The sequence below is a fragment of the Bradyrhizobium sp. CCBAU 53421 genome, from assembly GCF_015291625.1.
Classification (GTDB): Bacteria; Pseudomonadota; Alphaproteobacteria; order Rhizobiales; family Xanthobacteraceae; genus Bradyrhizobium.
Map to the genome: position 1 here is coordinate 8,010,451 of NZ_CP030047.1, position 57,671 is coordinate 8,068,121.

At 58.5% G+C, this 57,671-nt stretch carries 42 protein-coding genes and 2 pseudogenes (2 of these 44 only partly in view); 13 read left to right on the plus strand and 31 right to left on the minus strand.

Annotated elements, in window-relative coordinates:
* On the minus strand, window positions 1-472 hold the 5' portion of the coding sequence (locus tag XH92_RS37250) for a GNAT family N-acetyltransferase (protein WP_194461610.1). It extends 77 nt beyond the left edge of the window; 472 of the gene's 549 nt are visible here — the first part of the coding sequence; it begins with the start codon at window positions 470-472; its stop codon lies beyond the left edge, outside the window.
* A gap of 1,082 nt (window positions 473-1,554) precedes the next feature.
* On the opposite strand from XH92_RS37250, the gene XH92_RS37255 reads away from it, so the two are divergent.
* From XH92_RS37255 to XH92_RS37270, 4 genes are all read left to right on the plus strand, one after another.
* On the plus strand, window positions 1,555-3,303 hold the full coding sequence (locus XH92_RS37255) for an NEL-type E3 ubiquitin ligase domain-containing protein (protein WP_246787958.1): 1,749 nt from the start codon (window positions 1,555-1,557) through the stop codon (window positions 3,301-3,303).
* Window positions 3,304-3,520: 217 nt separating this feature from the next.
* The gene (locus XH92_RS43785; RefSeq protein WP_305825862.1) at window positions 3,521-4,645 is read left to right on the plus strand and encodes a YopJ family acetyltransferase; all 1,125 of its coding nucleotides are present in this window, start codon (window positions 3,521-3,523) and stop codon (window positions 4,643-4,645) included.
* Between the two features lie 942 nt (window positions 4,646-5,587).
* A complete protein-coding gene (locus XH92_RS44155; protein WP_371817875.1) occupies window positions 5,588-5,764 on the plus strand; it encodes a hypothetical protein in 177 nt (58 codons plus the stop codon).
* 189 nt (window positions 5,765-5,953) lie between these two features.
* Window positions 5,954-6,187: a hypothetical protein gene (locus XH92_RS37270; RefSeq protein ID WP_246787959.1), complete on the plus strand. Its 234-nt coding sequence runs from the start codon at window positions 5,954-5,956 to the stop codon at window positions 6,185-6,187.
* Here XH92_RS37270 and XH92_RS37275 read toward each other — a convergent pair.
* From XH92_RS37275 to XH92_RS37305, 7 genes and pseudogenes are all read right to left on the minus strand, one after another.
* Window positions 6,172-6,324, minus strand: a pseudogene (locus XH92_RS37275) (winged helix-turn-helix transcriptional regulator); the annotation flags it as partial. The gene XH92_RS37270 and the pseudogene XH92_RS37275 overlap by 16 nt on opposite strands.
* A gap of 316 nt (window positions 6,325-6,640) precedes the next feature.
* Window positions 6,641-7,993 carry an amidohydrolase family protein gene (locus XH92_RS37280; RefSeq protein WP_194456510.1) on the minus strand — a complete coding sequence of 451 codons (1,353 nt, stop codon included), beginning with the start codon at window positions 7,991-7,993 and terminating at the stop codon, window positions 6,641-6,643.
* A 120-nt stretch (window positions 7,994-8,113) separates the two neighbouring features.
* A complete protein-coding gene (locus tag XH92_RS37285; RefSeq protein ID WP_194456511.1) occupies window positions 8,114-8,998 on the minus strand; it encodes an amino acid ABC transporter substrate-binding protein in 885 nt (294 codons plus the stop codon).
* An 85-nt stretch (window positions 8,999-9,083) separates the two neighbouring features.
* The gene (locus XH92_RS37290) at window positions 9,084-9,851 is read right to left on the minus strand and encodes an amino acid ABC transporter ATP-binding protein (protein WP_305825863.1); all 768 of its coding nucleotides are present in this window, start codon (window positions 9,849-9,851) and stop codon (window positions 9,084-9,086) included.
* A gap of 51 nt (window positions 9,852-9,902) precedes the next feature.
* Complete coding sequence (locus XH92_RS37295; protein ID WP_194456513.1) at window positions 9,903-10,598, minus strand: amino acid ABC transporter permease; 696 nt, start codon at window positions 10,596-10,598, stop codon at window positions 9,903-9,905.
* Entirely contained in the window at window positions 10,595-11,386 is a 792-nt protein-coding gene (locus XH92_RS37300; protein ID WP_194456514.1) for an amino acid ABC transporter permease, read from the minus strand. The genes XH92_RS37295 and XH92_RS37300 overlap by 4 nt, the downstream gene beginning before the upstream one ends.
* 210 nt (window positions 11,387-11,596) lie before the next feature.
* Window positions 11,597-12,757, minus strand: coding sequence for an aminotransferase class V-fold PLP-dependent enzyme (locus tag XH92_RS37305; RefSeq protein WP_194456515.1), 1,161 nt, complete (start codon window positions 12,755-12,757; stop codon window positions 11,597-11,599).
* 210 nt (window positions 12,758-12,967) lie between these two features.
* Between XH92_RS37305 and XH92_RS37310 the strand changes: the two genes are divergently transcribed.
* Window positions 12,968-13,771, plus strand: coding sequence for an IclR family transcriptional regulator (locus XH92_RS37310; RefSeq protein WP_194461611.1), 804 nt, complete (start codon window positions 12,968-12,970; stop codon window positions 13,769-13,771).
* Window positions 13,772-13,921: 150 nt separating this feature from the next.
* Here the strand turns inward: XH92_RS37310 and XH92_RS44160 are convergent, their stop codons facing one another.
* Genes XH92_RS44160 through XH92_RS37330 form a run of 4 tightly spaced genes read right to left on the minus strand, consistent with a single transcriptional unit; the run spans window position 13,922 to window position 18,693 of the window.
* Entirely contained in the window at window positions 13,922-14,563 is a 642-nt protein-coding gene (locus tag XH92_RS44160) for a hypothetical protein (RefSeq protein WP_194456516.1), read from the minus strand.
* A gap of 45 nt (window positions 14,564-14,608) precedes the next feature.
* Window positions 14,609-14,827: a hypothetical protein gene (locus tag XH92_RS37320; RefSeq protein WP_194456517.1), complete on the minus strand. Its 219-nt coding sequence runs from the start codon at window positions 14,825-14,827 to the stop codon at window positions 14,609-14,611.
* A 51-nt stretch (window positions 14,828-14,878) separates the two neighbouring features.
* Window positions 14,879-15,274, minus strand: coding sequence for a hypothetical protein (locus XH92_RS37325; protein WP_210345518.1), 396 nt, complete (start codon window positions 15,272-15,274; stop codon window positions 14,879-14,881).
* A 5-nt stretch (window positions 15,275-15,279) separates the two neighbouring features.
* Window positions 15,280-18,693: an autotransporter domain-containing protein gene (locus XH92_RS37330; RefSeq protein ID WP_246787960.1), complete on the minus strand. Its 3,414-nt coding sequence runs from the start codon at window positions 18,691-18,693 to the stop codon at window positions 15,280-15,282.
* A 920-nt stretch (window positions 18,694-19,613) separates the two neighbouring features.
* Between XH92_RS37330 and XH92_RS37335 the strand changes: the two genes are divergently transcribed.
* Window positions 19,614-20,930, plus strand: a complete 1,317-nt coding sequence (locus XH92_RS37335) for an MFS transporter (RefSeq protein WP_194456519.1) — start codon at window positions 19,614-19,616, stop codon at window positions 20,928-20,930.
* Window positions 20,931-21,904: 974 nt separating this feature from the next.
* Here XH92_RS37335 and XH92_RS37340 read toward each other — a convergent pair.
* The 3 genes from XH92_RS37340 to XH92_RS37350 form a co-directional block, all read right to left on the minus strand.
* Window positions 21,905-22,855: a carotenoid biosynthesis protein gene (locus XH92_RS37340; protein ID WP_194456520.1), complete on the minus strand. Its 951-nt coding sequence runs from the start codon at window positions 22,853-22,855 to the stop codon at window positions 21,905-21,907.
* A gap of 154 nt (window positions 22,856-23,009) precedes the next feature.
* Window positions 23,010-24,398 carry a S10 family peptidase gene (locus XH92_RS37345; RefSeq protein ID WP_371818110.1) on the minus strand — a complete coding sequence of 463 codons (1,389 nt, stop codon included), beginning with the start codon at window positions 24,396-24,398 and terminating at the stop codon, window positions 23,010-23,012.
* Between the two features lie 700 nt (window positions 24,399-25,098).
* On the minus strand, window positions 25,099-26,745 hold the full coding sequence (locus tag XH92_RS37350; RefSeq protein ID WP_246787961.1) for an ABC transporter ATP-binding protein: 1,647 nt from the start codon (window positions 26,743-26,745) through the stop codon (window positions 25,099-25,101).
* A gap of 1,054 nt (window positions 26,746-27,799) precedes the next feature.
* On the opposite strand from XH92_RS37350, the gene XH92_RS37355 reads away from it, so the two are divergent.
* A complete protein-coding gene (locus tag XH92_RS37355; protein ID WP_246787962.1) occupies window positions 27,800-28,894 on the plus strand; it encodes an asparagine synthase-related protein in 1,095 nt (364 codons plus the stop codon).
* A gap of 700 nt (window positions 28,895-29,594) precedes the next feature.
* Here the strand turns inward: XH92_RS37355 and XH92_RS37360 are convergent.
* From XH92_RS37360 to XH92_RS37375, 4 genes are all read right to left on the minus strand, one after another.
* Window positions 29,595-29,801: a hypothetical protein gene (locus XH92_RS37360; protein ID WP_137479464.1), complete on the minus strand. Its 207-nt coding sequence runs from the start codon at window positions 29,799-29,801 to the stop codon at window positions 29,595-29,597.
* Window positions 29,802-32,037: 2,236 nt separating this feature from the next.
* Window positions 32,038-34,299, minus strand: a complete 2,262-nt coding sequence (locus tag XH92_RS37365) for a hypothetical protein (protein ID WP_194456523.1) — start codon at window positions 34,297-34,299, stop codon at window positions 32,038-32,040.
* 625 nt (window positions 34,300-34,924) lie between these two features.
* A complete protein-coding gene (locus XH92_RS37370) occupies window positions 34,925-35,257 on the minus strand; it encodes a hypothetical protein (protein WP_246788622.1) in 333 nt (110 codons plus the stop codon).
* 297 nt (window positions 35,258-35,554) lie between these two features.
* Complete coding sequence (locus tag XH92_RS37375) at window positions 35,555-36,796, minus strand: cytochrome P450 (RefSeq protein ID WP_246787963.1); 1,242 nt, start codon at window positions 36,794-36,796, stop codon at window positions 35,555-35,557.
* A gap of 1,032 nt (window positions 36,797-37,828) precedes the next feature.
* Here XH92_RS37375 and XH92_RS37380 point away from each other — a divergent pair.
* Window positions 37,829-38,713 (plus strand): radical SAM/SPASM domain-containing protein, encoded by an 885-nt coding sequence (locus XH92_RS37380; RefSeq protein ID WP_246787964.1) that lies wholly within the window; start codon window positions 37,829-37,831, stop codon window positions 38,711-38,713.
* 136 nt (window positions 38,714-38,849) lie between these two features.
* Here XH92_RS37380 and XH92_RS37385 read toward each other — a convergent pair.
* Window positions 38,850-39,868: pseudogene (locus XH92_RS37385) on the minus strand (NAD(P)/FAD-dependent oxidoreductase).
* The gene (locus tag XH92_RS43450) at window positions 39,789-40,346 is read right to left on the minus strand and encodes a 50S ribosomal protein L11 methyltransferase (protein ID WP_371817876.1); all 558 of its coding nucleotides are present in this window, start codon (window positions 40,344-40,346) and stop codon (window positions 39,789-39,791) included. The pseudogene XH92_RS37385 and the gene XH92_RS43450 overlap by 80 nt, the downstream one beginning before the upstream one ends.
* 1,086 nt (window positions 40,347-41,432) lie before the next feature.
* On the opposite strand from XH92_RS43450, the gene XH92_RS37395 reads away from it, so the two are divergent.
* Window positions 41,433-42,887, plus strand: a complete 1,455-nt coding sequence (locus XH92_RS37395; protein ID WP_246787965.1) for a hypothetical protein — start codon at window positions 41,433-41,435, stop codon at window positions 42,885-42,887.
* A 999-nt stretch (window positions 42,888-43,886) separates the two neighbouring features.
* Here the strand turns inward: XH92_RS37395 and XH92_RS37400 are convergent.
* On the minus strand, window positions 43,887-44,327 hold the full coding sequence (locus XH92_RS37400; RefSeq protein ID WP_194456525.1) for a VirK family protein: 441 nt from the start codon (window positions 44,325-44,327) through the stop codon (window positions 43,887-43,889).
* 3,122 nt (window positions 44,328-47,449) lie between these two features.
* Between XH92_RS37400 and XH92_RS37405 the strand changes: the two genes are divergently transcribed.
* The 4 genes from XH92_RS37405 to XH92_RS37420 are packed head-to-tail and all read left to right on the plus strand — an operon-like array spanning window position 47,450 to window position 50,645.
* Entirely contained in the window at window positions 47,450-47,755 is a 306-nt protein-coding gene (locus tag XH92_RS37405) for a hypothetical protein (RefSeq protein WP_194456526.1), read from the plus strand.
* Window positions 47,756-47,796: 41 nt separating this feature from the next.
* A complete protein-coding gene (locus XH92_RS37410; protein WP_194456527.1) occupies window positions 47,797-48,486 on the plus strand; it encodes a response regulator transcription factor in 690 nt (229 codons plus the stop codon).
* A gap of 28 nt (window positions 48,487-48,514) precedes the next feature.
* Window positions 48,515-49,969 carry a type II and III secretion system protein family protein gene (locus tag XH92_RS37415; RefSeq protein WP_194456528.1) on the plus strand — a complete coding sequence of 485 codons (1,455 nt, stop codon included), beginning with the start codon at window positions 48,515-48,517 and terminating at the stop codon, window positions 49,967-49,969.
* Between the two features lie 10 nt (window positions 49,970-49,979).
* A complete protein-coding gene (locus XH92_RS37420) occupies window positions 49,980-50,645 on the plus strand; it encodes a CpaD family pilus assembly lipoprotein (protein WP_194456529.1) in 666 nt (221 codons plus the stop codon).
* Window positions 50,646-50,771: 126 nt separating this feature from the next.
* Here XH92_RS37420 and XH92_RS37425 read toward each other — a convergent pair whose 3' ends face one another.
* The 9 genes from XH92_RS37425 to XH92_RS37465 form a co-directional block, all read right to left on the minus strand.
* Complete coding sequence (locus XH92_RS37425) at window positions 50,772-51,809, minus strand: EscU/YscU/HrcU family type III secretion system export apparatus switch protein (RefSeq protein WP_194456530.1); 1,038 nt, start codon at window positions 51,807-51,809, stop codon at window positions 50,772-50,774.
* Entirely contained in the window at window positions 51,806-52,627 is an 822-nt protein-coding gene (gene sctT / locus XH92_RS37430; RefSeq protein ID WP_194456531.1) for a type III secretion system export apparatus subunit SctT, read from the minus strand. Before sctT ends, XH92_RS37425 begins: the two co-directional genes overlap by 4 nt.
* Before the next feature lie 10 nt (window positions 52,628-52,637).
* Complete coding sequence (locus tag XH92_RS37435) at window positions 52,638-52,913, minus strand: EscS/YscS/HrcS family type III secretion system export apparatus protein (RefSeq protein ID WP_016844749.1); 276 nt, start codon at window positions 52,911-52,913, stop codon at window positions 52,638-52,640.
* 2 nt (window positions 52,914-52,915) lie between these two features.
* Window positions 52,916-53,581 (minus strand): type III secretion system export apparatus subunit SctR, encoded by a 666-nt coding sequence (sctR, locus tag XH92_RS37440; protein WP_028343882.1) that lies wholly within the window; start codon window positions 53,579-53,581, stop codon window positions 52,916-52,918.
* The gene (sctQ, locus tag XH92_RS37445; RefSeq protein WP_194461616.1) at window positions 53,574-54,575 is read right to left on the minus strand and encodes a type III secretion system cytoplasmic ring protein SctQ; all 1,002 of its coding nucleotides are present in this window, start codon (window positions 54,573-54,575) and stop codon (window positions 53,574-53,576) included. The genes sctR and sctQ overlap by 8 nt, the downstream gene beginning before the upstream one ends.
* A 113-nt stretch (window positions 54,576-54,688) precedes the next feature.
* Window positions 54,689-55,225: a hypothetical protein gene (locus XH92_RS37450; RefSeq protein ID WP_194456532.1), complete on the minus strand. Its 537-nt coding sequence runs from the start codon at window positions 55,223-55,225 to the stop codon at window positions 54,689-54,691.
* Complete coding sequence (gene sctN / locus XH92_RS37455; protein ID WP_246787968.1) at window positions 55,201-56,556, minus strand: type III secretion system ATPase SctN; 1,356 nt, start codon at window positions 56,554-56,556, stop codon at window positions 55,201-55,203. Before sctN ends, XH92_RS37450 begins: the two co-directional genes overlap by 25 nt.
* Complete coding sequence (sctL, locus tag XH92_RS37460; RefSeq protein ID WP_194456533.1) at window positions 56,553-57,176, minus strand: type III secretion system stator protein SctL; 624 nt, start codon at window positions 57,174-57,176, stop codon at window positions 56,553-56,555. Before sctL ends, sctN begins: the two co-directional genes overlap by 4 nt.
* On the minus strand, window positions 57,173-57,671 hold the 3' portion of the coding sequence (locus XH92_RS37465; protein ID WP_305825864.1) for a nodulation protein NolU. The gene runs 122 nt beyond the window's last position; 499 of the gene's 621 nt are visible here — the last part of the coding sequence; its start codon lies off the right edge, out of view; the stop codon is at window positions 57,173-57,175. The genes sctL and XH92_RS37465 overlap by 4 nt, the downstream gene beginning before the upstream one ends.

Consider the following 57,671-nt stretch of genomic DNA (forward strand, 5'->3'; position numbering starts at 1 on the left):
TCGCAGCTTCGCCGTAGCACGCTAACTTTGCGCGCAATTCCGCATCCGTCGTGACGGACCGAAAGCCGAACTGTTCCCATAGCGGCCGCGTGGCATAGACCGAGACCAACGCTAGAACTGCCCCCGACGAGCGTGCGAGTTGATCGAGAGTCCGGATATAGGCGGCTGCTACACCACCGCGGGCGAAGGGCAACACGGCAACGTCGTGCACGTAGAGGCAGTCCGCATCGTCGGGCAAGCTTGCTAGGAAGCAATCGAGCGGCGGAATCTGATACTGCTTCCAGGGGTGGGCAAGGCCGTAGCCGACTATCCCTTCATCCCCGACGAGCACGCGGCAGCCGTCGGGACAAAGCCGCATCTTCTCCGCAAACACGTCAGGCCGCTCAAAAAGATCGGGATGGATGCGCTCTGCGATCGCGATGATCGCAGCAGTGTCGGTCGTGCTGGCCGGACGCCAATGAGGCTTGCTCACGTCCATCCTCATCCCCTCTCATTCGTCCAATCGATTCGGTCGCTACCATGGGCGCAGCGAAGAATATCGCTGCCATCGTCGCAGGACAACACGCCGCTCGACTCCCGAATCGTGATCCGGCCCAGATACCGTTTCCCGCTCGCGTTACGGCGGGAGTCGTTGACTCGTCCGGAAAGACTACAAGTATGAAGCGCAGTACGGACGGAAGTGGCGGCAATTGATCAAGTACGAAACGCTTGAGCATACTTGAGGAAAAGGATCTCTCGGCTTTGCTCCTCCCGGCCAGAAGAAAGACAATGGATTTCTCTCGTTCGGCGAGTCCCTTCCCGGTCATGTCGCGCCGCGTCAAGTCTTGGAAGTAGATCGGCTTAAGCGATGGGCAACGCTGTCTCGATGAAGCGTTCGATTTTTCTAAGTAAGCTCTGGTGTTGCGCCGTGCCTTCTTGTCGGGTTTGGGTTGGCTCAGAAGAACCTGTCTGCCGCGCTCTTCCCACCCGGATCGCCGCTATCGTCCTGGGCGACAAAATTCTCGACAGTCTATTGCCCGGTCATGCTGCAAAGGAATTCTTCCAAGCCCCGTCAGCTTATCGACAGCTAAGCCTCATAACGTCACATGCCTATCCACACTGACCGGTCCCGCTGATCTCTCCTCTGGCGAGCGATAATGGAATGGATCCTTAAACAATATCAAGCGAGGGAACGTCTCGAATTCCGTACGGACGTCCTGTATCGAGCTGCAACTGCTCGGCTCGTGGATCAGGTGGCATGTTTGGCGGTCGCAACCGGGGCCTTGATGGCTTGCATATAGTTCGTCCGTTATTGTCCATCCGCGGTGACAAGTATCGGCTCGAAAAGCACCGATCCGGCGCATCTCCCCGATTTGGCGTAAGAGGCGGTTAATGGACACAGGGCAGGCCCAGCGCACCACCATTGCTCCCGAACCTTCCGAGCGGGCCCATCGGCAGGGTTGCCTGTGCGGTCTCACCCGGGCCGCAACGGAGTGGGTCGGAGCATTGACCAGAGCACGGGTCCCCGCCGCCGATCCAACAAACCTTGAGGATCCCGCCGCCAGGGAGCCGTCGATGGACCAGCTCCTGGAGGGCTGGGCTGCCGAAGAGGGGCAGGGCGAACACGAAGACCGGCAAGAGGCCGTCGGACGAACGAGAGCTTTGCGGGACGCGGCGGCCAACGAGGATGTGGCGCAGTGGCTGGAGCTTTCATCGCTGTCCTTGACCAGCTTGTCCGCCGCGCTCCCACCCAGGCTCCAGCGCCTGACTGTCAACGACAATCAGCTCACCAGCTTGCCGGCTGCCCTTCCCGCCGAACTTTTGCGACTCTCCGCCATCAGCAACCGGCTAACTGGCCTACCCACTGCCCTTCCGATCGGGCTCCAACGTCTAAACGTCGACCACAATCAGCTGGACAATCTGCCCAATACTCTTCCGGCAACGCTTCGGGAGCTCGACGCCAGCGGCAACCGGCTGACCAGCCTGCCCGACCTTCCGGCCGGGCTTCAGCGCCTGAGCGTCGATGACAATCAGCTGGACAGTCTGCCCGATAACCTTCCGGCAACGCTTCAGGTGCTCAACGTCCGCGGCAACCGGCTGGCCAGTTTGCCCGAGACACTCCCGGCTGGAATCCGCCAGTTCGACGCCGGCCGCAATCGGCTGACCGCACTGCCCGAAACCCTCCCAAGTGAGCTCAGTTGGCTTAGCATTAGCGGTAACGAGCTGACGAGTTTGCCCAACACCCTCCCGCCTTCGCTCCTGACTCTCTTCGCCGACCACAACGAGCTGAGCAGCTTGCCTGAGACCCTGCTGACGCAACTCAGCGCTCAATGCACTATCGATCTGGACGAGAATCCGCTTCCCGAGCGGGTGCGGACCAATCTAGCGGCAGCCCTCAATGCTGCGGACTATGTCGGCCCGCAAGTCTTCTTCTCGATGGGCGAAGGAGCGGAGAACGGTCAGGCCCGGCCCCTGGGCGAGGCAGTCGCGAGCTGGCTCGAGCACGAGCCGGCAATTGTAGCCGCCTGGCAGGGCTTCGCCGACGAGCCGGGTGCCCAGCAATACTCACGCTTCCTCGACAGGCTGCGGGATACCGTGAGCTATAACAATGACGCGTTCCGGGAGACGGTGGCGGAGGATCTTCGGCAAACCGCGACCAGGCCGCGATTGCGCGAGCAGTACTTTCAGCTGGCCATCGGAGCGAGTGCGAGCTGCGAGGATCGGATCACTTTGACCTGGAACGACATGCAAACCGCACGCCTGAACGCTGATGTGGAGGACGGGGCCTATGACGAGCGGCTCGACGAGCTCCTGCAGCAGGGCCGCGTCATGTTTCGCCAGGACGCATTAGAGCAGATTGCGCGCGACAAGGTCAGCTCGCTTCGCTTTGTCGACGAAATCGAGGTCTACCTCGCCTATCAAGTCAAGCTGCGCGATGTGCTGCAGCTGCAGCACATCGCTCCGAACATGCGCTTTTTCGCTGTCTCCCACGTCACCGAGCACGACATTGCCGCAGCCGAGACGTCGGTGCGAAACCAGGAAGCGACGGGATTCGCCGACTATCTGGCGACGCGCTGGCAACCCTGGGAGACGGTGGTGAGCCGCATCGCGCCTCAGGCCTATAAAGCAATGCAGGAGCGGCTCTTCGCTGCGATGGGCGACGAGTTCAACAGCCGCCTGGCGCAACGGCTTGCCGAGCATGGTCTGACCGGCGACGCCGATGCCGAGCGGATGTTGGGTGCCCAGATCAACAAGGAAATCGCCCGCGAGATCAAGGGCGCGTTGATGCATCACGTGCTCGCAGACCGTGGCCTCACGCTATGAAGGGTGCCCTTCAATCAAGCGACATTAGCGGTCTTGGACCCAGCTCTCCTCTTTGGTCCTCTGGAACCTTAGTCGACCGTGGCGCGCGCTCGTACCATCGAGCAAGAGGCCTCATCCAGACCTTCGACGACGCTCAATGCGCAGTCAAGACTCAGATCAGCCCTTGCGGGCGAGCTCGTGGCGAGCCCGACCGGGCTCCTTTCAACGAGAGGTAAGAATGGGCGGTTGCATTTCACGACTGAGCGCACGGCGCGAGACTTCTCAGGATGATGGACAGACCCAGGAAGCGGATTTTGCCGTTCAGCTGGATTCCGTGCGATCGGCCTCGCCTCGATCCATTGATGAACCGGAGCATGCGGCCGGCCCCTCTCGTGAGGCCGATCTCGGAACTACGTCGCAACCTATTCGGCCAGCCCGCATTGACGAAAAGCTCCAACTGCTTGAGCAAACACTCGAGCGCGCCAGCGAAGAGGGAGTTTCGTCCGGTCTAGTCGACTACGGTCAGCAAGTCGCTCGCAATCTGGCTGCCAACATCCAGACCGACGAGAAACTGCTCTCTCTCGATGTCGACAATATTGATCGCCTAGCGGACAGCTACAACGAGCGCTACCCGGACCTTAATCTCAGATATATGGGTTCACCTGCTAATTTTCTCGAAGCGTTGACAGACCGATCATCGACTGGTGGCTGGCGTGCCATCGTACGGCTGGCAGATGGCGAGGCGCACCACTTTGCTGCGGATATTCGAACCCGGGCCGGGGCGGCTCCGACGGTCATCGTGATGGAGCCGGCCGACCTTTACACCTTTATCGCTCCATACTCCCGACTGCGAGGGGAGACACTACAACAGCTAGGGCCGGAGCCGAAGTGGGCCTTTATCGGGGTTGGTGTGCAGAAATCTGCAAGCGACTGCGTGATGTTCAGCATGCAATGTGCACTGGCGGCACGCCAAAATTCATCAACCTTCGATGACTGGCACAACAATCTTCGTCGGCACGGAACGATCGCCGATGAGCGGGATATTTCAAGCGACTACATGGCTTCACCCGACGCCATATTGGAATTTGCTCAAATAAACCTGTTCCATGGGGAAAAGGTCCTTCCGGCGCTGTTTTACAAGCACGCCCACTCGACCAGAGTCATCGAGGAAGCTGCAGGCAACCGGGCTGGTTTCAGAGACGAAGATGTGAGCACCAGCAGTCGCGCCCCCAAAACGGAGTCGTTGGCCGAAAGACGCGAAGCTTTTGCTGTCCAGCGCGGAACGCTGAAGTACAGCGCATCTATCGAGACGTCGAGGGCGACCAAGATCCGCAGAGCATTGGACGGCATGCTATCTGACTAGGATTAACCAACATTCACGAGTCCCGCAGATATGCCTGAATCAATGCGTTTCCGGACCCTTTTGATTCGAAGCGTGCTGTCGGCCTGAAGCGCTATGCGCGAAGCGAGACGCAATAAGCTCGCAATGCACCATGCTTCCAGCCAAGGTGGGTGATCCCGGCCGCAGCGGTGTCGGCGTCGCCCATGAGGTTTTTTGCGGGCTGTCCGGTTCGGCTTACTGTGCAGCCCCACGGCAATGACAAGCGGAAGAAGGCAACGCGCGTTTCACCGGCCTAGGCCGGTGTTTGCGAGCAAGTGTTGCCCGAACTGATTAAGGATCACAACCAATTGGCCAATAGCACTCTGGTTAGTGTATCAGCACAAACGAAAGGCTCCCGCATCTGTATCGCAATTAAAGGATCGCCAAGGTCGCAGGTGGTGATCGTCGCCGATCCCAGAAAGTCACGGACGCTCAGAATCCTACGGCACTCGGCCGCTGACCTCCTCGTTCATCACACGCCCGACCGAGCCGATCTTCCGGTTGTCGGCGCGCCCGCGACCCTTCGCTTGTGATCAGCATCCCTTTTTCACGCTTTTCCGTTTCAATCGCTAATCCGCCGTGTCCTTAGACAGATGCGGGTTAGCGGAGCACGTCAGTTTCGTAAGCTTCTGAAGGCCGGACCCCGCTCAACGTTGCCTCTCCTGCCGCCAGCTTTTTTGAAGCATTGCGTTGGGCATGATACCGATATGAAACGGCAGCTTGCAGCGTCTCGTTTGCGGCCACCATGATCCGTCACATCGTCTTCTTCACAGCCAAGGATCAGGCCGGTATCGACCAGATCGTCGACGGTCTGTCAGTTCTCACCTCAATCCGGCATGCACGCCGGCTCGAGATTGCAATCGCAAGAGCGATCGGTTCGGCAATGAGATCGACGTCGTGGTGTAGGGTGAGTTCGACAGCGAGATGGATCTCGCTGCGTACAAAACGCACGATTTGTATCAAGAAGCGATCCGGCGCGGCCGGCCGCTCCGGGAACTGCGGTTTGCCGTAAACTACGAGCTGTCAGCAGATGTATATTTCGCTGTAATGTCAGGGTTGAACCAAGTCACTCGACGCCCCAGAAGAGCTGAGCACGGCTAAACTAGATGATGATCAGCCTCAAGGCTTTGCACGTGTCGGATGGAAATTACGCTTGTTCGCGACGGGATAACGATCAGACCCGGCTTCACAGCCTGCCGGTCGTTGGTAACCAATAGCCCTATGCACGCCCCCGAGCTGCAGTGGATTGAGCCGTTCGAGGCGCTGCGATGCTTCGCGCAACAGCCATAGATGACATTTCTCGATAGCGCGGCAGACCATGGGCTGCTTGGGCCTTACTCGTATCTGGCCTGCGACCCCTTCAGCACGTATTTGATCGCCGATGGACAGCCCAATTGGAATGGGGAGGCCCTTGCGGGCGATCCATGGGCCGTCCTGCGTGCCCTTCTCGCCAGATTCCGGGAAGCGCATCGCCCCGATCTCTCGCCGTTCCAGGTCGGCGCTGCGGGGAGTACAAGCATCTGAATGGGTCTTCCAACGGCCTTCGGCGAAACGATCGAGATATCGGCCTCGATGATGCCTTCCGAGCGCATTCTCTTCAACCGGCGTTGACACGCGGTCGCAGAAAGCTCCGCTATTTCGCCGATCACCTCGGAAGTCAGACGGTTGTTCTTCTACAACATTTCGAGGATGCGAGCGTCTATCCGATCGTATCGCATCGCATAATAGCTCCAACCTTGAGGCGACGCTCACCGCCAGAGGCGAAGAGAATTGTCCGACGGTATGACGACATGGAATATTCACTAGGTGCCGGCTCCGGTCTTCTTTACTCGCCTGACCCTTTCGTGCATCCGAGCGCCAATCACGGGAAGGCGGCGGCGGCCGCTTAAGCATGCTCGATGCCCTGAGCGGACCACACACCTTTGTATCTTTGACGGTTACAGATGTCGGCAACACTTCAAAGCGGTTGTCGGCCGTTCACGGCCGCGTCGCATCCTGCCAATGCGCTTTCCGAAAGAACTGACGTGCGTTGCCGCGCATGATCCGGTCAATCAGGTCACGGGTGTCCTCAAGCGCGATCCAGCCTTCGGCGACCAATTGCGAGAGAGCCAGTGTGATTCCACGGCGCGCTACACACGCATGGCCATAAATGGGCTCGACAGCGACATAGTCACCGCCGAAGGTGAAGATCTTGTTGGACGGAACCGCCATCAAGAACTCCTTCAAAAAGCGAACGCCCGCCACTGGATTGATAATCCATGCCCAGCACATGTCGATCGCAGCGTTGGGATAATGCTTGGCCAGCGCGATAAACTCATGCTCGTATGGATAGCCGATATGCATCAGTACGAATTTGGTTTCGGGAAAATCCTGGAGCAGACGGCAGACGTCTGCGGCATTGCTTCGGGTACGGGCGAGTTGCATCACCCCGTAGCCAGCCAAAACGCCGGTGTGCAGTTTGACCGGCAAGCCGTACTCGCCAGCCTTGCCGACGCAATAGCGGAATAGATAGTCTTGCAGCGTTTTGAGGTCCTCAGGACCGAGGGCGTGCAATGCGCCAACTTTGTCCGCCTGGTGAGGAAATAGCCTAGCCGCATACGCCTCGGTGACCGGCTCAAAATTCAGAGCACGCGAATAGGCGATTTGCGATTTTACAGCGACCGCCTTGCCTCCGTATGTTGCGAAATAATAGTCGATAACCTCAAGCCATTCATCGAGCGTCGTCGGGCGTCTGCCTGTCTCGGCTTCCACCCACGCAAAGTCAGCCGCGCTACACCGGCACAGTTGAAGGATACTTATGTCGTGGTCGAGCAAGCCTGGCTGCTCGGTCTCCATAAAGATGCGCTGCAGCGAATTGACATGGCAGCCCCTAATATTCGCCAGGCCGAGAATTCGTCCGTAAAAGCCAGGCTGAATGGTTTCACGGTATTTCTCAGCTATGCGGGGCAGGCTCTCGGCGGTCAGGTCCTCTTCACCGTAAACACCGCGAAACGTATGGCGCAGCGCTTGCGCGTAGCCGGTATGGCGGATGCGCTCCCAATAAGGGGCAATCAACCGATATTTTTCCTGGCTTGTGAGATCAGGCCCGAGAAACCTTCTCAGGTCAGCTGCCGGCAGTCCGGCAACCACCAGGTCCTCGGCAGCATAAGACCTGAACAGATAGGCCCAGTCGTTGCATGGCAATGTTCGTGGCTGGATCGCTCCGGAAAGGCGCTGACTTTCCTCGATCAGATGCTCATGGGTATCCACAAACGGCGTCTCCTCGACCCATTGTGCGATCTGTCGATCGTAGTCCGTCATTGCTTCCCAACCGATCGCCACTTTGCTCATCTTGGGCTCCTTTCAGGTAAGACCGTCGCTTGCGCTCCCACGCGTCGTCGCAGCAAGTGTTGGAACATACCGCATGTCTGGTTTCCGCCAGCAGCACCTTCAGGACGACGACGAGCAACATCAATTGTTGACAACATCACTGGGATGAGCAACGCGCTCTCTGAGAGCGTCCGTCATCGGGAAGCCGAGATTGATGTTCTTCGGCGGGATCGCCGCCATGAACCATTTGTCGTAGATTCTGGTGAATTCGCCGGAAGCCATCAGCTTCGAGAGAACGTCGTCGACCACCTTCTTGAACTCGGGATCATCCTTCGAGAACATCAGGCCGTAATAGTAGATTGTACCGTAGTTGGCTTTTAGGAAGGTGAGATCAGCGGGTTTGGAGTAGTCCGCCCTCATACCGGCCAAGAGAATGTCGGCTTCGACCCACGCAGCTGCACGACCGGTGCTCAGTAACAGCAATGACTCCGCATGGTCCTTGGCTTGCGCGATGGTAAGGTTGAGATCGTCGTCCTGCGAAATGCCTTTGGCAATGCCGATAGCATCGGAGCCCTGTGTTACGACAATAGTCTTTCCCTTCAGGTCCTTCGGTGTCTTGAGCCCGCTCGACACCTTTGTAAGCCAAGCCGTTTGGCTCGCGAAGGTCGAAACGCTGAACGAGACCTGTTCCAGACGCTGCTTGCTGCTGGCAGTGCCGCCGCACTCGAGATCGATCGTGCCGTTCTGGATCAGCGGGATACGGTTGGACGAGTTGACCGGCGTGAGCTTGACCTGAAGATCTGGGGCGCCGAGATCGGCTTTCAGACGATCGACGACGTGCGCGCACAGGTCCAGGGAAAACCCGACGGGCTTCTGGTCAGCACCGAGATAGGAAAAGGGAATCGAGGTTTCGCGATAGCCGATGGTGATTGCTTTTTTTGACCTGATGTTGTCGAGCGTTGGCCCCGCAAGAGCCGCGGAGATCGAGAACACCGCGATCGCAATCGCGGAAGGCAGTGCAGGCATTCTAGACATGTAACCCCTCTGTTCTAGCGAGACGCGCCTTTGCGTCTTATTGGTTGAGCCGATGAGGATCGCGCAGGGCGCGACCTCAGTGAATAATCTGGTTGAGGAAGACCTTGGCTCGCTCCGTGTTCGGTGCGCCGAAGAAAGTTCCGGGATCCCCCTCTTCCACGATTGTGCCGCGATCCATGAAGACCACACGATCCGCAACTTCGCGCGCAAAACCCATTTCGTGCGTGACACAGACCATCGTCATCCCCTCCCGCGCGAGCTCAACCATGGTTTCGAGCACCTCCTTGACCATTTCCGGGTCCAGGGCAGACGTCGGCTCGTCAAAAAGCATGATCTTGGGTTGCATGCACAGGGCGCGAGCTATGGCCACACGCTGCTGCTGACCGCCCGACAATTGCGCGGGATATTTCTTGGCCTGATCGTGAATACGGACCTTCCTGAGCAGCACCATCGCCCGGTCATGCGCCTCAGACTGGGAAAAACCCCTGACTTTCATTGGAGCCAGCATACAATTTTCGACCACCGAGAGATGAGGAAACAGGTTGAAGCTCTGAAAGACCATTCCGACTTCACAGCGAACGCTGTTGATGTCTCGAATCCGATCAGTCAGTTCAACTCCATCGATGACGATCCGGCCGGAATCCTGCTTTTCGATATGGTTGATGCAGCGGATCAGGGTCGACTTCCCCGAACCTGACGGCCCACAGAGCACGATTTTCTCTCCTTTGGCGACGGTGAAGCTGACGTCGCTCAGCGCGTTGAAGCTGCCGAACCGCTTGACGAGGTGCTCTACGATCACCATCGGAGGCTCGTCGTCTGGGCTAACTGGTCGCTCTTGCCGCATGCTGGTCTCCAGGTTGTAGAGCCTAAGTATCGACGGGCCCCATCGCATTGACTATCGGTGCGCGCCCGCGACCGCGCACCTCTTGCGCAGCGAGGCGACGCATTGAGACGCGACGGAGCTTATGATGAGATAGACAACGGCCACCGCGAGATACATCTCGACGAGCCGACCGTTAAGCTGTGCGAGCTTGGAAGCAGCACCGAGGAGATCTGTAAGCGATAGGACATAGACGAGCGACGTATCCTGAAACAGAATAATCGTCTGACTGAGTATGATCGGACTGGCGACCCGGAATACCTGCGGAAGGACGACATGACGATACGCATCGAATGCCGACAGCGCGAGAGCCTGGCAAGCCTCGAATTGCCCTTTGTTCACTGCGCGCAACCCGACGCGGATGATTTCCGAATAGTAGGCGGCCTCGAACATGCCGAACGTGATAAACGCCGTGTAGGTGGCACCGACCGGAATGGGACGACCATTGCCTGACAGGTGGCCCAGGACGATGGGCACCAAGAAGAAAAACCAGAATAAGACGAGAATGAGCGGAATCGATCGCATCAGGGCGACATAGCTACGCACGAACTGGCTCAGAATGCGGAGCTCAAAGTGCTGCACGAGGGCGAAGAGCGTTCCAAGAAACATCCCAACCAGGAACGCGGCTGCCGTCAAGGAAAGCGAGAATAGCAACCCTGACCATAGATAGGGCCACGCCTGCACGACAATCGAAAAATCGAGGCTGTTCATTTCACGACCTCCATACTCCCAGGCAGGGGGCTTTCCAGCTTCACATCGTCAAAATCCGACCCGACGGTTTCTCCGCCAGGTGCGGTACCGGGAATGCGCAACGCTTTGTCGATGAGCATCATCGTCTGGTAGGCGATCAGAGCCAAAGCAAGATAGATCAGTGTGGCGGCACCGAATGCCGTGAAGGTCTGGAACGTAGCATCGCTGATTTGGCGCGCCTGAGCGGTCAGCTCCATCAAGCCGATGGTTAGAGCAACAGATGTATTTTTGTAGATGCCCATCACCTCGCTTGTCAGGCTTGGCACGATAAGGCGAAGTGCCTGCGGCAAGATGATATGACGATACGTCTGATATCCGCTTAGGCCGAGTGCGGCAGCCGCTTCGTGTTGCCCGTTTGGCAAGGCTTCGATGCCTGCGCGAACCTGCTCCGCGATACGCGCTGCAGTGTAGAGGCCGAGGCACCACAAGGCCGGAAAGAAAGATCCCCAGGGCGGAGGTATCTGCTTTATCCAGTCTCCCGTGGTAGTTGGAAGAAGCTCGGGCAGGACGAAGTACCAGAGAAACATCTGCACGAGAATGGGGATGTTTCGAAAGATTTCCACGTACAATCGAGCCAAGGCTCGGAAGAAGGGGTTATGCACGGTTCGACCTATGCCGACGATTAGTCCGATTGCGAACGCAATCCACCAGCCAAAGAAGGCAAGCGCCAAGGTCCAACCAAGACCCGAAAGAAGCCAGTCGATGTAAAGCTGGCCATCCCCGGTCTTTTCAACAAGAACTCCGAACATCGCGAACCTCACGATTGCGACCGCACGACGACCCTGCTCCGCAAGGCCGCTCATCGTGCGCGTTGCGCCGGTACTAGTCGACCGCGTGACCTAAATGCGCGATCCTCCGCCTCAGCGTGCCGGCCGGCGGAAGGCCATCATGTTCGCGCCTGGACTAAATAGGCCATCGCTCCGAGGACTTTTTCTCGAACAGCTCCCCCACGCAGAATCCTACGCAGCCTTGAATGACTTTTTTGCCATGCGTCTGCGGATGAGATGAATTAAGCGATCCACATCGCTGATCGTGTTGAACATGCCGAACGAAATACGGATGCCGTCGCGCTCGGGCGAAACGCGCACGCCGTTCTCCTCGAAGTAGCAGAGCCATTCTGTCGCGGGTAGACCAACAACGTAGATGTGGGGCGATCGATGTTGCCGCTGATGCGGACCGATGAGACTGAGGCCGAGCTCGTCTAGCTGGGCGACCAGATGATCACCCAAATCGAAGCAATGGTTCTGAATGTTCTTCACGCCGATCTGCTCGATCATGTCGAGTGAGGCTCCGAGCGCATGAATTGCAGAAAGGTTGAAGTTGCCCAACTCGAAGCGTCGCGCGGTGGAAGACAACGCCAAACGGTCCGGACGAGCGATAAGGTTGTGAGGAATCTCCGCCAAACTGGCAGCGGCAAGATACGCGGGTTCCAGTTCCTTCAAAGTCTGGTCCCAATAGAGCAATCCGAGACCTTGAGGGACGAGCAATCCCTTGTGACTTCCGGAGCCAACAAAGGTTGCCTTGATGGCCTTCGCATCGATCGGAACGACGCCGATTGCCTGCATGACGTCGACGACGAAGTAGAGCTTTTTGTCCGCGCAAAGCGCACCGATACTCTCGATATCGAAGCGATGTCCGGCGTGGAAGGTGACGTGCGACAACGAAATCGCGCGGATCGTGTCGTCGATGTGGGGAAGGAAAGTGTCGGCGTTAACGACATCCGTCATGGGAAGGAATTCTATCCGGACGCCCTTCTTCTTCAAATTGAGGAAAGCATAGGTGTTGTTTGGATGATCCCCATGGATCATCAAGACGCTATCGCCAGCTCGCAAAGGCAACGCGTTCGCCGCGATGTTCATGCTTTCCGACGTGTTCTTGGTGAAAGCAATTTCGTCGGCCGCCACCCCGAGGAAACGGGCTACTTTGGCACGCGTTTGCTCAACCCGATCGAGCCACACGCTTTTCGGTCCGGCGGTCTCCAAGCCTTCACGAAGAAAGGTTTCGATGGCGGCCATTACGGGACGCGCGAGCGGCGCCTGAAAACCGGAGTCCAGGTAGACCATCCTTTCGGCTGCAGGGAACTCCTTGCGCACAGCTTCCACGTCGTAATGACGAGACATTCCCAATCTCCCTTTCAAATACGCCGCCCGCACCGCCAGACTAGCGGACTTGGTCGTCACCCAGACGGGACCCGCGCGATGCACAAAAACCGATCAGCGATCGATACCGCCAACGATATGAGCAAAAGCGAGGAAGCTCCAGGTAGTTTTCATATTTCAGTAGCAATAATTCCGAAAAATGATAATTTTAGCTCAAAGAGGAAGTTCGCGATGGCGAAGCAAGAAGCGAAAAAGGCTGCAGGTCCCCTCGATCGGGCGCTCGCCATAGTTGGCCATGTCGCCAATCAAACAAAGGCCGCCTCGGTCGCAGAGATCGCGAATGCCCTTTCGTTACCGGTTCCGACGGCGCATCGGCTTGTCGGAAATCTGGAAGAACGCGGCCTCCTTCAGAAAGCACTCGGATCGAAGCGCTACGTGGTAGGCAATCAGTTGGTTATGCTGTCCGCCAAAGTCATCGGCGCGGCTTTTCGCACGGCGCGGCGGCACGCTGTGCTGCGCGCAGTTGCCGGCGAGATCGGCGAACAGTGCGAGATCGGTGTCGTGCGCGACAATCTCGTCACTTACGTTGACAGCGTACGCGTGTCCCTACCGCAGGGGCTTCAATTCAATCCTGGCGAGGCAGCTCCACTTCACTGCACCTCGACCGGAAAGATCTACATGAGCCGATTACCCGAGAGAGCGCGTGAAAAGCTATGCCGCTCACTCGCTCTGACGCGGTATACTGATAACACCATCGTGGACTGTGAGGCCCTCCTGAAGCTTCTCGAGGAGACGCGCCATCACGGGTGGGCCAAGACTAATGAGGAATATGTGAAGGGCGTCGTCGGCTGCGCGGTTCCTATCGTTTCTCCGGATCGAGAGCTGATCGCCTGTCTTGGCGTGTCCGTACCCGCGGCCCGAGTAAGCTTTGCCGAGCTTGAGCGCTTCATTACTCCACTTCAAAGAGCCGCCGAGCTCCTGTCGCAAACTATCCTTCAAACGGACAGTGAGGAAGAAACGCTTGAGGATACTTGAGGAAACGGATCCCTCGGCTCCGCTCCTTCTCTCGGCTGCTTTTTTCTCCCTCGCGTCTTGCAGCCTACGGTCTTGGAATCTCGGGCAGCATGAGTGTCGGCGACGAAGGCTACCGATATCGTAGCCCACTTTATGAAGAAGATCGCCAAGTCAATTCAGTTTGATCTTGTTTCTGAAAGCCACCACCGCTTCTATGCGATCGAGCCGCCCGTTGAAGCCCCCGTCATCCACGTACTGATCTCGCTGAAATACGAGATGTGGGGGCTCGAGAACCTGAAGCGGGACGATTACGTTGGGCCAGTTGCGATCCCGTCTGTGACGCCAAAGAAGGCGGCGTCTTCGATACGGCCATTGCGGTCGCGGACTTCGGAGAACGAAGTGAAAAGATCGACACCGGCGGAGGCGACTACGATCGAATGCGCCGTGCCTACGCGAAATACCTTGAGGGTTCGAAAGCGAAATCAGCGCGATCGTCAATCTAGAGCCCAGCAGCATCAAGCTTAAGGGGTTAGCCAGAGAAGGCTTCGGAACATGGCTGGGATCTAGAACCTGGCTCATCTCGTCGATTTTGGCATCGATCTTACTGAGAACAGCGGCCGGCACGACATCCCGCTCTGGGAGCTGCCACCAATGGTCATTCACCAACGATACGACCTCCTCGACGGCCGAGATCACCGCCGGTTCGGGTAGCCGCGCACGATTGGCGAACTTTCGCCAGCGGTCCGGACAAGCGACTGTGCCGGGACCCGGGCCGAGACCATCCGTTCTGCCGGCAATGAATACGATCGCCATGCGCTGCCTCAGCAATCTGGAGCGCACTCTTACAGCACCGATGCATCACTTCCGATATCGCTCGTCGCTGACCTTCATCGCGATGAACTTGAGGCATTCGCCGACCATCATCCACAGGATCGGCGGAAGGGCGTCCCCCGGAAGCCATATCGCCATATCCACCCCAGCGAGCCGATCGCCGTAGGCGTCGAGAGACCCGACGCGCAGCGGGCTAGAGTGCTTCCGTGCTTCCAGATCGAGGTCGCAGGAAAGTACCAGCGTCAATTCGAACCCGTCAGTCTTCAGGCCGGTCTGATGCAGACGCCTTTCTCGGATCTAAAGATGGCGGAATTCATGATAGGGATCAGCGGCGCGGCGGCCGTTGCTCAGCGACAGCAAATAGCTCCATTCCCAGCCGTCGATCGTCACGATGTAGTCGACGAACTCCTCGCGCGGCTTGTGGCCTCGCTTCCTCCTCGCAGACCTCGCGGCTTCGGTTGACCAGCCATCGCAGCGTTCGCTGTCGCTCCCGAACGGCAGAGCAAGGCTATCCGGGTCGGCTTCTGTCAGGAAACGACGTTCCGTCGGCGCCTGACGCTCGATAGACGAACTCAGCCTGCGCCGGCTTCGCAATCTCGTGGCCAACCTCGCCGCCCAGGCTTTCTTGGTCACGATATCTGGATCGAAGCCAACATGGTCCATCGCGCGCAGCGCGCCGGGCCACAATAGCATGCGTATCAGAACTTCACGTTGAGGGTGGCATTAAGTCCGTTCTGGGTGATGCCTGAACCGAACTGGCCTTGATAGGTGATGCCAAGGGTGCTGTTGCTCGAAAGTTGGAAGTCCAGACCGGATTTCACGAGTGCCACATCCTTGCCAACGGATACGCCTGAAGCTGCAAACGCGCTGGAACCTGCAGCAAAGCTGGCAGTCGGCAGCGGAATAATGTCACCTAGGGCATGACGCCAGCCAACGTCAGCGCGCGCAGTCATGGCAATGTGGCCAAGTTGAACACGGGTGGTCGCGTAGACGCCAAGCGCGGAGAGCGTCGTATCCATCGTGTCAGCGCGAACATCAAGCGCCGCCCCGTTCAATCCCCTTTCGTAAAAAGCATCCGTCGCGACGCGAACGTGGGCGAGATTGGCATAGGGTTCGATCATGGAATACTTGCCGAGATGGACTTTGTAGCCCAATTCTCCAAAGATCTGGAAAGTGCGTGCATCGTGATCCGAGATCAAGTTGTCGTTGAACCCTGGGAACCGAACGTTGCGACTCATCTCAAGATCATGCCATGTATAGGCAATGCCTGAGCGGAGGGCGAGGGTTCCTTCCGGCAGGGTCCACTCGGTGCCTGCATAGGTCCCGACCGTGTAATTGTCACTGCGGCCTGAAGAAGAAGCCGCGTCAGCCTTGAAAGTGGAGCGGCTATAGCCCGCAAGAACACCGAAGCGCCAGTCCTCAAATATCGGCCTGTCGATCCCGGTCATGAAGCCGCTGATGCTGGATCTGGTGCTTGCGGCATTGCCGTCACCTGATTGGGTCGTCCATCCGCCAAAGGCAGAAGCCCACGCGGCATAACCCTGCAGGTCATAGGATGGCGGATTAGAAGACACCGCGGCGATCGCACTGATGGCGGAGGCAGATTCGCTACCCGGCCTTTTCTGCTCAGGACCATAACCGATTGCCGCCATCGCTGATGATGGCGCCCCGCCAAACGCCTGTTCCAGGCGGTCGTAGACCGCCGATCGCGCATAGAAGCTGTCATTGATACGTCTACCCTGTTCGGACGCATAGATGGAGGGCGAGAGCTGTCGCAGCGCAGATGTCACCGCCGTGCCGTTGGGCGAGGAAAAGTCGAGTGCCGCGACGAGCGGGTGCAGCCCCGACGCAGCGTTGCCGGCGACTTGATCGAGCGCCGCGCCTACCGCGCGGCTGTTGGCATCGGCCCCATATCGTGAGTAAGCATCGGATGGGCGGGAGAGTGTCAACGCATAGGTGTTGCCGCCCTCGGCCGTAGCACTCGCCAGCAAGGTTGGCGATTGGAGCGATGTCGTCACGTTCGTAAACGAGCCCGTGAGATTTGTTGCAGTTAGCCACTGGTTGGAGGAGAAGCTGAAGCCGCTGCCATACCAGCCGCGCTGCGGGGTGATCGTGAGCGTGCCCTCGAGCGTCGCATTGCCGTTCACCACCAGACGGCTGAACGCACCGCTATCATTCACCGCGACCTGCAAGCGACCGGTCGAGGTCTGCACATAGTCGCCATTTACCGTTATGCTGTTGTCAAGGCGACCGACAAGCGGCGCGACAGCACCGCTATTGGTGAAGCGGCCATCGGTATTGAGCAGATAACTGCCATTGCCGGACAAGGTTGCGCTCTGTGCGACAGTTGCGTCATACAGTTCATGATTTCCGGTAAACAGCGTGACGCCGCCCGACAACTGCAACGACAGGTTGCGTCCAATAATATTCCCTTCATAACGGGCCGCAAAGCTTTGGTCTGGCTCCTGCGTTGAGTGACCGTTCGCATCAGGCGTCATACCGAATGTCAATTTGGTCAGGCGTAGAGCACCGTTCTCGTCAAGCTGGGCGTAGTCAGACAGGATGTCCCCTGACAGCATTGCGCCACGCATTACGTTGATCTCGCCGACATAACCGTTGTTCGACATGTACATCGCTGCATGACTACCAGCCAGGCGCCCGGTCAGATCGAACTTGCTGACGAGGGGACCCTCGATTTCGTTCAGCATCGGCGCCGCTTTATTGCCGATCGTGCGAATATACGATCCACGATATTCATAGTCATTACCCATCGCGTTGTTGCCAAAGTCAAAACTTGCTGCGATGCCATGCTCGCCGAGAGCCTGCACGTTTCCGCGCTGAGTAAACGTATGATCCTTGCCATAGGCGAAAATGACGCCGCGCCCATAGGCGCCGTCGGCGTATACGCGGGTCCCAGGCGGAATTATGATCTGATTGTTTTCGCCATCGACGCGGATGCCGGCGCCGCCTGCTCCCTTCGAAAGCAGGTCGGCATGCTGAACCACAGCATTGCCGCTGCCATAGACGTGCAGCCCTAGTCCGAGCGTGGCTATGTTGTATGTATTTGGCAGATAGCCGGTGCCGTCGGCGTTACGAGCGAAGAAGGGATGGTCGTTTACCAGATTCAGGCCGTTTCCGTAGATTGAATAGCCGAAGAATTTGCGCCGATCGATGCTGTAGCCGATGTCCTGCAAGGCGGCGATCTCCGCCTCCATCAAAGAGGTGTAGTTGCGGTATGCCTGGTGGCTCATCAGGCTGTTCTTAAGCTCGATGTGCGAGGCGAAGGGAACATCCCGGCGTTGACCATGCTCGTCCATCACTCGCACCGGAATACCTGGCATCGCGCCAGCGAGCACTTCACTCACATGCTTGCCGGCGAAATACCCCCGATCGCGACGCAGGTCAAAAACCTCGTCAGTTCGCGGGTTCGCGCAGACGGCGCAATAGATCGTCTGTCCAGGTTTGGCTTGTTTGCCATTGTCGTCGTACAAATGCTCTGTCCAGGCATTTGTCTTTTCCGGGAAATAGGTTGATAGCAGCCCAGGGAAATCCGGGGATGGTTCATAGCCGATAGTACTGCCGATGCCGAGATCATGGCCGAGCTCATGGATCATTACCGGAGTAAGACCTATCTTTGGAGTCATCGGCAATTGCGAAGGGATGTATGCTTCGGATGCAAACCCCATCTGGCCGATTGTAACCATGGCATGCGCGCCGTATTGCAGCTCGCCCGGATCTTGACCCGTGAGTGCCGCCTGCACTTTGGTGCCGCCACCGGGGGACGTATCGAAATTGGCATATGCGGTGTTAGCGCGAATTCCACCAATGTTGACGACGGCCGGCGACTGCCCCGGCATGACGTTGATGATCTCGGCCCAATGCCGAATCGCCGCAAGCGAATGATCTACTTCCCACTGCGGCAAATTCCGGAGCGAACGCTGCCCGCTGTCACCTCCTTCCCAATAAGGGCCATCGCCGATACCGAATATCCGCGCCCGCATGAAGGGCACGCCGTTCGAATCGCTGACATCGTAAGTTTCAACGGCCCTACTGGGCGAACCTAGCAAAGCATTAACCGCAAGTATGATGGTCGTAACTGTCTTCGTCTTCATACTACACTTTCTATTCGAGCGGGTCTGCTCGAGGCATTGATTGCGGGCGCGCTCTGCCAAATCCAACTTTGCGCGCCCATGCACGCAGATGCGCGAGCGTATTGGTCAGACTCGGCCGTGCACCTTCGCGGGGCCATAGCCCGACGGCAGCGCGTCAATGCAAAAGGAAGGCTATTTCCCTGGGTTGGCCTTGATGAAACCAAGTCCACTCACGGAGGTGGGTCCCCATAGCTGGTGACTTGATTTCAAATTCCTGGAGCTCAGATTCTGGCACATCACATTTGCCATTTGCGTCCCGCCGAGCCGCGGCTCGCCTGACCGACTATGACCGCTTGATGCCTGCGGCGCCGCGCCGATGTCGATCAGTTTCATGGTGACGTTAACAATGCGAACCCCTATTGTCTTTGATCGCGCGAAGATCCTGCATTCTGCAGCAGACCAATCCGACAAGGCGGCGGCCGCGCGCAACTAACAAGCAGCAGAGCAAAAGCCGGGCCAAATCGCCTGATCCGCCTACCGTGCGCAACCAGCCGAACGCAGCAGCACGCGGCGGTCCTTCGTGTGAAAAGTGGTCACTGCCTGTTCGGTGCTCGCCAATATTGTCGCAAACGCGCCATTGCACGGGAGCACAACGACCGGCCCGCCCGACAAATTGCAGCGCAGTTCCTTTGTTCATCTTCGCTGGCGATGCCGCGATCGATCAGTTCAAGATCTAATAAAAGGAGCTGCAGCAGACAGGCATTTTTATTGCACTCAACGCCCCGAGCTCGCCCTGGCCTGCGTCAGGCACATGTGGAGCTCCGGAGCGCGTAGCCAGCCATCTGAAGCTAGACGACCTTTAGAGAAAGTGGAATGCAACGTGCGCGACTTGGCCGATCTAAATGTTCGAGCACGGCGATCGTGCTCGAGACGGATCGAGGATGGCCGGGCAATTCACTCGGAAGAAGCTGGGGCCGGTCCTCATTGCGGCAGACCAACGCTTGACCGGACACGCCGTGTTGGGTGCAACGATCGGCAATATTCTCGAATTCTACGACTTCGGGACCTATAGCTTCTTCGCTATCCAGATCGGTCAGGCGTTTTTCCCGGCAAGCGACCCGTTCGCCAGCCTCATGATGTCGCTCGCGACGTTTGGCGCCGGTTTTGTGACGCGACCGATCTGGGCCATCGTACTGGGCTCGTACTCGGATCGGGTCGGGCGCCAGCCCGCGATGACCACCAGCTTTGCAATGATGAGCACCGCGATCCTTGTGTTGGCGGTTACACCTTCGTACGAGACAATAGGAATTGCCGCTCCGTTTCTGGTTATTTTCGCACGCTTGGTGCAGGGCTTCGCGCTGGGCGGTGAGGTTGGCCCGACGACCGCCTATTTGATGGAAGCCGCCCCGGCGGAGGCCCGCGGTCTTGCTGTCTCGTTTCAGCCTGCCAGCCAGCAGATAGCTGCAACCGCCGGAGCGTTGGTCGGAGAAATACTCTCCCTCACCATGACAAGCGAGGCACTTTATGCGTACGGATGGCGGATCGCACTTCTGCTTGGCGCCGCTACGCTGCCGTTTGGACTTTGGTTGCGGACCGCCCTGCCCGAAACGTTGCACCGCCCCAAAGCGCCGGCTCCCGTCGTCCGGCCTGTAAGGAGATCGCTTGCCGCTCGCCGCTTGATAAGTTTGGGTTTCGTTGTTTTGGCCAGCTGCACGATTATCACCTACGTCACGGGATATATGACCACCTATGCGCTGAACACCCTGCAAGTTTCTGCGCCTCTCGCCTTTGCCACCACGCTCGTCACCAATACGGTAGCAATTGCTGCCGCGCTGCTGGGCGGTTGGCTCGCGGATCGGGCCGGACGCCGCTGCATCATGATATGGCCGCAGATCACTGCCTTGCTGATGACCTATCCGGTGTTCTTGTGGATCGTAGAGAGCCGCAGTGCCATCGCGCTTCTCGGAGGCCTCGGCGCACTCACCCTGGTCGGAACGATCCCGTACAGCGCCTTCTATGTGAGTATGGCCGAGAGTTTACCCAAGAACATTCGCGGTGGCGCCTTTGCGACGATTTACGCTTTTGCGATAGCGATCTTCGGAGGTACAGCTCAACCCATCGTTGCCTGGCTCATCCACGTTACCGGAAACACGCTGGCGCCCGCCTGGTACATGCTTGTCGCCAGCGGCGCCGGTCTCTGCGCCATGCTGATGATGCCCGAGACCGCGCCGCCGAAAACTTCAAAGCGCTGCGAATAAAGCCAAGCCTATCGCAGCGCTGGACGATCTGGTCACAGGTCACTCTCCGGACATATCGCGCTGCGTCATGTCTTCCGGCAAGGAAGTAGATCGGCCTGGGCGATGGCAACGGTTGTCTCGATGAAGCGTTTGATTTTTCTAAGGAAGCTCTGGTGTTGCGCCGGGCCTACTTGTCGGGCTTGGGTTGGCTCGGCGAACTTGCCTGCCGCGCTCTTCCAACCAAGATCGCCGCTATCGTCTTGGGCCCTCAAAATTCCTGTCAGTCTATTGACCGCTCATGCCGCAAAGGAATTCTTCCGAAGCCCGTCAGCTTATCGACAGCTAAGCCTCATAACGTCACATGCTTATCCACACTGACGGGTCCCGCTGATCTCTCCTCGATCTGGCGGTGGATAATGGAATGGACCCTAAATAGTATCAGGCTAGTCAACGCCTCGGACTCCGTGCGGACGTCCTGTGCTTGGCTGCAACCGCCCGGGCGCATGGATCGGCGTGTTTGGCAGTCGCAACCTGGGCCTTGATCGCCTGCAATTTTGTTCGTCCCTTATCATCCATCCGCATGACACCTATCGACTCGAAAAACACCGATCCGGCGCACCTTCCTGATTGGCGTAGGAGGCAGTTAATGGACCCAGGGCGGCCCCAGTGAGGCATCACCCACTGCTCCCGAAGCTTCCGAGCGAGTCCATCGGCAAAGTCATCTGTGCGGTCTCACTCTGGCCGCAGCGGGCCGGGTCGGATCATTGACCAGAGCACGGGTCACGACCGCGATCCAACGAACCCTGAGGCGGCCGCCGCTAGAGCAACGCTTCAGGTGCTCAACGCCCGCGGCAACCGCTGGCCAGTTTGCCCGAGACATTCCCGGATGAACTCCGCCAGTTCGATGCCGGCGCAATCATGACCGCGCTGCCCGAACCCCTCCCAAGCGAGCTCAGTGGCTTAGCAACGCTTACGGTGAGCCCGTTCCAATCCAATCATCTCGTCCGGGCGTTAGAGCCTGTACCCATAGTGTGGCACGAACGCCGCTCTGCCCCAAACGCAACTGGTGAGCTATTCGAACTCGTCAGCCGCAGGACGTGCAGCGCTGCCAACAGCGCCGTAAACACCATCGTCAACAACAGGATTGCGACAGTGGCTTCCCGGATGTCGTGGACCTGCCAGCCATATCCCCTGGCGTCAACGGCCTCTCCTGTTTGTCCCATCATCCAGGGCACGATGTGTGTAAGACCGGCACCTAAATAGAAAAGGATGCCTGTCAACGACAACTTGAAGTCCATCCTTGGAAGCGTCAGGATCCAACTTCGGCGCAGATAGAGCGCGAAAGATTGAAAAATCAACCATGAAGTGAGAAGCCAGCCGAGATAGTTGGAGAGAGGAACACCAAACACTCCACCGCCGTCGTGCCATATCCAAGCCTTGGCGATAGTCGCATTGGGGGCATCCATCACCAGATCCAATTGGGTCACGACGAACGCGGCGACGACTGGCAGAGCGATCAAGTTGAAAGTCTGATCGAGCTGACGATCGGCCCCATCAAGTAGGATCGACGCCACTGTCCACGAAAAATAGCCAGCCCCGAACCAGAACGGTCCGATGATGAGTGGAACGAGGCCGATATTGGGGAGATCCGCGCCCAACTCGAAATGATAGCGGCCGAATGGAAAGCCCGTAGCGGTGCCAAGGCTTTCCATTGTGAACGCAATCGCGTTGCACAAAACAAACAGTATTGAGGCTTGGCGCAGACCATAGTTAAGAGAGGCATGGATCAACGCGCAGGCGATGAAGAGTGCCGCGAGCGCTTGCGCGAGAGGACTTGGATTCCAAGAGAAGCCGATTGCGGCTGCGACAATGCTGGCGATAGAAGCCCAAAGGGTAATTTTCTGCCAAGTCCAGAGCCCATTGCCGGAAACATCGTCTCGTCTCATCGTGTTTGCCCCATTGTAAGTGACGGAACACACAACGAATCGTAACCGGCGTCTCGCACCTCGAAGCGGGCGCTAGGATTTACTCTACGCTCGTTGAGAATGTGATTGCGCGCGCCGCAACGCGACCTTGCTGTGATCAAGTTCGTCGTCTGCACTACTTCATCATCGCTTCGACCTCTGTACGAAAAGCTTGCCGCGAATTGTCCCGCGAATAGAACATGTGGCCGCCGGGCAAAACGACAAGCTTGACGCGCGGAGCCGAGGCAAATGGCGGCAACTGATCGAGCAGGATTTGTGACTCGAAATACGGCGTGACGAGATCAAACAGGCCGTGCCCGACGAGCAATTTCATGGCCCGGTCCGTTGCCAGGATCTGGCGCAATTCGGAGAGCGATTCGGGAGGGTTGCGGCCGAAGTCCCAAGCCTGGACGACAGCGCCGTTGGATAGCTCATACGAGCCGCCGGGCCGCCAGTTAAGCTTGCGAGTCAGGAGATCGACCGTGGCGCTCGTCAGAGGCGCCAGCAATGTATCGCTCGAGGGATCCCTCGAAACGTGAAGATCCGACTCCGGATATGGATCCAGGCCACGCACCGAGGCGTCATAATTGCCGACGAGCTTGCCGTTCTTACGATCAAATTCACGACGGAACTCGGCTGGGTCGAAGCGGCCCGCAAGCCGGCGACTCACCGCCTTGTCAATGCCGGTCAGCGCCGCAGCCTTGTCGGCCAGACGCATGGTTGCTTCCTTGTCCGCCTGGCCCTTGATAAGATCGACCAGATACTCGCCGCGCGCATAAGCTTCCACGTCGGCGAGATCGGCTCGCTTTACTGGCCCCTCTGCTTCACGCAGTGTAGCGACATAACTCGGCAGTCTTGCGACGTATTGCAGCAGGCTCGTGCGCTCGAACTGGCCGGAGTCTAGTCTTGGCGAGACCAAGATCAGGCCCTTGACGCCTATGCCCTGCCGCATCTGCAACTGGTGCACAACCTTTGGCCCACGAATGCCTCCATAGCTTTCACCCACGATGTATTTCGGCGACAACAGCCGGTCATGCTTTTCGAGCCAACGGCGGACCACCAGCGCGAGCGAGTTGACGTCGCCCTCAACGGAGAAGAAGTGCTTGCGCACGTCATCGCTGGTCTTCACAAAACGGCTATAGCCGGTGCCTACCGGGTCGAGAAACACCAGATCGGTGAAATCGAGCCAGGTTTCCGCGTTTGGCCTCGCCTCCGGAAATGTCGATGGCGTGACCTCGTCAGCATTGATCGGCAGCCGCCAAGGTCCGGCATTGCCGAGCTGCAGCCAGGCCGATGATGAGCCTGGTCCGCCGTTGAAAAAGAACGTTACCGGGCGTGTGCCGCGATCGGTGCCGTCGAGCTGATAGGAGGTATAGACGATGTCAGCTTGCGGCTCGCCCTTGTCGTCGAAAAGGCGGATGGAACCGGCGGTCGCGACGTAAGCAAGTGTCCGTCCAGGGAGCTCGAGTGTGTGCCTGGTGCTGGAATCCGGCGGCAAGCGATGCGGCTCAGCAGCAGACGGCATACTCGGTGTTTGGCCGGCGCAACTGTTTTGGCCGGACGGCGTCGTGACCCGGGCGGGCCGCGGTGGATCGTCGGCTTGCGCGCTTCCCATCACCGCGCAGGCAAACAGAATCAGTGCAAGAGAACTGCGGTACAGTGCGATCAGCTGCATCGGGTTTTCCTGGTCCGGCGCGCACCTTGGTACGCGAGACATGACGTCACAACGGCCTTACCAGTAGCTCATGCCGAGGAACTACAAACCCACTAGATCCGGTAGTGGCGACCACCCTACCGCGAACTAGAATGGTATTTTCCGAAAGCTGGGCGGCTAACAGCTTACGCGGACCATTGAAGTCGATCGCTTTCCACTTGGGCTAATCCCTCATTTTCCGTCTTGAGCGACTTTTCAAACGAGCGTTGGGTAACATTGGCTAAGATGCATCCCTCGGCTGACGCAGAAGAATTGAGCTCGACTGAACCAGCCTTTCACCTGTTACCTATTCCATGCCAGCTGTCGCGCCTTTGAATCGCAAATCGACTGAACATGAACCCTGGCCGGATATTCCCGAGACGACGTGGCAGCTCGAACGTCCCGTTCTGTCCAGCTTTAGCCACCGGATTTACCGGCCGGCTGTTCGCAATGGCTTGGTTCGTCTAACTTGCAGACATTCCGTAATCGGCAATCATAAACCGGCAGACGCGCGGCTGAGCATGCGCCTCGCCTACGCCTGAAAAGCGCAAGGGGTCAGATCGACGACGACGTCGGTTGTAGAGATGACACCTCTGCGATGCGTAATCGCCAGCACGGTCACATCTTCCGCTAGGCTGCGAATATGGTCCATGATGTCCCGCTCGGTTCGTTCGTCAAGGGCGGAGCTGGCCTCGTCGAGAAGAAGGATCGCTGGCTCGCCATAGAGCGCACGGGCTATAGCAATACGCTGGCGCTCCCCGCCTGAAAGCTTCAAACCGCGTTCTCCAACAGTCGTTTCAAATCCGTCCGGCTGCGCCTCGATAAATGGGAGAATAGCGGCTTTTTCCGACACGCAGCGAAGGCGTGCCTCATCGCGGGGCCGACCTAGCAGAATGTTGTCGGCCAGCGACTCATTGAGCAACATTACGTCCTGCGGCACGACAGCAACTGCAGCATACCAATCCGTGCGATCGATACCCGTTATATCGGTTCCATCGACCAGAATACGGCCGCAGTCTGGCTCGATTGACTTCAGGACGAGCCTAAAGATTGTCGACTTCCCCGATCCCGTTTCGCCAACAAGAAAGGTAATCCCGCCCCGTCCAGCCGAAAACGAGACGTTCGCGACGCCACGGCCGTTTTCGTAGGCATAACCAATGTCCTCGAAAGATAGCTGGCCAGCGGTGGGCGTGAAATCATGAGCATGGGACGTTCGCCGCTCTTCTGGTGCGCCCCACAGTCTGGTGAGAGGGATGAGGTCGGCACGCGACTTCGACGCGTCAGAGATCGCGCGCGCAACCATCTCGAAGGGCATACTGAGTTGGAGTATAAGCGTGTTGAATAGCACAATGTCGCCGATCGAGACCACGCCGGCCTGGTAGTCGGGAACTAGAAGGAGAAGAGTGACGGCAAATTGTAGCGCGACGGCTAAGCCGAGCACGGCGATGTAGGGCAGTCGTTGAAGCACGTAGGACCGGAAGTTATCGCGCATCTCCTGCGCTTTCATCCTAAAGCGCTGGCTCATCCAGGCATGACTGCCAAAATGGCGCAACGTGTCCATGGCGTTCATGACGTTACCGACGAACCGTGCATTCTCCTGTCCGGCATCGACGGCCCGGTCCAGAAATACGCGCGCCCGACGCGTCGAACTCCAGGTCAATGTAATCGTGGCAGTCCCATAAGCGACGACGATTGCGGCGACCTGAATATTGACGAGCGCGCCTAGAGTAGCGATCGTAAGCAGAAGCTGCGCGGCAGCAGGCAAGAAGATCGTAGTTCCAAGCTGGACCATCGTGATCAACGCGCTGCGCCCGCGCGCGGCCGCGCTCTGTATTTCCACGGGATTGTTCTCAAGAAAAAAGGCCGCGGTCTTTCTCAGGATGCGGTGGAAAAAGCGAGTTGCTGCGATAAAGCCCAGGTTCTCTGCTGTCATAAAGGAAAGATACTGCAGCATACGCTGAAATGCGGACGCTATGCCAAGCAGGACCGCATAGCCGGCGAACCCCCAGGCGAGCACCGACGTACCTTCACTGCGCGGAAGACGATCAATCAGACACGAGAATACATAGGGGGCTGCGACGCTGCTCGCGCTTGAGATCAGCACCACCGTGGCAACGACGAAAAGCAGGCACCGATCGGACCGCCAGTACACATGCAAAATTTCGGAAATCGGCGACAACGCTGTGTACTTTGATATATCTGCGACACGTCGAGGGACCGGCGTGCTTTGCTTTGCGCAGAGAGCGGCATCGCCTCGTTCGCACGAACTAGACTTGAAACGAACTTGTGTAAAGGTGTTCGATGCCGGCTCACCGAAATTTGCTATCGCTAACCGGTGGGCTTCAAATGAGCTTCGTCCAGCGTCGTCATGCAACCCCGCCAGTCTTGGTAGATTGCCGCCCGGTTTCTCACATGAGATACGTCGTGTCGTGGCCGACAACTGGCGCGCCACACTATCGGCCTCTTACTGAAGCATAGGATGTCGAGACGACAAGAATCCGATCCGCAAGGAACACGACATGAAGAGTGCAACTGCAGACCCACGCAAACGGCCCGCGTCTGATGCGACTGACCTTCCTCTACCGGTTCTGCCGCCCCCCACTATTAAGACGCCAAAGGGACCTCTACCTAACGATAGTGCCACGGAGGGCTGGCTTAAAGATTGATTGCATCATTCTTCACTCTCTGTTGCCGCCCCTCACCCTCACACGAGGGGCGCTCGAGTTTGCATCCAGAACAATGCTCAAGGCTACTCTGAGAATAGGTGATCTGGAAATCTTCGATCCCGCCGTCGGAGACTGCTCAATAGCAATCGGTGAAAGCTGCATCCGGCCATTCCAGCATAAGAGCCTTGAGAGCTTTTTGCTAAAGAACTCTGACCAATGGTTCTTCGTCATACGGGAGCGTCAACGAGTAGCAGACGAGTTCGGCACCCGCCCCGTCGCCACAGCTAACGCTTCTGCGGATCAGCTTCGTCAGCACTACCAACAATGCATGCACTGGCCGCTTGACTTTGTCGTGATCGAGGCCGCCCGCCGAGGTTCCCCGCTTGCGGGTACGAGCCGGCCATATCGGCAGCCTGCCGATCTACTTCCACGTGGAGGAACGCACTCGTACGGTTACACTCTCCTGGGATTTCGTCGATTGTTTGAGTACATCGCGAGCGATTGATGCAGAGATCATAGCTCATCACCTGTCGATGAGAACGTTTTACTCTGCGGCGGCAGCCCTGCGTGGGGACTAACTTACTGACTGCCGGCGCAACCTTGTACGTCGACAGGTCGGACACTTCTTTTGAGTACGGCTCATCGGACCCGTTCACTGAGGAGCTCTCTGGGCGGGAGCAGAGCAACGGTCTCCTTGAGTTTGCGGATACTTTGCAGGAAGTTGTCCTGTCGCGGCCGACGGGCATTTGTGCAAGCGCTGTTGAGCTGAGCGGAGGTATGGATTCGGCTTCGGTCGCGATTGCTGTTGGCAAATGCGTGAAAACCGTAAGGTGTGGCGGCATACTGTTGGGCGACGGGAGCAGCCCCAGGCAGTCTGATCGGCGAGCGCGCATTCTGAGCGCACTGAATTGCCGCGATCACCCTCTTGAAATGCATACCCACATGCCGGCGATTGGTCTGGATCTCGCGCCAGAACGACGCCTGCCACTCGCTTCAGAGTATTACCTCGAGGCGTTTGAGGCGCTCTGGGACCGGTTTCGCGCGGACGGCTGCCAAATCGTCTGGTCCGGCATAGGCGGCGACGAGCTTTGCGCTTGCTGCACCGCCGAAGAGGGTCCCGCCAGATCTCCGTCTTCGCGTCACCTGGAGATCGCCATTGAACTTGCAGAAGGCATGTTGACGAAGCGCGCGCTCGACGCGGCTCATTCATCTTTCCTTTTTAGCGCGCCGCTTAGCGCGACCGTATCCACATTTCTGCTCCCAAGCCTTTGTCATGCTCGTCCACTCGCAAAGCGCGGACTTTGGCCCGTTCGCCCGCTAGGCGATCGAAGATTGATTGATACTGCAGCGAAGCTTCCACTTGCACTTCGGGAGGGCAAGGAGATATTCCGCTCCTACCTGCGTAGTCGGCTGGGCCGTGATGTGTTTCCGCCCGGTCAAATAAAGGAGACTTTTGCGCTTGTATTACCAAAGGCGATTGCGGCTCATGCAGACACGATTTCATCGCAGCTTTCCTCTTGCGCCCTAGCCGACTTTGGCCTGGTTTCGCGAGAGTCCGTTATGGCGCTCTTGAATAGGGTGTTAACAACGCACGAGTTTTCTGCAACGAGCGCCTTGGTCCGCTTCCTGTGGGCGGAACGCTTCGTTCGCCAACTCTGTTGAGAGCTTCACCATCAACAACCGCCTGTTAGGACACCTCCGACATCAAAGAGAAGTTGAGAATCGGACGTTCCCGCCCATCGGCACGATGGAACGAGACGGTGTCGGCGTGCAGCGGCGGGGCTATCGGCAGAGAACGCGACACTGGACGCTATCGTTTGTCTCTGTGTTGCATGCCGCTTAGCCACTTTTTACGTCGCATAGATTGGTCTTCTGGAGACGGGTCGCCCGCGAAGGAAGGCGCCGTTCTGGCGCACACTCTGTCACGGATCTTGGCAAGCCATAAGTGATATGGATACGCTCTTCGGCTAGTACTTGCCGTTAGATCACCAGCAGACCTCCACTGGAGAACGCATTAGCCCTTATGACTACGGGCCGTTAACAGACCTGCGATGCCCGCGCGTCGCTGGGCCTTTCCATATCGAGAGTCAAGGTCTCAATTGAATCAACGATTGCTATCGTTTTGGATTCCCGTCCCGCGCTCGGATGATAGCGTGCACCTCCGCGGTGTGCTTTGCATGATCCTTGATGGCCACTCTGTGCTGGAACACCCGTTCCACGCGATCATGCTCCAGCGGCGGAACCGGAACGGCTTGCGATGCGGGTCGCAACTTTCTTTACGCAAGAGGGCGCGGCCGCTGTTCCCACGAGCGGCCGCGTAGCGAGGCGTCGATCCTCATTTTTTGCTTGGCTTGTATCTTGGTTAGTGCTGTACGCACGCCGGATCGGTCAAACAGAAAAACAGATCGCAGATACCATCCAACGGATCGTCCGCACATTGAGGATATGACGTGTCGGCTACCTGCACCTTGGCAGCGACGGGTTGAGCGGCGGCTTGAGCAACACAGGCCGGCACTGCCGCCGTTGCAAGCGCGATGGCGCTCGCAGTTACAAACAGCATTTTTTTCATTCCAAAGTCGCTCCCTTAGATCGGCCCCAAGCCGTCCTCATGGATATATGACGTTGCCACAAGTGGTAAAATTGATTTTTTTGATCAGGCCTATCTACGAGATGGATGAGTTCGGACATCTGCGCGGGCTCGGTTATGAGTCGTTCGGCTTTTCGCCGGCCTCGAAGCGGTCCGCATTGATCTGAGCAATCGGACAACGCAGTAACTGCATCGTCTCGGCCCGATGGCTTGCACTGCTTGGAGACTGGACATGTGCTGCCCAAGGGGTGAGTCACATTCCTGATGAGTGCACAAACGAACTCATTATGACGGATGCGACGACTGCGGCGATCAACGAAATTCCATTCGTTTGTTCGGCTACGCTACAGGCTACACCGCAGGGCTTGGGCCCGTTCAAGTACGGCGGCATACTGCCAATGAAGCGAGAGTGCATTCCTGACCAGAACTTGCCAACGAGGGCGATATGGTTGCTGGGCGCACTTCGTCGCGACAGCGACGGCGGCACCGGCTGCAACCATCAGGTGCGGGACTTCCTCAGAGCTCTCGATCGCGGCTGCCCCCACAAGATCCACACGGTGCTCACTGCCAACAGGAAGAATCACGGCCCAAATAAATTTCCACCGGGGCGATAGCTTGTGCAGACGTAGAAGAACCAAATGACCAATCTCGGATATGCCGCGTTATCAGGATCGGCATCTCACCCGCCAGTTCGACTCCTAAAGGCGGCCGGCGCGACCGCGATCTACCGCGAGAAGATCAGCGGTGCCCGCGCCGATCGGCCGCAACTCACCAAATTGAAGGTAGCGCCTCCAACCCGGTGACGTGGTGCTGGGACGAGGCTGGACCGGCTCGGCCGCAGCCCCGCCAGTTAAATGAGCTTGATCGAGCGCATCGGCAAGGTGGGTTCTGCATTCCGCTCGCGCGGCGATAGCGCTGGTCATTCGCACGTCACCTAGGGAGCGACGCGGTTGCGGCTGCCTTGCCGTCAGCGGAGAGCAATAGCGAAAGCATTGTCGACGCCGGCCTTGCGCAACGACGCAGCTTACCGCGATCACCTCGATCGGCGTCTCGCAGGTGATCCTGGTGAGCGGGCATTATCGATGGGGTTCGGATCCATACAGTTCTCCTTTCTGTTATGAGAACAAAGACCTCTTGAAGACTCTCGGCAGCGAGTGAGCTGGAGTTCATCACGGAATTCAGACATGTGCGGCTTCGTCATCGAGAGGCCAAGTTCGAATGCTAAAAAAGCTGGCTTTCGAGAAGCTGACGAAAGTCGAAGAGTGGAGATAAACCGCGGCCGCGCCCGCCACGTCTGATGCGATCATCTCCGAGCCAAGTCTGATTCCGCTTGACTTTCGCAGTCGGCGCGCGCGTCCGAGTGGCACATCGCGTTCCACTTGGTTGGGGCTTTTCGGAGGTCTAGCCGATGCGGGAAGACGCCGGGCACAGTCTTGCACCGCATATGTGCATCTGGATCTCAGCCCGCACCAGTCGTTCTGCCTTACACTTCGAGCCTACGCTCGACTCGGATTGCCAACCAGAATGAGCGGGATAGCCCGGCCAGCGCGACAAAGAACAAAGGAGGGCGCGGCCTACGGGAGAATCCGGCAAGCGAGAAACGAACTGTTCACCCGATTGAGGGTGTGGAACGAACAGGTCCCAGCACCTTCTGGGCGCCATGGAGGCCGATGCTGGGACCGTCGTGACCATATCCGAGTCGAGGAAACGGACAGGCCAGCTTATTGAGCATCGTCAATTCGATTCGTCAAATCGGCATAAGGTGCGTATTCTCGCGGGATGCCGATCACTCGGAAATCGCTCGAGATTTGCCGGCTTCAGCCAACCGAACCACCCGCGCAGCGCAGCGGTCCACCTATGCGACCCGAATGGGCAGGCTCGCATACCAGCACCAATGTTGGCGCGAATTCCTGATCGAGCTTAAGCAGGACGAGGTGTGTCTGCTTTAGTCCAGGAGCGAGCGACACCTCGCGCTCCGCCGTCTGCCTCCAGTGGTTGCAGTTCTCGCCCTACGGCCGACCTCGCGCAATCGACCGAATTTCCTCATCGCGGAAGACGTACTCGCCTCGGTGATCGAAAACCATCCGGACCGTCCGCTCGCCAGCCTGAGCGGGCGCGTCGGACGTCCTGGAGCGGATCAGCGGCCCGCCTGGACTCCGGAGTCGGAGGCAGTATTGATGGTGTCGGCGCAAGCGGCACTCTAATACGAGATATGCGACTACATCCCGTGTCGAGCGAGCTGCATCGTGCCGAACTCCGCCTCGAGACGGGGATACCATGCCTGGCCATCAACTGTACTCAACAGGGACTTGCAGAAGCCCGGTGTAAGCTTGCCACGGTGAATCACGACGTCTTCGTGGCCCTTTGCAGCTCGGGCGTTCCGCCAGAGGCGATTGTAGCCGCGTTGTTCATTGGATTTCACGTGGCAAGCGGCGAATTCGGCGTCGTCCAATGTCGCCAGCTGCCACGCATAGACCGGCCGCTTCGTATGGATGTGCACCCACATCGGACTTGGCATCGCACCATTGCCCAGTGCCTTCGGCTGCAGCTTGATCTCGAACAGCCTCCCTGGCTCGCCCTTCAACGCGCGCGGTGGCTCCAAGGGCGCCAACTCCTCCGCCGCCTGCAAGCGTTCAAGGTACTGCTGAGAGGGGAAGGCATAGGTCTTCATGCAATCCATCTTGATCATGTCCTTTGGCGCGTTTGCCTGCCCCCGCACCTCGGACAACATCGCCTGGAGGCGGACGATTTTGCCGTGCACTTCGGGCACTTGCACCGGCGTGAGTAGGCCGCGTCGACGAGGCTCCTGCAGCGCGGCCACACAGACTTCGATTTCGGCGGCCTGGCTCTGCAGCCGCTCGACGACGGTGTCCACGACGTGATCGGCATCTTCTGGTTTCATGTGGCGCGCTTGCGCGATGGCCCTTTGCTGACCGGCCAGATCGAATTGCAAGAGTTCGTCCAACCGCTGGAGCAGTCGTGTCAGTGCCTCTTTCGATGGCGGGGCCTGCCACATCGCCAGTTCCGTCGCCGACGATGACGCCCTCGCACGTGCTTCCTCTGCAGTCGCGAGTTTCTTGGTGCCCAGATCCGAAAGCACGATAACCTTGGCTGGTGGCGCCGTGCCGGCGTCGGGCTCGGAGGGCTGCAGCTCCGGCTGCCCGACGGCCGAACTCGCTGCACCCGCGGCCGGCCTGCGCTTGCCTTTCCCCTTTCTGCGCGCCGCAGTGCCTTCGGCCACGGCAGTGCTGCCGGTTGTGTTGACAGGCAACGCAGCTCCAGCCTCGGCCGGAGCTGCAATGATAGCGGGCACCTTCGGCTGCACTGCCAAGAGGCCCATGATTTCATGGGCTGTGACCCACGCGGCTTCCTCGATCTGATCCAATTGTTCCAGCGGAAGATTCCCACCTGCTCCGACATTCCTTAGCTCGGCAACCATGTCGTGCAAAGCCGACGCAAATTCCGATAGCCGCTCCATGACCCCTTCCAGAACGGCGCAGTTCTGTGCGTCGAGGGCCCGTCCCTTGCTGTTTAGAACGGCATCGCCCGTCGAGAGAAATGCCGGAACAACGTCCTTGATGAAGGTTCCGAGTAAACGCGCCCGACCGTCTTCACTCAAGAGGATTTGCCTGACGGCTGGCTCGAACGTGCTCGCCTGCGATTCAATCATGACCCGCGCAAGAGCGACCTGCGATTGCAGATGCATGTTCTTGGTAAACAGCGACCAGCCGGTGTGCAGTCGTAGTGCAGCCTGTTCGGCCTGCCGCATCTCGGCCGTTGTGCTTGGCAGGTTGGCCGTGGCCACGCAGACGGACTGCACCCGTTCCGAGCGCAATGCCTTCTTTCCCCACCACTCCACGCAAGCCAAATAGTGTTTCGCCACACTGGACGCCGCTCGGATCAGCTGGTCTGGTGGAGGGTTGGATTGGCGGATCCGCTCAAGCACCTCCGCCGCATTCTCCCTTCTCTGCTCCAGGGCGTAGGTTGTCGGGGTACCCAGCGCATTGCATTCGTCCGCCGCCTCGAGCGTCACGTCACGAAGTCGACGAGCCTGATCGTCAGACAGAACACTGCGCGCTACGTGTGAGGGCAGCTTCGCGTAATAGTCCAGAACCGCTGAGCCCGCCTTGACGACCTGGTCGATCAGTTCTTGCGCCTCTGACGAACTCTGGGCGTTCATGGCCGCATTGCGGCAAGTATCAAATTCCTCAATCAGGCTCCCCATTTCTCGCGTTGCTGTGTTGATCCCCTCACCTCCTGAGGAAACGGGGACTGCCGCACGCGAACCGGACGGCTGGCTCGCGAGCTCCGCCGTTTCATCTTCACGCGCGGGGCGCATGCGGTCCACGACGGCGTCAAAAAATTGGCTGCCTTCCGCAGAGATGGGACCGGTCTCCGAGCGCGAACTGCTCGATCCCGACGTGCTGTCGGCTCCTGCAGCCCCAATGTGCGGTTCGCCAGGTCGGCCTATGCCCGTCATGTTCCATCTCCGATGCAATCGATAAGGCGCAGCCTGTCTGGATAGACCGCCTGGCTGACGACTGGCTGACGAAGGACGTTTCTTCGGATGCAGAAGAGAATCTGAGTCGTCGAGTTCCGATTCCATGGAGGCCTGCGGCGATGGAGACGACGATGCAGCAAAGAACGCGGCGCCGCAGGATAGTGCCGTGCAAGGCCGCAGCCTGGCGTTGCGGCGCCGCGCGAGCCGTGGAAATGCAGCTACCAGCCGCGCGCAGTATGGGCCGTGACGGCGATCCTTAAGAACTCGGCCGATGCTGGCGACTTTGTCTATTGACCAGCCCTGGCAAGGGCGATTCGAATATTGAAGAGCCATCACAAGCATACCCGCATCGTGCAACGGACTGGAGAATAGTGGCGAACGAAAGTCCCGCCGGATCTCGATTCACCTTCGGCAGCCGCAAGCATCCTGTTTCCGGGCAGCTGGTCTTCGATCGAAAAGTTCACAGATCCAACAATGCGCAAATCCCGACAGGATGTGGATAATTGGTCGCCGCAATATCTTCTTGCGTTCGAATTGAGCAGAACCGAGTTGCGAAATAGGATCTCGCTGAAGACGCCGTCGATCTAAGCGTACTTAAATATACTCACAACAGTATCGCAGCGAGCGTGCCCAGCGCACCAAGCGCCAACCCGATCAGCGAGCCTGCCGTCGGGGCGTCTCGAAATAGCAGCAGGGTTAGAATGGGCTCCAGCACTAAAATTGCTCCCACCGACATCGCGATGATGATCCAGATATTCTCGAGATGCATGTAGCCCAGGGCATATCCGATGACGAGCAGGATGCCACCGAAGGATATCAGCAGACACATCGGCAGGAGCCCTGCCAGATCTCCGCCGGCCTTTCCAAACTGCTTTGAGGCAATCAACTCTGCGATGATCGAAATCGCCTCACCAAGGAAAATCGCCCCAACCGCCACAATCTTCAATGTTAAGCTCATCGCCTGACGTATCGAAAGCGCTAGGTCAACCGTCACTTGCCATATTGGAATCCATCTGTGCCGCCTTTGACAGCTGGGAGCGCAAAGAACTTGGGCCGGGCACCCCGTTCATCCCGCCTCCTCGCTAGCACTCAGCGCCTGCTGAATGGCGCCCAGTTCCCGAGATGGAAATTCTTCACGCCAATCAACCGCTTTCGCGGACTATGCAGCGACGAGCGAGGTTAGGGGGAAGACCAAACCGCGCAGCCGGCGGCTGCCAAGCCGGAGCATCACGACCTAAACTATAATCCGCACAGGGAGAGCGGAATAGCCGTGCACAAAGTTCGACGCAATTCGCTCGGGTTCGCCGACGACCTTGACCTCCAGTCGCGCCCTCAAGATTTCCTCCCAAAGGATTTTCAGCTGTAGCTCCGCAAGATGTCGACCAACGCAGCGATGGATGCCGAATCCGAACGACAGATGCTGCCGCACGTGCTTGCGGTCGATGACGAAGCGGTCGGCGTTCTCGATGACCTCATCGTCGCGGTTTCCAGAGATGTACCACATGACGACCTTGTCGCCCTTCCTGATTTGTTTCCCACCCAGGATGGTATCCGTCGTGGCGTTGCGCCGCATGTGTGCGATGGGCGTCTGATACCGGATGATCTCCGACACCGCGCTCGATACCAATTTGGGATTATCCCGTAGCTTTCGCAGCTCGGAGGGGTGCTGGTTCATGAACAGGAGGCCGCCGGTAATCGAATTGCGCGTGGTGTCATTCCCACCGACGATCAGCAGAATCAGATTGCCCAGAAACTCACTGGGCTCCATGTGCCGGGTTGCAGGCGAGTGCGCCATCATCGAAATAAGGTCAAGACGCGGTTTGGCATTGATGCGCTCGTTCCAAAGCCCCGCAAAATACGCCAAGCACTCGGACAAGATCGCACTTCGCTTGTCCCAGCTGTCGATGGGCCGGCCAGCTCTCGGCATTGCAACAGCTACGTCCGACCAATAGGTCAAGAGCCGCCGATCTTCAAATGGAAAGTCGAATAGCGTAGCAAGCATCTGCGTCGTCAACTCGATGGAGACCCTATCCACCCAATTGAAGTCATCGTTGCGCGGCAAGTCGTCCAGAATCGTCCTGACGCGACGACGGATCACGCTTTCGAGCTTCGTCAGGTTCTCCGGCGCGACTATCGGACTTACAGTATCACGCTGCTCGCGATGCTTAGGCGGACCCATCTTGATGAAACTCTGCGTCCAGTGCTTGGGAGGCACGTCGACAATAGTGACGCCCTGCTCCGACGAGAATGTTTTGTGATTAGTATCTACCTCTACGATATCGCGGTATTTCGTTACGGACCAATATGGACCATAGGGGCTATCTTTGCAGTAGTGAACGGGATCTTCCCTTCGCAGCCGCTCGAAGTAGCCCCATATGGTATCGTCTTGAAAGCGCTTGGCTCCGCTTAAATCCAGATTGCTCAGCGGAACTTTAGGCGCGTCGTCGGTTCTGTCGTCTGCCAAATGTATTTTCACGATCGCCTCCGCAGATTTTGCTCTCTTGAGAGCTTGGAGATCCACAGGTCGCGATCCATCGTTTCGAGCTGCCGTGCCGTGTTGTTGCGAGCGGGTCGTCGCCCAGCAGAGTACCCCAAAGCGCGGGCAGTCACCCCTACCAGTTTCGGCGGTAAGGATCGCATTGACTTTCTAACTCGATCTGCCCCACTGAATCGACGAGGACAATCCTCGCTACACAGGCGTCGCCCAATGCCAGCTAGATCGCCGCTCGAGCCACCAAATAGTGCAACGTGAGCCAGCTTCCCACTTCTTTAAGATGCCAGTTGCGACGTCTTCGGCCCGTCACGGCCGCTGCTTGGCCGCGGGACCGTGCGGTGACCACGACACACGCTGATCGTCGTCGATGAACTCGGTTAGTGCCGCTCGGCCGAGAAAGGCCGATTTATTCCTCAACATGGCAACAAGCCTACCTCATCCATCTTCCTGACCAGCAACCTGTCATCTAGCCGGGACAAGATGCTTTCGCGGACATCGCCGCCAAGCGCTTGCGATGCCCGATTGCTTGTTCATCGCATTGATGGCGCCCGAACAGTTCGCGAGCGCAATCGCCTGCGCGACAAATAGAAAGATGATCCAGAACCTGCGCCGCCATCGGGAGGCGTTAGGATGTCACGTTCGGCCGGATCCGGCGCCGCATCGCTAGACTAGGGCTGCGGAAGCATCTCCCTAGATCCTTCTAGCGAGGACACCGAGCCCAGCATCTGGCGTGCGCCGACTCGGAACGAAGATGTTAATGACAGCCAATGGTGCTACGCAGCGGCCAACGCATAGAAAGCCGGGTTGGCACGCCAAGTCTATCCCACTTTTGGTAGTGCATGGTCGGGCTCGACGCATTGTTAGCAATGAGACAGGAGTTTGGTCTAAGTCATTTCGCCAACGGGCAGATCTTGTATCTGCAATCCGTGAGGAGCAAAGCAAGCGGCTACTCCTCGAACGCTGCGCTCTTCTCCAGCAGTTTCGTGGCTCCGGCGCGTGAAAGGACCAGACAGAATGACGGCATATCCCATGGTGTTACAAAGCTTGCGCGCCGCCAGTCCTGGTTGCCGAGTATTGGAGATAACGACGACCGCAGGATGCATCGTCCGGTGTACTTATTGCCCCCAAGACAAGTTCGCCGATCGGCAAAGACCTGTGTCTCAAGCGAAATACCTAGGTCTTCAGGATTTCGAGCGGTGTCTTGCACGCGTGCCGACGGCGACCGACATCAGTTTTGCCGGCTACTCGGAGCCTTGGCTCCATCCGAAGTGCACCGGGATGGTTGAGCATGCTTACGCGCGTGGGCATGACATCCGAATTTTCACGACCCTCGTCGGAATGAACGGGAGTGACGTTCGGCGCTTGCAAATGCTGCAGTTCAGGGCTTTCGTCGTCCACGTTCCTGATGACGGCACTTATATGAACAGGCGACTTATTGGAAAGTCCTATCTCAACGTCATCCGCCGACTCGTTGAGGCGAACATTCCCTCGGTTCGATTCGTCGTCCTGGGCAAAGTCCATCCCGACCTCGCCGACATCATTCCCGCAAAAACGCTGGAGCGCTTGCGTCCGCTGAGTAGCAGGCGAGGACGTCTAGAGTCGAGTATCATCAAACCGCGACGGCCGGTCGTCGGACCTTTGACATGTATTGGCAAACAACACCATCGGAATGTCCTTCTCCCAAACGGCGACGTTACTCTGTGTGGAATGGATTTTGAGCGGCGTCATGTGCTGGGCAATCTTTTGTGCAACGAATACGAATATCTCTTGGCAGGGCCAATCTTTCATGAAATCGCCGATCGCATGAACGGAATGGATGGCTTTCTGCTCTGCAGGATGTGCGAGTTTGCCAGTCCGCGACCGTTGGGATGCGATATGGATGCCGACCAACAGTCGTGACGGCCGGTCCGCACGAGTGAGGCTGTCAAGACTTCTCCGAAGAACGACGCACGATCAAAGCCAATTCGCTCGCCGCGTGCCGGAAATGCCCAACCGGTGGTAAACCCGCCGGAATATCCGATCGACACGAGGCAGATCAGGGCCGCGCCTCAGTGAGGTGAACCAGTTGACAACCTGCTCTGTAGAGGGCCTCACGGCCGGCACAAAACCGTCGATATTCAACCGGCGCGGCTGGAAGTGGTAGATCCCCTTCCGCAAGGAAGCCGAGGACATAGGACGCCAACACGCGGCCGAGGGCGGTCCTCGGTGCAATCCCGCGCCCGCTGTAACCACCGAAGGAGACGAAGTTGCGGTCGAGCTTGTGAAAGCGCGGCAGATGGTCGGAAGTCATCCCGATCATGCCGAACCAGCCGGCGTCGAACTCGACGTCGCCGAGCTCCGGAAACAGCCTACGTAACGACCTAATCGCCCAGGCTCGGTGAACCAATGCGCCGATACCCTCCAGAGCGCCAACGCTGCCGAACACTAGACAGCCGGACTGATCGCAGCGAAACGAGGAAAGCACCTTGCGGGTGTCCTATGCTCCTTGGCGTTCGGGCAGGATTGAGGTGCTGAGACGATCCGGTGAGGGCCGCGTTGCCAAGTTGAAGTAGGGTAGACGGATTGGCTCTCGATGAACCTGCAGCCAAGGTCTCTTGCCGTAGGCGTCGGTGGCGACGGTTACCCATTCGGCACATACAGATCCCAAGCCCCCGCGGCTGACCGCGCAATGCAGGGTCCCCGCGCGCTCAACTTCGCAGTCGATCCCATGTCTCTCGATCAGTTCAAAGACTTCTTACGGTCCCCCACTCAGTAATTCGATGAGCCGCTCTTCAAACGGAGGGCCGAGCGTGTCTGAGAGCCTGTCGGGCATAACCCACATGCCCGCATTGACGAGCCCGACGTTGCGCCCGAACCGCCGAACCCAATTTCGGATGCCTCCAGCAGGATGACGCGCACGCCGCCCTCAGCCGAGGTGGATAGTCGCAGAGAGTCCAGTATATCCACCACGATCACAACGACATCGGCTTGCAAATCACCCACGAGATGCCCGGTATACGGCTGCGCTGGCGCCGTCAGCTCCCACAAGCCGCGCGACTTGCGATTGCCCTGCATCCGACGAAGTCGCTCTGCAACGCATCAATCTCGGCCGGCAGTCCTCGTTATCGAACTTGTGATCCGAACACGACTGGTCTTGACCAGCTGCGCTTGGCGGGATCCAGGGGTGGAAGAGGCGCGCTTCTGCCTGCTTGGAATGACCTAACCGCTCGATGTTTAACTTTGTGGTGAGAACCGCTTGCGGATTGATATCGAGAGCCACCAGGTGTTCTGCCCCAGCGCGAAGTGCCGCCAGCCCCAGGACGCCTGATCCGCATCCCAGATCCAATACTGTTGCTCCAGATTCGATGTGCCACTTCGATATCAAGGCGTCGGGAGCGTGACTTAGGCGTGGCGACAGAACGCCGGGGAGAATGTGCAAAAGCATACCGCACACTTCCACGTCGTGAGGGTGTTCGCATGACCGCAGTTCCGCGATCATCGCGTCTACATCGGTCATTTGGCGCCGCGCCGATACGGCTTGGGAGGCAGTCATTCAACTCTCCAGTTTGCTAGCTGGCGCGTCGCCTCATCGTTCTGTCATCCAATCGATGGAACGCCCTATTGAGCAAGTGCGGCAGCTGCTGCACGCTCGGTGCCACTGTACAGCCCTACCGGTTTAAGAAGTTTCGGGCAGGTTTGTCTCGACGTGTCTGAATGCTCCGTGCGCCTTCGCCGACTATCGTTGCCTCACAATAAGCAACGGCCGTGCCATCAGAATTAAAAGCGCTCGGCTTCTGATTTTCCTCGGAGAGGGGCCATCGACAGCTCTGGGGCGTTCGGCCGCCCCGGCGAGCCTGTCGGTGGCGGTGTCGGACTCCGAACAATGACTAAGTTGGTGTACGAATGGCTTCGTATCCTGGCGAGTTTCAGGGCAGTCGAATTTCGACCGGCATTTAAAACTCACGTTTCAATGAAAGCGCGTCAGGAATGGACAAGACTCCGCTCAATTCACGATTTTGATGCCGCCCAGATGACTATCTAGCTGATCTAAAGGAGCGCTCGCGCTGCGCTGGTCTTATATCATCGAAACTCGCCGAATGGCATACCCGTCGTGGCGGTCATTAGCGCGGATCGCCTCAATCGAGAGCTGACGACCACGATCGTCAATGGAACGGCATACTCCTCTTGCAGCTCAAATTTTCCGCCCCTCTTTGTTACGAACTTTCTCTGGGCCCCCGCCGCATGCTCCAGCGCCTCCGCGCAGTCATGTGCCGGACCTCGTGCATTTTACCTGACGGAAGGCCACGTCAGGTTTTGGAAAGCTGACATTGGTAGCGAAGGAACCAGAGAGCTATGCTGGCAGACGAGAATCATGGACCGATTGAATACTATCAACCAAGCTGATCATGATTCGGCTGCATCCAACACGGTCGCGGAACAACCGCAACAGCCGCAAGCGGAGCTTGAGCAGCACCTGCTAGACGCGCCAAGGGCCGGCCCGATATATCCCCACAGAGAGCTTCATGATGTTTCTGAGGAGGACGATCGCCTCATCCAGGCAGCGTCAGGTGCTGCTCTCGAGCGAGGGCCACCACCGAGTGCTCTAACCATAAGTATTTATGATCGTCGGCTTCGCAAATTGGCTGAGCAACTGAAGCGGTCGGGCAAATCAATGGCTAGCCTGGATGACGATAAGTTACTCAATTACGCCAGCAAGCTGCTGCTAAACGACAAGATCATCGCTCCAGCATTGTCAATGGTCAGTCGGTATCGCGAACCCGACGCAGACGCTCTCCCTCTCACAACACATTATCGCCCTTCCAGGGAAGATGAGCGTCTCATCAGGGAAGGTGCCGAGGCACGTTTTGGTCGACATATCGCCGAGGGAACGGCCGGGAGCTATGCGAGCGCGTTGCGGAAGTTGGCGGTAGCACTCCGTCCCTCGTCCATTGCCAAGCTCAGTGATGACAAACTGCTCGGCCACGCGGACCGATTGTTTCGAAATGACAAGACGCTCATCGCCGCCTTGAACGCTCTCCGCGACTATCGCGCGATCATCGGGCGGGGTAATTTGGCCGCAGAAGGAGGCAGCTCGCGCCAAGTCATTCAACCGCCCGCTTCTTCGCGCACACGGCCGGTCGATGAACAGCGCTTGGGGAATGCTGCGGATCGCGACGCCTCACTACCGGCTGATGGTCTCAATACTCTGCAGGTTTGGCACGGGCCGAGTTTAGCGGCTCATTCTCCGATCCGAAGTGTGGCCCAGGATGTGCTTTTCGATGCCGCAGAGCAGAGCGGCGAGCTTCCAGCTCCTGGCTTCGATGCACCAGTGCTTTGGCAGCGAATGCGTTCAGCGACTTCATCGCCCACGCAAAATTTCACTCAGGAAGAGCTTTTCGATGCCGCGGATCGCGATGGTGTGCCGGCAGCGGCGACCTTCGATGCACCCGCGCCGTGGCCAACGATGAGTTCTACCGCCCACTCGCCGTTACAAAGCGCCACTCAGAAAGAACTTTTCGATGCCGTGACCTCGCAGTCCAGCTCGCGCCCGCAGAGTTCCGCCTCTAAAGACTGTTTTGGACGGATGATAAGCCGAGGCGCTGCGGCTCAGAGCACAATCGAGCAGACGTCCCCTCCAGCCAGCGACAGCTTTGATGCTTCGTTGGTCGTTCCCGAGGACTTCTCCCACGGCACCCAGCCTGCGCCGGATATGATGCGCTCCAAGCTGGGCCGATGGGGTCTGTTGCCCGAGGCAGCACAGCGGATAAAAACCTACGACATTCGCGGTGAACGCTATGCGGGCGTCTTGGGACCGGGAGGGCCCAATGATGTTCAGCTCATCCATCTGCGGTCCCCCGCTGTCGGCGACACCTTCGATGTGTCGTTTGCCGTTCCCAAGGATTTTTCGCATCGCACCCAGCTGGCTCCCGACATGATGCTGTCCACGTTGGGCAAGTGGGACTTCTTGCCTGTTGCGGAACATCCGGTCATGAACTACGAGATTGGCGGCGAACGCTACACGGCCATATTGGGACCGGGAGGACCCAACGACGTTCAACTCATTCACCACCCTCGGTCCGCTTTGCTGGGGTGAAGCTACGCCTGCAGTGGGAACGGCTTCCCCGGGCATCTACGTCGCTCTTGCGCATGGGTTTGATGCACCGGCACCTTTCGAATGGCGCGAGCACGCTCCTTCGGCGCTGGCGCCAAACCGTCCCCCGCCGCCTACCGCACCGGCATCAGGCCATCAGCCGTCCCCGCAAAGCGCCTGAACTCGGGGAGTTGTTCGGCGACGACCGGAGCCACGGCCCCAAGAGGCTTCACCCATCGTGATCGACATGCTGCGAAACCTTGGTCTCCTGCCGAGCGAGGATGTCCAATGACCCGTTTTTTGATCCACGGTCAGCCCTACACGGCCGAAAGCCGACCCGAAGCGCGTTCTTCTCTTCCATCGGCCGCTATTTGACTGAACGAGGGGCTCGTCGGCACGTTAGACAGCTGCCTAAGGGGCCCCGAAGCCACGAAGATCCTTTGCCTTCAGCGATCTTAGAACTGCGTTCCAACACTATCAGCTAAACCCGACCATGCCGGTCAAAGCATGACTTCAAGGATCCATCATGTTGTCGCCGCATTCGGCAGCGCCGGCACTTTCAGCCGACCTGATCCGAGAACCATCGGGATACAAGATGCGAACGCGCCAAAAGACAATGGCTTGGCCGAGGATCAAGTGCGAATCATCGCGGGCCGGTGGATTAATCGGATTGGAAGGAGTGTCTCACAAGGGTCGCGGACGAGGATAGGAACGTACTTTGGCGACCTGGTTTTTGGTTTAATGAGGCCCTTTGGCTCCTGATCACCGAGTAGCCGGAACTGCCGATATTGCGACTACAAAGATCCGATGAGGATCGTCAGCCATCATACGGCGCTTTCGAGCGAACTGCCGCAACTTCGTGCAACTCGGGACACCCGGACGAAAGACGGCCAGAAACAATCTGGCCGTCTTGACGATCTAGCTTATCGTGCCAAGTTCGGTGAAGCATCCACGCGTTAAGGAACCGGCTTCGAAATGAGATTCCTGCGCAGTGCTCTTCGTTTACCAGATGAACTTCGCACCATCAGGCAGGTCGCAGACGAATTCGCCCTGGTTCACGAGCTCGGTGGTCCCGACGACAAGCTTCGAGGCCCGCACCGTGAGCTTGCCTTCGCGGCTGAGGCTATGGCGGATGTACTCGGTGACGGCATGTCCGGTGCTGTCCACCGTTTGGTGCGCATTGGCGAAGCTGATGCCGTTCTGGGGCGTTACCCTAAAGGCATTGATGACCAGACCGGCCTGCGTCGCCGAAGCAGGCTTGCTAGCCTCCGCGTTGGCACAGCGGCTCATGTCCAGGATGAGCTTCACATTCTTTCCGGTCTGCAGGGCATTGAGCACCTCGGTGTATTTCGGCGAAGGCTCGTCGGCTCTCGCCATCGTGCTCATGCTTACGGCCGAAAGCAAGGACAACAGGATCGTCAGCCCTTTGCCAGTGAACTTCATATGCTCATCTCCCTCGAGAAGTACCAAAGATCGCACGTTGCAAGACGTCGTCCTCGCAAGCCGTTTGGCGGATTCCAGACATCAAGCGCCGCGCCTGCGACAAAAACAACCTGTCGCGACCAGGCACAAGTGGCTGTGACGGCTATTCCGACGTCACAACCTCGTAGGTCAGGTTTGCTGAAGTGGCCTGACCTCGTGCGACATCGCTGGAACGATTCGATCGAGGGCCGGCCGCTTAAGACCACAAACGACAAACCGGTTGCGCTAATCCAACGGAGACCGATATGGCCGAGGGAATGCGGCCCCAAATGTGCCTAAGCGGACGACTTCCGAAAGAGCACCTCGACCAGCCGCATCTGCAGCTTCTCCGCGTTGAGACCTGGCAAGGACTCTGTACCAGCCGACAATAGGCCGGCAATGGGTGGTTGGGCGACAAAGCTCAGTCAAGGCAGCCGTAATCGCCCTTGTCGAAACAGGAACGCCAGATGGCACAAAGCAGTGTTGGCTTGTAATTTATCGCTTTGCGTGGCTTCCGTTTGGCTGACCGCACACCTCACTGAACTGAATTCATCCGGCACCCCTCAAACGGATACCTCCAGGTCAGTCAGCTTCTCGAAAGCTGCACCCGCAAAACTCCATGCCAACGGCCGGCTCTTGAGGGGAGATGGAAGAAGAATGATCGTTGATCCACGGAATCACTCCCTTTGACGCTCACGGCGTCCTGAAGCAGCGGCACCGGGTGGACCGGCAGCCAGACCAGCTGAGCGCATACCCCAACGCGCTGGCGCACAGGTCCGAGAATAAGCAAGCTTTGAGTAGCCTTGGTTTCGGTCTACCCCGCGTCCGATTCAGTCCCCCTTGCGGCAAATCCCGGGACGGCCAGGTCTGCGCCGAACGAGGTCGCCACGCAAGCCGGTCGCTATGCAGCCACATCATTTGTGGGCGCCCACGCCAATCTCGCCGCAACGCCGACAGGTGGTGCCATGCTTGATGCGCTCAGAAACGAGATCGACCCCGCCGACCAGCAATCAGCACGTTGGTCGCCAGCGGCCGCCGCTTTCGATGAGAGAGTCGATCGAGTCCGCCTCTTCGACAATCCAGCGGGGTCATCATATGTCACTCTGACGCGCTTTCAGAGCCAGGACAGCGTTTCCAAGCCACGCACGGAAGCAAAGACGAGCGCAATATCCACGTTCGTAACACGGCAGGCATCATTCTTCGGTTGGAGATCCTCTGGAATGATATCCTATGGGCCCTGCGCGCCTGGCTGAATGGCATATGAGCGGCAAGCCGACAGCTTCTCTTTTCGTGTCGTTAGGAGGATCCACTAAAGTTGGTCGTTTTGCGAGACCACTTGGCGGGAGCAATCGCCAACATGCGAGCACGTTGCACTCCTACACCGTACCGAGGTCCTCGGTTCGGTGCCAGACGACGTTCTGAGCAGTTTTGGGCTCGAGATGAGTGTCGAGGATCAGGACAACATCGATGCAGCGAATCTGATGTGCTCGCTGGCCAGAGCGGCAATCAGAAAGACCGAACGCCTGTTTCTCTCGACGACTACCGGACCGCACGCGACGCAAATCCGTACGACGCGTGGTGCCTGACCTGCCCTTCCAAACTGATTTTTGATGTCACTCATTCATGCGGCTTTCGGCTATTGCCTGACATCGGCCCAGTCCTTGCGTTCGTGCCCGAGACCGAACCCGTGTCGTGAGCCGGAGAACGCCTTCGACGTGATGCGGGACGCGCGTTTGATCAGAAGACCATCAATAGTACCGCATGACCGAGCGCAGTAAACGCCGCGTCAAACACGGCAAGCGGCGCAGCAGCCCTACGCCTATCCGCCTTCTGAATGCGTTCCATCAAAACAATTGATTTTGCCGATCCTGCATGAAGCCCCCATAGTCGGTTGCGGTCTTTGGAGGCAACATTCAGAAATGTGGTGTGACAATCTATTCTCTGTCCAATCCCTTGCCGGTCAATTCCACTTCGGCAATCGCGCGTCTGCATCCAGGACGTTAAGCTCACGCGTCAGATCAACGCTTCTTGCGGCCAGCCACAGTCTGCCTGCCAATCGCCACGTGTGAGGCGATCCGGCACTCGCACGCTTACGCGCGATACGGCTTCCGCCTTAACGCGCAGCAAGGATGACTGCCTCATGCCATCGTTGCAGGTCAGGCTGCGCGTCATGGAATTTGGAGAGACGAAATGCCAACGACGTTGGAAAGTAAGACCGACCGCGATCCTCAACGCTATGACCGTGTCCAGACTGCCTCGCTGTCGCTTCAAGACGCGCGCAAGTCTGAGGGTACGTTGTAACCAATTGTTAAAGACACTTGAATCTCACCTAACGTCAGATTGTAGGATTTCCGACAACATCGCGACACACAACCGCGCTCGCGCGAACACTTCCCGACAGGTAGCAAGAATTGCGGACGTCTCTCAAACTCAACGCCACCCCGCTTCGCTCCGTCACACGGATCGATCACCCCTGTCGACGGCGTGTTCTCAACACCGCTTACGTGCAGCACGAAGGACTCAGTGCGACCCCTGTCACAGCCGGATCAGGAACTAGCATTTGGCCCGAAAGCGGGCTCTGTTTACCTCGCACTGTCCGTGCACCACGGAACCCAAAACTTGAGCTCAAATCATTCCGCCGCCGCTCATCCAAGATGAGATACAGCTGGCGCAATGACCTCGATCAGAGGCGTCGTAGCCCCGACGAGCGGCGCCCCTATCTGCCCCTCATTCACGACTGTCGATGGGGCGCAGCATCGGACGCGGCAAAACATCGGGATCGTTGGCGCCCTGCATGTCCATCATCGGCCAGGGAGCAGTTTTCTCAGTAGTCGGGAGGCACATCGATCTGTTCGTCGTACATCGCTGCGCCGGAGGCACCGTCCAGATGCGTGGCCTGAAAGTGTCATTCGCGCCGAAAACCTTGCCTCATCGTGACTTGGCGACGCCATAGGCTCGACAGCATAGCACGATCGACCGCGGCGCTGGGGCAAGGAGGGGAGTGGTGGGGAGTTCCAATAATGTCGGTTTCGCCAGGCTGTTCAGTCACAAATCCATCGGCTCGCTCCTGGGCATTGGCTTCGATTACGCGCTCTAGCGCAATCATGATCGAAGACGGCTACTCAGTGCGTGCAGACATCACTGCGGTCGATGCCAAGATCCGCCGATCTGCTGCAACGGCTTGCGGCCTCGTGAGTGATTTCGCGATTCTTCTCGGCACAAGGGGCCTGCTCGGCATCACCGGCGACGCACGCAGTCGCCGTCAGGGCATTACATTTTCCAATCTCACGATAGGGACGTCACCGGGATTGATCGCCAGCCACCACGCTCCGCTTCATCGCTGTCGCAGCTTTACGCTCACGTCAAAGCGGGCGTCTGTCAGTTTCGTCGAACCTCTTGATCAACCGTGACGCGCTTAAGTTCTTGGCGTGGATGGACGAGAGGCGACGACATGCGAATTCTCCTGGTTGATCATCATGCGGACTTTGCCCGTGCTGTGAAGGAAGCGCTCCTCTATTGCGGGTTCGCCGTTGACGTGACACGCACGCTGGATGAGGCGGCAGCCGCGCTGGATTGCGCCAACTACCACATTCTTCTGCTCGAATTGGTTCTGCCCGATGGAGACGGCTTGGATTGGCTGAAGCAGCTGCGGCGCCAGGGACGCTCAATGCCGGCCATGATGATGAGCAGCCTCAACGATCTCGGCCGGCGGATTGCGATCTTCAATGCGGGCGCGGACGATTTCCTCCCCAAGCCCGTATCGACGGACGAACTCATCGCACGCATGCGGGCCATTCTGCGGCGGTCGACGCAAATGACGGCGCCGCTGGTGACATTCGGCAATCTGCATTTCGACCCCATTGCAAGGCAAGTCGCGGTCGGTGGTCAAATACTGAAGATTGCCCGCCGCGAAGTGTGCATTCTTGAACATCTGCTCAACCGTGCCGGCCGCACCGTGCCGCGCGCATCGCTGGAGGACAGCCTTTATGCGTTCGACGATGAGGTCTCGACTAATGCGTTGGAAGTCGGAATCTATCGCTTGCGCACGCATTTGAGCCAGTCGGGTGCGACGCTCAGGATCAAGACCGCGCGCGGCGTCGGTTACACCCTTGAACTCATTGAGGCAGCCTCGGCTGCCTGACTAAATCGAACTTGAAAGCAACAATCCCTTGAAGGTCATTTACAATGCTGCCGGCACTGATGGGCCATCGATGGTCGCCAGCGCGTCGCGTTCTGCCGTTTTATCTCGCCTCTGCTACGTCCTGTGCGGGCTTGCTCTGCTGTTTTCGTCCGCGGCGGCAGCTGAGATCAAGCGGGACGGCAAAGGAGAACCGCCACACGCGGCGCCCGGCGGCGCCTCCGGCACGCTGAACTTGACTACTTCACAGGGCAAGACAGTTCATCTGACCGCTGCGGCGGCGAGCATCTTTGTTGCCGATCCGACGATTGCGGATTATCAGGCGCCGTCGAACACAACTATCTTCGTGTTTGGCAAGAAATCCGGTCGGACAAGCCTGTTTGCCCTGAACGAAAACGGCGAGGCTCTCGCCGAGTTGCGCGTGGTCGTTACACAGCCGATCGAGGACCTGCGAGCAACACTTCGAGCCGAGGTCGGCGACTATCCGATCCAGGTCAGCTATACGCCACGCGGCGCTATCCTAAGTGGCACGGCGCCCAATGCTGAGGTCGTCGAGACCGCCAAGAAGGTTACCGAGCAGTTTCTTGGGGCGGGAGCGCTGGTCGTCAACAAGATCCAGGTCGCCGGCTCGTTGCAGGTGAATCTCAGCGTACGAGTCGCAGAAGTCTCCCGCAGCGCCGTCAAGGATCTCAATATCCATTTCACCGCATCCAGCCCGAACGGTGCCTTTTTGATCAGCGGCAAAGATGGCGGGTCCGGCGCTGCCGGCGGTGGCGGCACGATCGGCATCGGGTTTAGCGCCGGCAATACCAACCTCAGTGCTGTTCTCGACGCACTCGCCAGCGAAAACCTCGCCTCAATCCTGGCTGAACCTAATCTGACCGCGATGTCCGGCGAGTCCGCGAGCTTCCTTGCCGGCGGCGAATTCCCCATTCCTGTGATGCAGGATAATCGCCAGGTTTCGGTTCAATTCCGCCAGTTCGGCGTGAGCCTCGAATTCGTTCCGACGGTTCTCAACAATAATCAGATCAATGTCCGCGTGAAGCCGGAAGTCAGCGAACTGTCGAGCGAGGGCCAAGTCAAGATCAATGGCATGGAAGTCCCTGCCCTCTCGACGCGGCGGGCCAGCACCGTGGTCGAGCTCGCCAGCGGTCAGAGCTTTGCAATCGGCGGACTGATTAGGCGCAACTTCAACAACGACATCGGCGAATTTCCTTGGCTCGGCGACGTGCCGATCCTCGGCGCGCTGTTTCGCTCCTCATCGTTTCAAAAGCGAGAAACCGAACTTGTCATTATTGTCACACCTTACATCGTGCGGCCCGGATCGAACCCGAGCCGGATGAGTGCGCCGAGCGATCGCATCGCACCGCCGTCGGACGCGGGCCGCATTTTGACGAATACACTGGCGCGGCCGCCAAGAGACCACGATGCGCCCCGCACCAGTGCACCAGGATTGACGGGCAACGCCGGCTTTATCATCGAATGAGGATCGTCAAATGACTTTGCGACATCTGTGCCATTTGATCATTATGGCGACAATATTGGGTGGATGCGCAAACAGTGCTTCGGTCCGATCCGAGCCAGCTGAGCAGGCAATCCAGGTGGAAAAGAAGAGCACCGTCTTGTTCTTGCAGAGCCTTCGTGGCTCTGAAAGGCATCGGCTGCGGAGTTTCATTGCGCGTGCCAGTGGCGGTCGGCGAGATGCACTCCATATTGACGTCACCGGCTCACCCCGGCTGATTGCACAAGTGGCCCACGAGGCCCGTGCCATGGGCATCGCCCCCTATAACATCCGCCTGGCCGCCTCCCCGATCGATCTGCCCGCCCGCTTCGGGGTCCGGATCGAGGCGATCACTTTTGAGGCCCATCCTCCGGTCTGTCCGTCGCTTTCCATCGTCGGGCCTGCAGTAAACGACAATTCATTCGATCCGACGCTTGGCTGCTCGACCAGAAACAATCTGGCGGTCATGGTCAACGATCCGCTCGACTTGCTGGACAATCGATCTGTCATGACAAGTAGTGGCGATCGCGCCGCCATTCCTGTTGCCAGTTACGGCACCTTCGCGCCGCCGAACAAGAGCAAAGAGGAAGATGGAGCGAGCAACAGGGCAACACCGGAAGCCCCCGCGGCGACGACGAGGGACGTACAGCCCCTTCGGTGAGGGGCCGGCGCCACCGTCAAGTTGATACACGGTCTTCCGTTCCGATTGAATTGGAACGCGTCCATCGATTTTCGCTCTGGCGCGTTTCTTCACGCGAACCGGGACCCGCTTCGCCCGGAAGCACTCTTAGACCAGGCCGCCAGCGTAAAGTGCTTTTGCGACCGCCTCGAAATATTGCGAAGGAACTGGGTTGCCGAGCTTTGCCGTGCCGAGCAGCTGTCGCGGCAGGACGTTGTCATCCACAATCTTGAGGCCCAGCGCGCGCGCCTCGCCAAGCAGTTTGGAAGCAGTTTCGCCCTCGCCACGGCAGACCAGGATCGGCACGCCGGTTTCGCCGCGAACATAGCGCAGCCCAACCAAGGTTTTGGAACCCCTTAGGATCAGGTTGGCGCGATGAACGCCAAGCGGAGCCTCGTTCGCGGACTCCTGGCGCAGTCGCCGGTGTTCGCGTTTCACTTGCGGATTGCCTTGCTGTTCCTTGTTCTCGCGCTTGGCCTCGGTTTCGGTCATGCGCATCTCCTGCAGGAACAGCCAGCGCTGGATCAGAAGATCAGTCAATCCGCCGACGAGAAACGCCCCGCCGGCAATCCCGGCCAGCAACTTGACCTCGGTGAAGACCAGTCCGAGACAACCCATGCCGCAGACAGGCAAGTACACCAACGCTTTCCAGCTAGCGGTCACGGTGAAGAAAAAGCACGTCCCGAGAAGCACTACCTTGACCAGAGTCTTGCCAAGCTCGATGGCCGATCGTTTCGATGCGATCCGCGTCAAGCCCTTGATGGGGTCCAGTTTCTCAAGTTTCGGTTTGAGTGGCTCCAAAGCAAACATGAAACCGCCGTTGGCCAGAACATTAGCCAGAAGGGCAGCTGCTACGGCGGCCGCGAGTAAAGGCGCGACCGCTGCGATCGAAAGTTCCAGTAAGCCGCTGAGCGCCTGCGGAACGGCGCTCGTGAAAGGCTGCTCCTGCAGTTTGTCGATCAGCCGAACCGTTTCATGCCACTTGTCTTCGATCGCTCCCGCTCTCCACCACAGACAGGCAAAACCGGCACAGGCGCTGACCCCGCTCACCAAATCCGAACTGCGCGCGCTCTGCCCCTTCTTGCGTGCATCGCGCAGCTTCTTGGGTGTCGGAGGAAGCTTTTTCTCCTCACTCGTGCCGCTCATTTCAAGAGCTTCTTGAAATGCGCGAGCACGTTGTTCGACGTCAGGATTTCAGCTCCCGTATATTCGAGGAGATAGACGGTGTAGCTGACCATGATGACGCCGAAGGCGGCATTCTTGATCGTAGGCGAAAGATCGTTCAGCTTGAGCTGCGATGCAAAGCGGCCGAGCATCATGATCGACACGTCGATCAGCAGCAGCAGGGCCAGCACGGGCCCGGCGACCAATAGCGTCGTCAGCATGATATGATCGAGAAGGGTGAGGCATTCCATTGCCCCTTGTGCCGTGACCGCAGGCAGGAACTGATACACGGGCCAGATCAGATAGCTGCCGTAAAGGCTGCTCACCATGGTCTGAAGGCCGCCGACCAGTACGAAGATCGTGACCGCAGTGACACCGAGAAAAAGCCCGGTTCCCGACGCCTGGCTGTGCGTTGCAGGATCTTCCGCCGCGACCTGGCTTGAGATTCCTCTCTGGGTATCGATGATGTCGCCGACTGCCTGGATGCTCCATAGGGGAATGCTGAGCAGGATGCCGAGCAGAAGGCCGACGAAGACCTCCTTCAAACCGAGCACGGTGACGCTGATCAGGCGCGTGTTCGGGTCGAGCGCCTCCAGGCCCAGCTTGATCTGCGCGAGGCACGGTAGTCCGATCGCAATCGTCAGACTGCCCCGAATCAGGCCGCTGATACGCGGCCGCGTAAAGACGGGAAGCACAAGCATGATGCCTAAGGCGCGGGCCGCGCTTAGGCCGGTTGCCGCGGCAAGTTCGATGCCGCCCTGGACGAGAGCGTGCGCATCGGTGGGTGACAGACCAGCCATCCAAGTCCCGCTAGTATCGTGCGGTGAGTGCAGGAAACTCGCTGAAAATGCGCTCGGCCTGTTCGATGAGCGGAGCACTGAGCACAGGAGAGAAGCCGGCGAGTACGGCGACGACGACCAGAAGCTTCACGGTCAGGGGTAAGGTTTGATCCTGGAGCTGGGTTGCCGCCTGGATGAGGCCAATGATCAATCCCGAAATCAGAGCTGCGAGGAGCGGCGGCAGAACCCAGATCATGAAAAGCACGAGCGATTGGCTCAGGTGCATGAGGATGCTGGCTTCGTTCATTGTCAACCTCCGGGCGTCGTGTAGCTTAGGACCAGCCCGTGCATGAGACGCGACCAGCCGTCGATGGTGACGAATAGAAAGAGCTTGAATGGAACAGATATTACTGTCGGCGATACCATCGACATCCCCATGGCCATCAAAATCGTCGTGACGATCAGGTCGATGGTGATAAAGGGAAGATAGAGAAGAAAGCCGATTTCGAAGCCGCGCTTGAGCTCCGAGATCAGGAACGACGGCACGAGAATCACAAAATCATCAGCCGTGGCACTGCCGCGCATCTCCTCCGACCAGACATGTTCGGTCGACGACAGGAAAAACCGGCGCTGCTCTTCATTGGTGAACTTCTTCAGATGGGCGCGCAGCGGCTCCTGTCCCTCCTTGGCGGCCGTCACCCAGTCATCGAACGTTTGGTAGCGGAGTTGCGGATCCGTCAGGCGGTTGTAGGTCTGCTCAAACACCGGCGCGCTGATGAAGACCGTCAGAATCAGTGCCGCCCCATACAGGACAATGTTGGGCGGTATCGATTGGGTTCCGAGCGCGTTGCGCACCAGGAAAAGCACAACAGAGACCTTTATGAAAGCGGTCGTTGTAACGACCGCGAAGGCGAGCAGGCCAAGGCCGACCGTGATAGCAAGAAGCGCCAGGATGCTGGGTTGAATCTCAGTCATTGACCGCCAACCTGCCGCGTAACCTGACGGCAAGTTCCTCGCCGATCCGCACGATATCGCCGCGGCCGATACGCTGCCCGTTGGCAAGAATATCGACGGGGCCGTCAAGCGACCGGCCGAGTTCGAACACATGGCCTTCGTTGATGCTCCGCAAGGTTCCAATCGACATCGGCCAGCGGCCACATTCGAATACGAGCGTGATCTCGAGACTGTCGATATCGGCCTCGGAGGGGAGCTGTTCTGCTTGGAGTTGTGTCGTCATGTATCCACTTTTCAGGGGGTGCGATTGCGGGCGGAACGGCCCCCGCAGGACCAGCCTTTTGCCGGCGATCTCGGCAGGAGCCCACAATGTGCTCGCAGTGAGGATGACCTGGCCTTGAGCAAGCGGAATGGCGTCCGGCAGCAGCGCATCGCCTTGCTGTGCCTGACGAACAAGGCCGATCGTGATGCGGAGCGAGCCAACCTGGCCTGCGACAATCACAGGCAGTTCGGAACGAAGCTTGGGCGTCTGTCGCGGCAATCGGCCAAGCAGTTCGCCCAACACGCTGAACGCTGGTGGAACCAGAGCGTCGAGAGACGAGAATAAAAGCAGGCGAGCCTTACTTGCGAGCTGACCATAGGCGACCTCGAATTCCAGGTATGGACCTGATTCCGCCGCTTCATCGGTGCGGAGAAGCTGCAAATTCCGCTGCATCAGTCGCTCCAGTGGAGCGAGCAACGGCTCAAGCGCCAGTTCGAGGACCAGCGAACGCGTCGGCTCGGAAGGTAAGCTCAGGCCGTTCTGTACGGTCGCAACCAGCGCTTCAGCTAGCGGGACGGGCAAGGACAGGACGAGCATTTCGCCGCCGGCGTCAAAGACGCAATCAAGCATCGATGTCTCAGTCGGCTCGACTTGCCAGACAAGCCGATTTATACGCAGCGATAACGGCTTGTCGCCGAGACGGCTTTGCAGAGGTCCGCGGAAAACCGCGATCTCATTGAGCCAGGAGACCACAGCATGCGAGAGGATCAGCTGCGCCCTGAATGGCACCGATCTGTCGGGCCTCTGGGCCACAAGGGACGCCTGCCCCTCCCGGCATGCTGGCGCTAAGGTAGAAGTATCGGCCATCAGGTCGGTTCGTCTCCCCTTAGGGCGGACGCGCCTCTGCAGTAGCGAAGCAATACCTCATCATCCGCATCAATCTCCGCGGCGGCTTCAACATGAGCATTGGTGCTTTGCTCAACGTCACGCTCGATTTCTTGCCATTTGTGGCAGGCTGCCGAACGTTTGGTCCAAAGCGTCCGTGCCTCAAGGACTGCAGTCGCGGCCTGATCTTGAGCGGAGCGCGCTTCGTCAAGAATCCGCTGGGCCGCCGCGATGTCCTCTGTGAGTCGTCCGATGATGAGATGATGGCGGCGTTCGAGTTCGCTGACGGATATCGCGTTCTCCGATAACATCTTCCGATAGAGCTCGGCTTCGACCCTTGCGCGGTGCTTTTCGGCATTTGCAAGCCGCTCGCGAGCCTGTGCGACCGCATCGTCTGCGATGCGGCGCTTGGCTTCCATGTTGGACAGCTCACGAAGGGCACTCCGCTCCCTTGTGTCCTTCACCAGCCGCAATTTCGACGCATGAACACAGTTCATGCGGTCAGGCGCGACATCCATGCCACGGTCTCCTCAAAACTGCATGCTTCGTCCTGGCCCTGGCGCAGGAACGTGCGCAACTCCTCGATCGAGGCGATCGCCCGGTCGGTCAGGGGATCGGAGCCTTGCTTGTATTCGCCGACCTTGATCAAAAACTCCGCCTCGGCGTAGCGCGAGAGCAGATCACGGAAGAAGGATGCGGCCTTGCGATGCTGAACAGACACGATGGCATCCATGACGCGGCTTCGGCTCGACAGCACATCGATTGCCGGAAAATGTTCTCGCGAGGCTAGCGCGCGCGAGAGAATGATGTGCCCGTCGAGAATGCCGCGTGATTCTTCCGCGATTGGGTCGCCCGTCCCGTCGCCTTCGACAAGCACGGTATAGAAGGCCGTGATGGAGCCATGCTCGCCCATGCCGGCCCGCTCCAACAGGCCCGGCAGCAGCGCAAAGACGGAGGGCGGAAATCCGCGCCGAGTCGGAGGCTCTCCTGCGGCAAGGCCGATTTCGCGCATCGCGCGGCTAAAGCGCGTCAAGGAATCCATCATCAGAACGACGCGCAGCCCTTGATCACGAAAATATTCGGCCAGCGCCGTCGCCATATGGGCGCACTGCGCCCGCTCCATGGCCGAACGATCGGAGGTCTCAACAACGACGACCGAGCGGCGGAGCGCTTCGCCAAGATGGCACTCGATGAATTCACGAACCTCTCGGCCGCGTTCGCCGATCAACGCGACAATCGTGACGTCGGCGACTGCACCCTTGACGATCTGCGACATCAGTGTCGACTTGCCGCAACCGGCGTCTCCATAGATTCCGATCCGCTGGCCTTCTCCACATGTCAGGAGGCCATCCAGGACACGAACGCCGAGCGGAAGAGAATGTTCGATAGCGCGCCGTTTCATGGGGTTAGGCGCCTTTCCACGCAGCGGACGCACTTCGCCAGCCTTTATGAGGCCCTTACCATCGAGCGGACGACCAAAACTGTCGATCACGCGGCCGAGCAAATCGGGGCCGACCGGCACTTCCTGCATTCGCCCGGTCGTGACGACTTCCGCACGGTTGGACAAGCCGACCATGTCACCGATCGGCGTGAGCAATACTCCGTCCGGCAACAAACCGATCACCTCGGCCTCGAGGGACCATCCGCTGCGGGGATCCTGCAAGAGGCATAGTTCTCCAACCCGGGCCTCCGGCAGGACGGCATGGAGCAGTGTACCGATCGCCCGCGTGATCCGACCGCGGACGGCACGCGTGTCGATATGCTTAGCGGAATATCTCAAGGATGAGAGCGCGGCGTTGACGGCCCTTTCTTCAGCCGCAGCATTATGGGTCGGTCGTTGCGTGGTCATGGCTCACCTGCGTGCGAAGGCAAGCCAAACCCCAAACGGAGCGCGCGGAGTTGCGCGGCAAGTCCGAGGTCGACATTGCCAAACTCGCTCCACAAAATGCATTGGTCCGCAGCGAGCGCCGGATCCGGCTCGATCCTGACCTTGGGCCGGCCATCCTGTCCATTGTAGGCTGCGAATTCACTGGCAAGCAGATCGGCTTTTAAGGGCGATACGTGAAGGCAGACTTCCGTGTTCTTGTACTTCTGCTCGATCGCGTGACGAACACTGCGAACCAGCATCTCGCCCGGATCAAAGGCGCCAAGCAAATCGCGCACGATCTCAATGACCAGTTCGGGCAATTGCTGCTCCAGAACGGCCTTTCGCTGCGCGAGTTCACACGCAGCCTGCGCAATCAGTCGCGTCATTTCCTCTGCGCCCGCCTTGACGCCCTCGGCATGGCCGCGCCCCCGTTCCCGCTCATAAGCTTTGCGCCCCCAGCTGCGAACACGCTGCAGGTGCCGTTCGGCAGCGGCCCGCGCGTCTACGGCGTCATGCCAGATCTTGAGCTCGGCTGCCGGGATCAGGGGTCCAAGCGGGCGGATCTGCGGGGGCACAGGCAATGCTGGGACGTCGACCGTCATACCGGGGCAGCCTCCGCCCTCAAATGGGCCATAACCAAGGAGAGCAGCGCGCCTGCGGCGCAACGGTGCTCAGCTGCCGGATTGTCCGCGGCGGTGCCGGCGGGCAGGCGTAGAAGCACACGGCTACGGTCGAGCGCTGGAGCCTTATCGAGCCAGGCACCAAGACAGGCATGTCCATCATCTTCAATCTGTCGCGACAGGCGTTCCGGATCGGCAATAGGGGTTGTTGCGACTGCACTGGATAGATGCCGGATGGCGAAAGCATGCGCTTCTGCACCGATCATTTCGACCAAAATTGACAGATCGTGCTTTGAAACCAGCTTCAGGACGGAGCGTGCATGCCAGATACTGCCGGCGAGCAGGGCGGCGCGCCGCGGATCATGCCCGAGCAAAGGATCCTCGTTCCAACCAGCTCCGCTCACATCGACTTCGTGGCCGACCAGCAGTGCGGCCAGTCTTGGCTGCAGCCTAAAACTCTGCTGTAGTCGGAGCAAC

Bases quoted from the DNA above. Each gene is read 5' to 3' on its own strand.
- XH92_RS37290 (WP_305825863.1), bottom strand. From the start codon at position 9,851: ATGCGGCAAGAGCGACCAGTTAGCCCAGACGACGAGCCTCCGATGGTG.
- XH92_RS37270 (WP_246787959.1), top strand. From the start codon at position 5,954: ATGACATTTCTCGATAGCGCGGCAGACCATGGGCTGCTTGGGCCTTAC.
- XH92_RS37310 (WP_194461611.1), top strand. From the start codon at position 12,968: ATGGCGAAGCAAGAAGCGAAAAAGGCTGCAGGTCCCCTCGATCGGGCG.
- sctN (WP_246787968.1), bottom strand. From the start codon at position 56,556: ATGACCACGCAACGACCGACCCATAATGCTGCGGCTGAAGAAAGGGCC.
- XH92_RS37335 (WP_194456519.1), top strand. From the start codon at position 19,614: ATGGCCGGGCAATTCACTCGGAAGAAGCTGGGGCCGGTCCTCATTGCG.
- XH92_RS37400 (WP_194456525.1), bottom strand. From the start codon at position 44,327: ATGAAGTTCACTGGCAAAGGGCTGACGATCCTGTTGTCCTTGCTTTCG.
- XH92_RS37330 (WP_246787960.1), bottom strand. From the start codon at position 18,693: ATGAAGACGAAGACAGTTACGACCATCATACTTGCGGTTAATGCTTTG.
- XH92_RS37280 (WP_194456510.1), bottom strand. From the start codon at position 7,993: ATGAGCAAAGTGGCGATCGGTTGGGAAGCAATGACGGACTACGATCGA.
- sctL (WP_194456533.1), bottom strand. From the start codon at position 57,176: ATGACGGTCGACGTCCCAGCATTGCCTGTGCCCCCGCAGATCCGCCCG.
- XH92_RS37365 (WP_194456523.1), bottom strand. From the start codon at position 34,299: ATGACGGGCATAGGCCGACCTGGCGAACCGCACATTGGGGCTGCAGGA.
- XH92_RS37305 (WP_194456515.1), bottom strand. From the start codon at position 12,757: ATGTCTCGTCATTACGACGTGGAAGCTGTGCGCAAGGAGTTCCCTGCA.
- XH92_RS37420 (WP_194456529.1), top strand. From the start codon at position 49,980: ATGACTTTGCGACATCTGTGCCATTTGATCATTATGGCGACAATATTG.
- XH92_RS37340 (WP_194456520.1), bottom strand. From the start codon at position 22,855: ATGAGACGAGACGATGTTTCCGGCAATGGGCTCTGGACTTGGCAGAAA.
- XH92_RS37360 (WP_137479464.1), bottom strand. From the start codon at position 29,801: ATGAAAAAAATGCTGTTTGTAACTGCGAGCGCCATCGCGCTTGCAACG.
- XH92_RS37295 (WP_194456513.1), bottom strand. From the start codon at position 10,598: ATGAACAGCCTCGATTTTTCGATTGTCGTGCAGGCGTGGCCCTATCTA.
- XH92_RS37380 (WP_246787964.1), top strand. From the start codon at position 37,829: ATGACGGCATATCCCATGGTGTTACAAAGCTTGCGCGCCGCCAGTCCT.
- XH92_RS37450 (WP_194456532.1), bottom strand. From the start codon at position 55,225: ATGGATGTCGCGCCTGACCGCATGAACTGTGTTCATGCGTCGAAATTG.
- XH92_RS37300 (WP_194456514.1), bottom strand. From the start codon at position 11,386: ATGTTCGGAGTTCTTGTTGAAAAGACCGGGGATGGCCAGCTTTACATC.
- sctR (WP_028343882.1), bottom strand. From the start codon at position 53,581: ATGACTGAGATTCAACCCAGCATCCTGGCGCTTCTTGCTATCACGGTC.
- XH92_RS37325 (WP_210345518.1), bottom strand. From the start codon at position 15,274: ATGCTATTGTGGCCCGGCGCGCTGCGCGCGATGGACCATGTTGGCTTC.
- sctT (WP_194456531.1), bottom strand. From the start codon at position 52,627: ATGGCTGGTCTGTCACCCACCGATGCGCACGCTCTCGTCCAGGGCGGC.
- XH92_RS43450 (WP_371817876.1), bottom strand. From the start codon at position 40,346: ATGACTGCCTCCCAAGCCGTATCGGCGCGGCGCCAAATGACCGATGTA.
- XH92_RS37410 (WP_194456527.1), top strand. From the start codon at position 47,797: ATGCGAATTCTCCTGGTTGATCATCATGCGGACTTTGCCCGTGCTGTG.
- XH92_RS44160 (WP_194456516.1), bottom strand. From the start codon at position 14,563: ATGGCGATCGTATTCATTGCCGGCAGAACGGATGGTCTCGGCCCGGGT.
- XH92_RS37425 (WP_194456530.1), bottom strand. From the start codon at position 51,809: ATGAGCGGCACGAGTGAGGAGAAAAAGCTTCCTCCGACACCCAAGAAG.
- XH92_RS37255 (WP_246787958.1), top strand. From the start codon at position 1,555: ATGGACCAGCTCCTGGAGGGCTGGGCTGCCGAAGAGGGGCAGGGCGAA.
- XH92_RS44155 (WP_371817875.1), top strand. From the start codon at position 5,588: ATGGATCTCGCTGCGTACAAAACGCACGATTTGTATCAAGAAGCGATC.
- XH92_RS37345 (WP_371818110.1), bottom strand. From the start codon at position 24,398: ATGCCGTCTGCTGCTGAGCCGCATCGCTTGCCGCCGGATTCCAGCACC.
- XH92_RS43785 (WP_305825862.1), top strand. From the start codon at position 3,521: ATGGGCGGTTGCATTTCACGACTGAGCGCACGGCGCGAGACTTCTCAG.
- XH92_RS37405 (WP_194456526.1), top strand. From the start codon at position 47,450: ATGATCGAAGACGGCTACTCAGTGCGTGCAGACATCACTGCGGTCGAT.
- XH92_RS37435 (WP_016844749.1), bottom strand. From the start codon at position 52,913: ATGAACGAAGCCAGCATCCTCATGCACCTGAGCCAATCGCTCGTGCTT.
- XH92_RS37285 (WP_194456511.1), bottom strand. From the start codon at position 8,998: ATGCCTGCACTGCCTTCCGCGATTGCGATCGCGGTGTTCTCGATCTCC.